General features: G+C 32.0%; 53 protein-coding genes and 1 tRNA gene (2 of these 54 cut by a window edge). 30 read left to right on the forward strand and 24 right to left on the reverse strand.

From position 1 onward, the window contains the following. The 4 genes from J3S90_RS05315 to atpG all read left to right on the forward strand — a co-directional run. A protein-coding gene (locus J3S90_RS05315; RefSeq protein ID WP_210645246.1) for a F0F1 ATP synthase subunit B crosses the window boundary here: on the forward strand, positions 1 to 446 show its 3' portion. It extends 46 nt beyond the left edge of the window; the window shows 446 of its 492 coding nt (coding positions 47–492); the start codon falls outside the window, past its left edge; the stop codon is at positions 444 to 446. A 4-nt stretch (positions 447 to 450) separates the two neighbouring features. Then, a complete protein-coding gene (gene atpH / locus J3S90_RS05320) occupies positions 451 to 984 on the forward strand; it encodes an ATP synthase F1 subunit delta (RefSeq protein WP_210645248.1) in 534 nt (177 codons plus the stop codon). Positions 985 to 1,022: 38 nt separating this feature from the next. Further along, a complete protein-coding gene (gene atpA / locus J3S90_RS05325) occupies positions 1,023 to 2,600 on the forward strand; it encodes a F0F1 ATP synthase subunit alpha (protein WP_188049314.1) in 1,578 nt (525 codons plus the stop codon). Positions 2,601 to 2,699: 99 nt separating this feature from the next. Further along, positions 2,700 to 3,560 carry an ATP synthase F1 subunit gamma gene (atpG, locus tag J3S90_RS05330; RefSeq protein ID WP_188049315.1) on the forward strand — a complete coding sequence of 287 codons (861 nt, stop codon included), beginning with the start codon at positions 2,700 to 2,702 and terminating at the stop codon, positions 3,558 to 3,560. A 175-nt stretch (positions 3,561 to 3,735) separates the two neighbouring features. Here the strand turns inward: atpG and J3S90_RS05335 are convergent, their stop codons facing one another. Next, entirely contained in the window at positions 3,736 to 4,050 is a 315-nt protein-coding gene (locus J3S90_RS05335) for a hypothetical protein (protein ID WP_210645250.1), read from the reverse strand. 1,052 nt (positions 4,051 to 5,102) lie between these two features. After that, positions 5,103 to 5,900 (reverse strand): AraC family transcriptional regulator, encoded by a 798-nt coding sequence (locus J3S90_RS05340; protein ID WP_210645252.1) that lies wholly within the window; start codon positions 5,898 to 5,900, stop codon positions 5,103 to 5,105. Between the two features lie 184 nt (positions 5,901 to 6,084). On the opposite strand from J3S90_RS05340, the gene J3S90_RS05345 reads away from it, so the two are divergent. From J3S90_RS05345 to J3S90_RS05410, 14 genes are all read left to right on the forward strand, one after another. Continuing rightward, positions 6,085 to 7,416 (forward strand): TolC family protein, encoded by a 1,332-nt coding sequence (locus tag J3S90_RS05345; RefSeq protein ID WP_210645255.1) that lies wholly within the window; start codon positions 6,085 to 6,087, stop codon positions 7,414 to 7,416. Between the two features lies 1 nt (position 7,417). After that, positions 7,418 to 8,482 (forward strand): HlyD family secretion protein, encoded by a 1,065-nt coding sequence (locus J3S90_RS05350; RefSeq protein ID WP_210645257.1) that lies wholly within the window; start codon positions 7,418 to 7,420, stop codon positions 8,480 to 8,482. Next, on the forward strand, positions 8,482 to 10,071 hold the full coding sequence (locus J3S90_RS05355) for an MFS transporter (protein WP_236023885.1): 1,590 nt from the start codon (positions 8,482 to 8,484) through the stop codon (positions 10,069 to 10,071). Before J3S90_RS05350 ends, J3S90_RS05355 begins: the two co-directional genes overlap by 1 nt. Before the next feature lie 45 nt (positions 10,072 to 10,116). Continuing rightward, the gene (locus tag J3S90_RS05360; protein WP_210645261.1) at positions 10,117 to 11,016 is read left to right on the forward strand and encodes a hypothetical protein; all 900 of its coding nucleotides are present in this window, start codon (positions 10,117 to 10,119) and stop codon (positions 11,014 to 11,016) included. Between the two features lie 20 nt (positions 11,017 to 11,036). Then, positions 11,037 to 11,774: a DUF542 domain-containing protein gene (locus J3S90_RS05365; RefSeq protein ID WP_210645263.1), complete on the forward strand. Its 738-nt coding sequence runs from the start codon at positions 11,037 to 11,039 to the stop codon at positions 11,772 to 11,774. Positions 11,775 to 12,329: 555 nt separating this feature from the next. Continuing rightward, positions 12,330 to 12,914 carry a hypothetical protein gene (locus tag J3S90_RS05370; protein ID WP_188049323.1) on the forward strand — a complete coding sequence of 195 codons (585 nt, stop codon included), beginning with the start codon at positions 12,330 to 12,332 and terminating at the stop codon, positions 12,912 to 12,914. A gap of 228 nt (positions 12,915 to 13,142) precedes the next feature. Beyond that, complete coding sequence (locus tag J3S90_RS05375) at positions 13,143 to 13,586, forward strand: GNAT family N-acetyltransferase (RefSeq protein WP_210645265.1); 444 nt, start codon at positions 13,143 to 13,145, stop codon at positions 13,584 to 13,586. A gap of 92 nt (positions 13,587 to 13,678) precedes the next feature. Next, the gene (locus J3S90_RS05380) at positions 13,679 to 14,050 is read left to right on the forward strand and encodes a hypothetical protein (RefSeq protein ID WP_210645267.1); all 372 of its coding nucleotides are present in this window, start codon (positions 13,679 to 13,681) and stop codon (positions 14,048 to 14,050) included. Between the two features lie 109 nt (positions 14,051 to 14,159). Continuing rightward, on the forward strand, positions 14,160 to 15,632 hold the full coding sequence (locus tag J3S90_RS05385; protein ID WP_210645268.1) for a lipopolysaccharide biosynthesis protein: 1,473 nt from the start codon (positions 14,160 to 14,162) through the stop codon (positions 15,630 to 15,632). 214 nt (positions 15,633 to 15,846) lie between these two features. Beyond that, positions 15,847 to 16,281 carry a dUTP diphosphatase gene (gene dut, locus J3S90_RS05390; protein ID WP_188049327.1) on the forward strand — a complete coding sequence of 145 codons (435 nt, stop codon included), beginning with the start codon at positions 15,847 to 15,849 and terminating at the stop codon, positions 16,279 to 16,281. A 214-nt stretch (positions 16,282 to 16,495) separates the two neighbouring features. Beyond that, positions 16,496 to 17,506, forward strand: coding sequence for a sugar phosphate nucleotidyltransferase (locus tag J3S90_RS05395; protein ID WP_210645271.1), 1,011 nt, complete (start codon positions 16,496 to 16,498; stop codon positions 17,504 to 17,506). A 42-nt stretch (positions 17,507 to 17,548) separates the two neighbouring features. Then, on the forward strand, positions 17,549 to 18,898 hold the full coding sequence (locus J3S90_RS05400; protein WP_210645273.1) for a tetratricopeptide repeat protein: 1,350 nt from the start codon (positions 17,549 to 17,551) through the stop codon (positions 18,896 to 18,898). Beyond that, positions 18,898 to 19,710: a DUF4292 domain-containing protein gene (locus tag J3S90_RS05405; RefSeq protein ID WP_236023886.1), complete on the forward strand. Its 813-nt coding sequence runs from the start codon at positions 18,898 to 18,900 to the stop codon at positions 19,708 to 19,710. Before J3S90_RS05400 ends, J3S90_RS05405 begins: the two co-directional genes overlap by 1 nt. A 58-nt stretch (positions 19,711 to 19,768) precedes the next feature. Further along, positions 19,769 to 20,986: a murein hydrolase activator EnvC family protein gene (locus tag J3S90_RS05410; protein WP_236023887.1), complete on the forward strand. Its 1,218-nt coding sequence runs from the start codon at positions 19,769 to 19,771 to the stop codon at positions 20,984 to 20,986. A 294-nt stretch (positions 20,987 to 21,280) separates the two neighbouring features. Here J3S90_RS05410 and J3S90_RS05415 read toward each other — a convergent pair whose 3' ends face one another. From J3S90_RS05415 to rseP, 8 genes are all read right to left on the reverse strand, one after another. Continuing rightward, a complete protein-coding gene (locus J3S90_RS05415; RefSeq protein ID WP_210645277.1) occupies positions 21,281 to 23,527 on the reverse strand; it encodes an inorganic phosphate transporter in 2,247 nt (748 codons plus the stop codon). 205 nt (positions 23,528 to 23,732) lie between these two features. Continuing rightward, positions 23,733 to 24,572, reverse strand: coding sequence for a polysaccharide deacetylase family protein (locus tag J3S90_RS05420; RefSeq protein ID WP_188049332.1), 840 nt, complete (start codon positions 24,570 to 24,572; stop codon positions 23,733 to 23,735). Between the two features lie 14 nt (positions 24,573 to 24,586). Next, positions 24,587 to 25,615 carry a hypothetical protein gene (locus J3S90_RS05425; RefSeq protein ID WP_210645280.1) on the reverse strand — a complete coding sequence of 343 codons (1,029 nt, stop codon included), beginning with the start codon at positions 25,613 to 25,615 and terminating at the stop codon, positions 24,587 to 24,589. Positions 25,616 to 25,913: 298 nt separating this feature from the next. Next, entirely contained in the window at positions 25,914 to 27,731 is a 1,818-nt protein-coding gene (locus J3S90_RS05430) for a cytochrome c peroxidase (protein WP_236023888.1), read from the reverse strand. 67 nt (positions 27,732 to 27,798) lie between these two features. Continuing rightward, the gene (locus J3S90_RS05435; RefSeq protein WP_210645282.1) at positions 27,799 to 29,271 is read right to left on the reverse strand and encodes an alkaline phosphatase PhoX; all 1,473 of its coding nucleotides are present in this window, start codon (positions 29,269 to 29,271) and stop codon (positions 27,799 to 27,801) included. 305 nt (positions 29,272 to 29,576) lie between these two features. Continuing rightward, the gene (locus J3S90_RS05440; RefSeq protein ID WP_210645285.1) at positions 29,577 to 30,161 is read right to left on the reverse strand and encodes an NUMOD4 domain-containing protein; all 585 of its coding nucleotides are present in this window, start codon (positions 30,159 to 30,161) and stop codon (positions 29,577 to 29,579) included. Between the two features lie 410 nt (positions 30,162 to 30,571). Continuing rightward, positions 30,572 to 30,645 (reverse strand) — tRNA-Asn (locus J3S90_RS05445). A gap of 103 nt (positions 30,646 to 30,748) precedes the next feature. After that, positions 30,749 to 32,092 (reverse strand): RIP metalloprotease RseP, encoded by a 1,344-nt coding sequence (rseP, locus tag J3S90_RS05450; protein ID WP_210645287.1) that lies wholly within the window; start codon positions 32,090 to 32,092, stop codon positions 30,749 to 30,751. Between the two features lie 189 nt (positions 32,093 to 32,281). Here rseP and J3S90_RS05455 point away from each other — a divergent pair, with 189 nt between their 5' ends. The 8 genes from J3S90_RS05455 (at position 32,282) to hflX (ending at position 43,689) form a co-directional block, all read left to right on the forward strand. After that, the gene (locus tag J3S90_RS05455) at positions 32,282 to 33,349 is read left to right on the forward strand and encodes an NADH:flavin oxidoreductase/NADH oxidase (RefSeq protein ID WP_210645290.1); all 1,068 of its coding nucleotides are present in this window, start codon (positions 32,282 to 32,284) and stop codon (positions 33,347 to 33,349) included. Between the two features lie 106 nt (positions 33,350 to 33,455). Continuing rightward, positions 33,456 to 34,496, forward strand: a complete 1,041-nt coding sequence (locus tag J3S90_RS05460) for a Gfo/Idh/MocA family oxidoreductase (protein WP_210645292.1) — start codon at positions 33,456 to 33,458, stop codon at positions 34,494 to 34,496. 250 nt (positions 34,497 to 34,746) lie between these two features. Next, positions 34,747 to 35,958, forward strand: coding sequence for an MFS transporter (locus tag J3S90_RS05465; RefSeq protein ID WP_210645294.1), 1,212 nt, complete (start codon positions 34,747 to 34,749; stop codon positions 35,956 to 35,958). Positions 35,959 to 36,394: 436 nt separating this feature from the next. After that, positions 36,395 to 39,232 carry a carboxypeptidase-like regulatory domain-containing protein gene (locus J3S90_RS05470; RefSeq protein ID WP_210645296.1) on the forward strand — a complete coding sequence of 946 codons (2,838 nt, stop codon included), beginning with the start codon at positions 36,395 to 36,397 and terminating at the stop codon, positions 39,230 to 39,232. Positions 39,233 to 39,242: 10 nt separating this feature from the next. Then, positions 39,243 to 40,598 (forward strand): DUF5689 domain-containing protein, encoded by a 1,356-nt coding sequence (locus J3S90_RS05475; protein ID WP_210645298.1) that lies wholly within the window; start codon positions 39,243 to 39,245, stop codon positions 40,596 to 40,598. A 100-nt stretch (positions 40,599 to 40,698) separates the two neighbouring features. Beyond that, the gene (locus tag J3S90_RS05480; RefSeq protein WP_210645300.1) at positions 40,699 to 41,148 is read left to right on the forward strand and encodes an FKBP-type peptidyl-prolyl cis-trans isomerase; all 450 of its coding nucleotides are present in this window, start codon (positions 40,699 to 40,701) and stop codon (positions 41,146 to 41,148) included. Between the two features lie 202 nt (positions 41,149 to 41,350). After that, a complete protein-coding gene (locus J3S90_RS05485) occupies positions 41,351 to 42,217 on the forward strand; it encodes a hypothetical protein (RefSeq protein ID WP_210645302.1) in 867 nt (288 codons plus the stop codon). A 221-nt stretch (positions 42,218 to 42,438) separates the two neighbouring features. Continuing rightward, on the forward strand, positions 42,439 to 43,689 hold the full coding sequence (gene hflX / locus J3S90_RS05490) for a GTPase HflX (protein WP_210645304.1): 1,251 nt from the start codon (positions 42,439 to 42,441) through the stop codon (positions 43,687 to 43,689). Positions 43,690 to 43,810: 121 nt separating this feature from the next. On the opposite strand, the gene J3S90_RS05495 is transcribed toward hflX, so the two are convergent. The 7 genes from J3S90_RS05495 to J3S90_RS05525 form a co-directional block, all read right to left on the reverse strand. Then, positions 43,811 to 44,659, reverse strand: a complete 849-nt coding sequence (locus J3S90_RS05495; protein ID WP_210645306.1) for a DUF3078 domain-containing protein — start codon at positions 44,657 to 44,659, stop codon at positions 43,811 to 43,813. A 65-nt stretch (positions 44,660 to 44,724) separates the two neighbouring features. Further along, positions 44,725 to 45,237: a DUF2480 family protein gene (locus J3S90_RS05500; protein WP_210645308.1), complete on the reverse strand. Its 513-nt coding sequence runs from the start codon at positions 45,235 to 45,237 to the stop codon at positions 44,725 to 44,727. 70 nt (positions 45,238 to 45,307) lie between these two features. After that, positions 45,308 to 45,631, reverse strand: coding sequence for an SUF system Fe-S cluster assembly protein (locus tag J3S90_RS05505; protein ID WP_188049363.1), 324 nt, complete (start codon positions 45,629 to 45,631; stop codon positions 45,308 to 45,310). Positions 45,632 to 45,823: 192 nt separating this feature from the next. Then, positions 45,824 to 46,237, reverse strand: a complete 414-nt coding sequence (locus J3S90_RS05510; RefSeq protein ID WP_210645310.1) for a GxxExxY protein — start codon at positions 46,235 to 46,237, stop codon at positions 45,824 to 45,826. Positions 46,238 to 46,392: 155 nt separating this feature from the next. Next, the gene (locus J3S90_RS05515) at positions 46,393 to 46,812 is read right to left on the reverse strand and encodes a SufE family protein (RefSeq protein ID WP_210645312.1); all 420 of its coding nucleotides are present in this window, start codon (positions 46,810 to 46,812) and stop codon (positions 46,393 to 46,395) included. A gap of 23 nt (positions 46,813 to 46,835) precedes the next feature. Continuing rightward, positions 46,836 to 47,270: a hypothetical protein gene (locus J3S90_RS05520; RefSeq protein ID WP_210645314.1), complete on the reverse strand. Its 435-nt coding sequence runs from the start codon at positions 47,268 to 47,270 to the stop codon at positions 46,836 to 46,838. A 13-nt stretch (positions 47,271 to 47,283) separates the two neighbouring features. After that, positions 47,284 to 48,498 carry an aminotransferase class V-fold PLP-dependent enzyme gene (locus J3S90_RS05525; RefSeq protein WP_210645316.1) on the reverse strand — a complete coding sequence of 405 codons (1,215 nt, stop codon included), beginning with the start codon at positions 48,496 to 48,498 and terminating at the stop codon, positions 47,284 to 47,286. 164 nt (positions 48,499 to 48,662) lie between these two features. On the opposite strand from J3S90_RS05525, the gene J3S90_RS05530 reads away from it, so the two are divergent. Next, positions 48,663 to 50,027 carry a serine hydrolase domain-containing protein gene (locus J3S90_RS05530; protein WP_210645319.1) on the forward strand — a complete coding sequence of 455 codons (1,365 nt, stop codon included), beginning with the start codon at positions 48,663 to 48,665 and terminating at the stop codon, positions 50,025 to 50,027. 67 nt (positions 50,028 to 50,094) lie between these two features. On the opposite strand, the gene sufD is transcribed toward J3S90_RS05530, so the two are convergent. The 7 genes from sufD to J3S90_RS05565 all read right to left on the reverse strand — a co-directional run bounded on the left by sufD (position 50,095) and on the right by J3S90_RS05565 (position 54,995). Next, complete coding sequence (gene sufD / locus J3S90_RS05535; protein ID WP_210645321.1) at positions 50,095 to 51,411, reverse strand: Fe-S cluster assembly protein SufD; 1,317 nt, start codon at positions 51,409 to 51,411, stop codon at positions 50,095 to 50,097. 128 nt (positions 51,412 to 51,539) lie between these two features. Next, the gene (locus J3S90_RS15910) at positions 51,540 to 51,767 is read right to left on the reverse strand and encodes a four helix bundle protein (protein ID WP_317192527.1); all 228 of its coding nucleotides are present in this window, start codon (positions 51,765 to 51,767) and stop codon (positions 51,540 to 51,542) included. A 172-nt stretch (positions 51,768 to 51,939) separates the two neighbouring features. Beyond that, entirely contained in the window at positions 51,940 to 52,692 is a 753-nt protein-coding gene (gene sufC / locus J3S90_RS05545; protein WP_188049370.1) for a Fe-S cluster assembly ATPase SufC, read from the reverse strand. 11 nt (positions 52,693 to 52,703) lie between these two features. Continuing rightward, on the reverse strand, positions 52,704 to 52,976 hold the full coding sequence (locus tag J3S90_RS05550) for a Txe/YoeB family addiction module toxin (RefSeq protein ID WP_210645322.1): 273 nt from the start codon (positions 52,974 to 52,976) through the stop codon (positions 52,704 to 52,706). Beyond that, positions 52,967 to 53,173 carry a DUF2683 family protein gene (locus tag J3S90_RS05555; protein ID WP_188049372.1) on the reverse strand — a complete coding sequence of 69 codons (207 nt, stop codon included), beginning with the start codon at positions 53,171 to 53,173 and terminating at the stop codon, positions 52,967 to 52,969. The genes J3S90_RS05550 and J3S90_RS05555 overlap by 10 nt, the downstream gene beginning before the upstream one ends. 25 nt (positions 53,174 to 53,198) lie before the next feature. After that, positions 53,199 to 54,647, reverse strand: coding sequence for a Fe-S cluster assembly protein SufB (gene sufB, locus J3S90_RS05560; RefSeq protein ID WP_210645324.1), 1,449 nt, complete (start codon positions 54,645 to 54,647; stop codon positions 53,199 to 53,201). 18 nt (positions 54,648 to 54,665) lie between these two features. Continuing rightward, positions 54,666 to 54,995: a HesB/IscA family protein gene (locus J3S90_RS05565; RefSeq protein ID WP_188049374.1), complete on the reverse strand. Its 330-nt coding sequence runs from the start codon at positions 54,993 to 54,995 to the stop codon at positions 54,666 to 54,668. Positions 54,996 to 55,252: 257 nt separating this feature from the next. Here J3S90_RS05565 and J3S90_RS05570 point away from each other — a divergent pair, with 257 nt between their 5' ends. The 3 genes from J3S90_RS05570 to J3S90_RS05580 form a co-directional block, all read left to right on the forward strand. After that, entirely contained in the window at positions 55,253 to 56,212 is a 960-nt protein-coding gene (locus J3S90_RS05570; protein ID WP_210645326.1) for a YjgN family protein, read from the forward strand. Positions 56,213 to 56,215: 3 nt separating this feature from the next. Further along, a complete protein-coding gene (locus J3S90_RS05575; protein WP_210645328.1) occupies positions 56,216 to 57,286 on the forward strand; it encodes a M48 family metallopeptidase in 1,071 nt (356 codons plus the stop codon). A 150-nt stretch (positions 57,287 to 57,436) separates the two neighbouring features. Then, positions 57,437 to 57,671: the 5' portion of an MBL fold metallo-hydrolase gene (locus J3S90_RS05580; RefSeq protein ID WP_210645330.1), read on the forward strand. 626 nt of this gene lie beyond the right edge of the window; only the first 235 of its 861 coding nucleotides appear in the window; the start codon lies at positions 57,437 to 57,439; its stop codon lies beyond the right edge, outside the window.

The following is a 57,671-nucleotide window of genomic DNA, read 5'->3' on the forward strand; positions in this document are numbered from 1 at the left end:
TTTTCTTTGTTTTCTTTCTACTTTTGAGAAAATTTGCTTGGAAACCAATTTTGGGAGCCGTAAAAGGTCGTGAGGAATCTATAAACAATGCTTTGGCTTCAGCCGAATCAGCACGTAGAGAAATGCAGAATTTAACTGCAGACAATGAACGCATTTTACAAGAAGCTAGAATTGAGCGTGACAACATGCTTAAAGAAGCGCGTGAAATGAAAGAGAAGATGGTTGCTGATTCTAAAAAAGAAGCACAAATTCAAGGAGAAAGAATGATTTCTCAAGCAAAAATTGCTATTGAAGCAGAGAAAAATGCAGCTATGGCTGAATTAAAAACGCAAGTTTCTACTTTGTCATTGAGTATCGCAGAAAAATTATTGAAAGACGAATTATCTAATAAAGAAGCTCAAGCTAAATTGATTGAGAATATGTTAGGTGACGTAAAATTAAACTAAAATTATGTCAGGAACTAGAGCAGCAATTCGTTATGCAAAAGCATTCTTAGATTTAGCTATTTCTGCAGGAAATGAGCAAGAAGTCTATAAAGACATGGCTTTGATTTCTTCAACAATAAATGGAAATGAGGAACTGAATAGTTTTATTCAAAACCCTACTATTGCTGTTGGTGTTAAAGAAAGTGCTTTAACTGAAGTTTTCGCAAGTACAACTAAATTGACTAAAAGTCTTTTCCATTTGTTATTCGAAAACAAAAGATTTGAAATTTTAGAAGATATTGTTTCGCAATACGTTCTTTTATCAGATGAAATGAATGGCTTTGAAGTAGTAAAAGTAACTACTGCAATTGCAATGGATTCTGCATTAGAAGCGAAAGTTTCTGAAAAAATAAAAGAATTTTCAAATAAGAAAATTACAATAGTAAATACGATAGATCCTGCTATTATTGGAGGATTTATTTTAAGAATTGGTGACAAGGAGTATAATGCTTCTATTGCTAATAGATTACAAGTATTAAAAAGAGAGTTAAGTAACTAGTTTTATTGCACTTTAAAGTGTCTAAATTATAAATTAAGATGGCGGAAATTAAACCTGCTGAAATATCAGCAATATTAAGAAAGCAAGTAGAAGGTTTTGAATCTGGCGCTACGCTAGAGGAAGTAGGAACAGTACTTCAAGTTGGAGATGGTATTGCTCGTATTTACGGGCTTTCAAATGTTCAATACGGTGAGTTAGTAGAATTCGAAAATGGTCTTGAGGCTATTGTTTTGAATCTTGAAGAAGACAATGTTGGTGTGGTACTTTTAGGACCATCTACAGGAATCAAAGAAGGATCGACTGCAAAAAGAACACAACGTATTGCTTCTCTTAAAGTAGGAGAACAAATGGTAGGACGTGTAGTAAACACACTTGGTTTTCCTATTGATGGAAAAGGACCAATTGGTGGAGACTTATACGAAATGCCATTAGAAAGAAAAGCTCCTGGAGTTATCTTCCGTCAACCAGTTACTGAGCCATTACAAACAGGTATCAAAGCAGTAGATGCTATGATTCCAGTAGGTAGAGGTCAACGTGAGCTAGTTATTGGTGACCGTCAAACAGGTAAATCAACTGTTTGTATCGATACCATCTTAAATCAAAAAGAATTTTACGATGCTGGTAAACCAGTATTTTGTATATATGTTGCAATTGGGCAAAAAGCGTCAACTGTAGCAGGAATTGCAAAAATGTTAGAAGAAAAAGGAGCAATGGCGTATACCATTATTGTTGCTGCTAATGCTTCTGATCCAGCTCCAATGCAAGTTTATGCTCCTATGGCAGGTGCTGCAATTGGTGAGTATTTTAGAGATTCAGGTCGTCCAGCTTTAATTGTTTATGATGATTTATCTAAACAAGCTGTTGCTTACCGTGAGGTTTCTCTTTTGTTAAGAAGACCACCGGGACGTGAGGCATATCCTGGAGACGTTTTTTACTTACACAGTCGTTTATTAGAGCGTGCTTGTAAAGTAATTGCTGATGACGGAATTGCTAAAAATATGAATGACTTACCAGATTCATTGAAATCAATTGTAAAAGGTGGTGGTTCATTGACTGCATTACCAATTATTGAAACTCAAGCTGGTGACGTATCTGCATATATTCCAACAAACGTAATTTCGATTACGGATGGTCAAATTTTCTTGGATGGAGATTTGTTTAATTCAGGAGTTCGTCCAGCAATTAACGTAGGTATTTCTGTATCTCGTGTTGGAGGAAATGCTCAAATTAAATCAATGAAAAAAGTAGCAGGTACATTAAAACTAGATCAAGCACAATTCCGTGAATTGGAAGCGTTTGCTAAGTTTGGTTCTGATCTTGATGCGGTTACATTGAACGTAATTGAAAAAGGAAAAAGAAACGTTGAAATCTTAAAACAAGGTTTAAACGATCCTTATACTGTTGAAGATCAAGTTGCAATTATCTATGCTGGTTCAAAAAACTTGTTGAAAAATGTTCCTGTGAATAAAGTAAGAGAATTTGAGAAAGATTTCTTAGAATTCTTAAACAACAAACACAGAGCAACTCTTGACGCTTTGAAAGCAGGAAAATTGACAGACGAAATTACAGATGTAATCGAATCTGTTGCAAAAGAATTATCAGCAAAATATAACTAAAAATAGTCCAAAGTTATAAAGTCCAAAGTCTTAAAGTCAGTAATTCGGCTTTTCAAGGACTTTAGACTTTATCACTTTAAGGCATTAGACTAAAATAAAATGGCAAATTTAAAGGAAATCCGTAATAGAATTACTTCCGTTTCATCTACGATGCAAATTACATCTGCGATGAAAATGGTTTCTGCAGCAAAGCTAAAGAAAGCACAAGATGCAATCACAGCGATGCGCCCTTATGCCGAAAAATTAACGGAGTTGTTGCAAAATCTTTCTGCTACTCTTGAAGGTGATGCTGGTGAAGAATATACGACACAGCGTGAAATCAAGAAAGTATTACTAGTTGTTGTTACTTCTAATAGAGGTTTAGCAGGAGCTTTTAATACCAATGCAATTAAGGAAGCTAAAAGTCGTGCATTATATTATGCAGGAAAACAAGTGGATATCTTTGCTATAGGAAAAAAAGGAAATGATGTTTTAGGTAAAACGCTTAATGTTGTTGCGAATGAAAGTCCAGTTTTTGATGCATTAACTTTTGATAATGTCGCTAAAATTGCTGATACTTTAACAGAGAAATTCGTTTCTGGTGAGTATGATAAAATTGAATTGATTTACAATCAATTTAAAAATGCAGCTACACAAATCGTTCAAACAGAACAATTTTTACCTTTAGCACCAATTAAATCTGATTTAAACGTTACTCCTGGTGATTATATCTTTGAACCTTCAAAAGAAGAAATTGTTTTGACATTGATTCCAAAATCATTGAAAACACAATTATATAAAGGAATACGCGATTCATTTGCTTCAGAACATGGTGCTCGTATGACCGCAATGCACAAAGCAACTGATAATGCAACCGAGTTAAGAGATCAATTAAAATTAACTTATAACAAAGCACGTCAAGCAGCAATTACGAACGAGATTTTAGAAATCGTTGGTGGTGCTGAAGCGTTGAAAGGATAAGGAAGTTTATATTATAAAAAAAGGCGATTGAATTTAGTTTCAATCGCCTTTTTTAGTTTTCTTCAACTTTTGTTTTTTGGACATTATAACAACGCTTTTATGTGTAATAGAATAACTAATATTGAATACATATTTCTATAAAACTGATTCTTATTAGATAATTTTTTTCTATAATTTACTTCAGTTTAGCTTTTCTAGCTATCAACTTTCTAATCAGAATTTGGATTCCAATTGTTATTAAAAGAGTGATTAAGAATATAATTCCCAAAATAATAATTGCTACTTGAGGCATTCCACATTTTACATTTTGATTTTCTATTGCAATCCTATTTACAGTTAGAAATATCAAACCAATTTGACTAAACATAGTGATGATGCAAATTAAATCAAAGTTCCATTTAAGGACTTTTATAATAGCCATCGAGCCTACTATAATTTGTAATAATAGGGGAGTAATTAAGATTAAAAAAGCAATAAAATACATATTCATCTATCTATTATTTTGAGTGATTGAGTATTTTCTATTGATAACAATGTAATTATAGGATTTAAATAGAAGTAAAAGCGAGCTAAGTATTTTTGATCTGCTGATGATTAATAATAAATCTGTATTTATTCCTCACTATAAAACTATTTTTAAGTATTTAAAAGCAACTCTATTATCCTGTTTCAATTAATTAAAAATTTTTTATTGTTCAAAAGCATATTCGTTTAACATAGCAGCTACTAACTATTGGTCTTGTAAAAAAGTTCTTTTTATGATTTAAAAAAAGTATAAAAAACAAAAAAGAGCCAATAGGCTCTTTTTTTTGCTTTGTTTAAGGAACAAGTAGCTTTATAGTCCTGTAGCTCTGTGTTGTAAGGCATTCTTAGCTTTTACCTGTGGCTTTGTTTGTTAGGGTCAAATAGCTTTATACTCCCGATGCTCTGTTTTTAATGGGTTATACTTAGCTTTACCCGTGCTTTGTTTTAAAGGGACAATTAGCTTTATTTACCCATGCTCCTTTTTTGTAGGTGAAAATAGCTTTACCCTGCTTTGTTTTTTTGAGGGTCAATTAGCTTTATTTGCCCGATGCTCTTTTTTTATGGGTGAAAATAGCTTTACCCTGCTTGTTTCTTTTAAGGGTCAATTAGCTTTATTACCCAATGCTCCTTTTTTGTGGGTGAAATTTAGCTTTACCCTGCTTTGTTTTTTTTACGAGGTTCAATAGCTTTATACACCTCTTTTTTTTGATTTTCTCTTCGACAAATTTCAATTAATTAAAACATATCTGCAATACCCACTTTTAGTGATATTTCATTTTTTTTTCACTTTTAATGATAAAAAATGCTTTATCTACTTTTTTTAAAGTCATAAAGGCTTTAAGCTAGTTATACTGCATTAATTTGACCATTTAAAAAGAATGCTAATAATACATTTTATACATCATAACTCTCGATCGGCTAAAAATATTAGATAAATGAAACAATATCACTTCTTACCATTTGAATCTTAATAAATAGGATACTTGAACTTTTTCTTTCTAATTTTTAAAAGTGATTTTATTCTCTAGCAGCTATTTCGCGTTTAAAATCTGAGGGTCTGTAATTGGTCATTTGATAAAACGTATTGCTAAAAGAAGATAAACTATCATATCCTACCGCATATCCAATTTCACTAATTGATATATCACTTTGCAACATCAGTTCTATCGACCTTACCATTCGTAATAATTTTAAATATTGTAGGAAGGAGGTTTTTAAAGTAATTTGAAATAATCTAGACAAGGATCGTTCACCTATTCCAAAATGAGTACTCAAACTGGCCAAGGTATGATTAGCCGTTATGTTATTTGCAATAAATTCTAAAATGGGTTGCATGCGTTCGTGGTCAGTAAAAGGTAAACTTATAGGTAGTTTCTTGTTGCTGATTTCGGGGAGGATATTTTTGATTACCGATAAGAATTGATACCTGCTATCATCGGATTTTATGGGACCATCCCAAAGCTCCGTGTATTTGATCATTTGTAGCAAAAGAGCATTGATTGGATATATTCCTACTTCAGAAAAAAATAAACTTTTATTATCATCATAGGTATAAAAAAAAATGGAACGCAAAATAGTCCCTGAATGTCCAATTTTTAAAATATGTTCTAATCCTGATGGAACCCAAAAATAATGTCGAGCTGGAATAACATAATTTTTATCGTTTAATTGTAAATAGGCTAATCCTCCTTCAACATAGGAAAGTTGCCCTTTTTCATGACTGTGATAAGGTATAAATTTTTCAGAGCGTTCGTGCATTACAAAGACAGAATCAGCTATTTTATCAATGTTTGGTAAAGAGGCTATCAGACTCATGAAGTAAAGGTTTTAGAAACTAACTAATCCTAAACAATAGTATGGAGTTAGGGTTCGCTATTTTATTTTTCAAAGTTACCGATTTCCTGTTTTAAAATGTCTGGTTTCATCAAATTTTAGACTATTTTTTACAAATCGATCCTAGCATCTCGACTTTATATTTGTACCCACAAATTATAAAAAAATGATCCGCTTTACTTTTCGAAATCTGTTACAAATTTTACTCATTACCTTCTCTAGTTTTATTTACTCACAAAACAATACAAACTCAAAAATCCCTTTAAACCTTAATGAGACTTGGTCTAAAGCGATAGAAAACAGCAAAAAAATTCAACTTAGCACATTAGAATATCGCATCAATAAGGAAGAAGTTATTGAAAGTAAATTGGAGCGACTTCCAGAGTTAGAGATCAAAGGAAATTATGAATACGCTACAAATATTCCCGTTTATGAAGACGGTTTGTTTCATAAACCTACACAACACGAAGTCATTCATCTTTTGTACAAAGTGAGCACTGGGTATTATCTGAATGTTTATGATGGTAATAAGCTGAATTTAAAAATTGACAAAAAAGAAATACTCGCTTCGATTGCTTTAGAACAGCAAAAAATGACTACTTCTGAGATTAAGTTACAAGCGGCTATTTATTATCTCAATTTACAAAGAAGTACTGTTTTTAGAGATTTAATGATTACAGATATAGCAAATCAAGAAAAGCAACTTGCAGAAATTAAATCTTTATTTAAAAATGGGGTCATTTTAAGAAGTGATGTTTTACGAGTTGAACTGAAATTATCCAATCAGAAAATGATGCTTGTAAAAATCGAAAATGATATTGCAATTGCGAACCAGAGATTAAATATTTTAATAGGCCTTCCGGATGAAGAACTCATAAATCCTCATGAAATTTTAGAACCTGAAAGTTTTATTTTAGAACCCTACAATCAGTATTTAGAAATAGCCAAACACAATTCTTACGAATATAACATTTCTGAAAGTAAAACGGAACTCTCTAAAATAGAATTAAATAACAGCAAAGCCAATGTTCGACCTAAAATTGGTTTGTATGGCGAATTTTATCTCGCTAATCCTCAAATATTTTTATATCCGTATTCCCCAAGCAATTATACTTTAGGAATTTTTGGAGTAAAAGCTTCTTTTCCTTTATCAGAATTGTACCTGAATAAGCCAAAAGTGAGAGCTGCCAAATTAAGTCTTGAAAAAGAAGAATTAGAACATCACGATACAGATGATAAAATAAGACAGCAAGTCTATGAATCGTATTTGCGTTTTAAAGAAGGACTTGTTAGAATTGATGTAGCCAAAACAGATGTACATCAGTCTAAAGAAAATGCGCGAATTGTAAATGAAAACTATTTTAATCAGGCCTCGTTAATCACTGATCTTCTTGATGCTAACGTACAATTGTTACAAAGTCAATTTGATTACGCATCCTCTAAAATAAATGCTCAAATAAATTATTATCAACTTCAAAATATCTTAGGAACCCTTTAAAATGAGACACAAAAATAATTATACAGTAACAGATAAACTCATCACAAAAATTACAGCCTGGATTGCTGGAAGTATAGCAATCGTTTTATCAATATGGGGCGTGATTACGATGGTTGACATTTACTTTAATCAAAACACTAATGACGCTCAAGTACAAGAATATATAAATCCCGTAATATCTAGAGCAGGAGGTTTTATTGTAGCCATTAAATTTGAAGAAAATGAAGCAGTCAAAAAAGGGGATACCTTATTAGTAATTGACAATCAGGAATACGTAATTCAGGAAGAACAAACAGAAGCGGCTTTGTCTAATGCTAGAGCATTACTGGAAGTGTGGAAAAGTAAAGTGGCCACATTAAGTAAAACTGCACAAGTAAATCAGTCTAAAATTTTGGTTACCAAAGCGGCATTGTGGAAAGAAAACCTCGAATATTCGCGATATAAAAAATTAGTCGCTTCAGAGTCTGCTACCAACCAACAATTTGAAGCTAAAGAAGCTTCGTATAAAATAGCCGAAGCAGAACAACGATCTGCAAATGATAAATACAGTGCTTCGCTTTCAGAAATTAATGATGCAAAAGCGCAAGAAGAAGTTGTAAAAGCCGAGATAAAGCGATTGAGCGCCTTATTAGATCGTCATAAGCTTGATGTTTCTTATACTATTATTAGAGCTGCTTATGATGGCGTTATGGGGCGAAGAACCGTTGAAAAAGGGCAAATGATCAATGCTGGAGAAGTGCTGGCTTATATTGTTAATTCGGAAACAGACAAATGGGTTGTCGCCAATTACAAAGAAACTCAAATAGAAACCATGAAAATTGGTGATACGGCACGCTTTACAGCCGATGCGTATTCTAAAAAGGAATTCAAAGGTGTTGTTATTTCACTTTCACCTGCTACTGGATCTAGTTTTTCTTTATTACCACCAGACAACTCTACTGGAAACTATGTAAAAATTGTTCAGCGAATTCCAGTAAGAATTAGAGTAACAGGATCTACAAAGGATATTGAATTACTAAAAGCAGGAATGAACGTAAATGTTTCGATTGCTAAAAATCAGAATTGATGCTTCCTAAAATTTTCTTATTTAAAGATTGGGTGCCCAACTGGCTCATAAAAATAGTACTCTTTATAGTACTCTTGCCTAGTCTTGTGCTTTTCTTTCTTCCGATGACAAATGTAGCTGCCGCAGCAGGAAATACTGGAATTGAGACGTATGATGTTATTTATTCGGTTGCCTTGTTTTATGCAGGCTATGTGAGTTTCTTTTCTTTAGAAAGGCGTTTTTTTAGATTTTTAGCTGCAAAAGAATACTTTATCATCATTACAATAATCCAAATTGTGACTTCCTATATCTGTTACAGCACACAGCAAGTTGCTATCCTTTTTGTTTTTAGATTCATACAAGGAATGGCGTTTACAATGACTGTAAATCTTTCTTTATCCTTAATCTATTCGCAGCTTCGAACTGAAAGGGCTAGAATTATAGGATATTCTATTTTTTTTGGAATGCTAGTTTGTATGATTCCACTCAATAATTTCCTAACCGCCAATATTGTAGATTCATTCAACTTCAACTTTTTATACAAATGCGCTATATTTTCGTATTTCCCAAGTTTAGTATTTATCTATTTATTTATGAACAATGTTCACTTAGACGTAAAATTTCCTTTATATCAATTGGATTGGGCAAGTTTTATTCTCTATGCATGTTTTGTTTGCTTAATAGGTTACATTATGGTTTACGGACAAGAATATTATTGGCTAGAAGATCCTAGAATTTTCTGGAGTATTGTATCAATATTCGTTTTATTGGTTTTATTCTTGCTCAGACAATCCAGCCTCAAACGTCCTTATTTTGATCTTGCCGTTTTTAGATATAGAAACTTTTATATTGGAGGTGCGGTCATTCTTATTTTTTATATCTGCAGGTTTGCTTTAGGTGTTACAACCACTTATTTTCAAACGGTTTTAAAACTAGACCCGCTGCATATCGGCGATATTACATTACTGAATATTCTAGGAATTGTAGTTGGTGTAATCAGTGCTGGGGTTTATATTCTGCAACATCGTCCCATTAGGCTATTATGGCTTTATGGATTCTCACTATTGTTAATTTACCATGCAGGGATGATTTTTCTATTTACAACACAGGCTAACGAAGGTTATTTTTATTTGCCTTTATTCCTTCAAGGACTTGGTGTAGGAACTTTAATGACTCCGTCTATCATTTTTATGGTTTCGTCAGTTCCAGAGCGCTTTGGTGTTACTTCAGCAGGAATTTGTTTACTAATGCGTTGTTTGGGTTTTTATCTGAGCGCAGGCCTGATGAATTATTATGAACTGTTTTCAAAAAGCAAACATTTTAATACATTTCAGAATCAAATTAGTGTTTTGAATCCTATAGCAAAACAACAATTAGTAAAGTATAGCAATTCCTTAATAGTACATGGTTCTGCATTAGGAAAATCTACTAAACTCTCTAACAAAATAGTTGTAAACGCAGTAAATGTGCAAAACCACATCCGATTTGGGATTGATTATTATGAAATGATTTGTACGTTACTTGTAGTGACTCTATTACTAGTTGCTTTATTTCCCTACATCAATCGAACTATTGTAACTATTTCTAAAAACCAACCCTCTCCTTTTTAATATATCGAAGGATTGATAGGCTATTTTATTTTTAAATTAAGCATTATGTGGATATTTTATTTGGCTGGAGGAGCCATTATTTTTGGACTATTATTTTACAATTCCCAACAGAGTAAAAAGAAAAATATTAAATACATCTATTCAGAATTAATAGTATTATGCCAACATATTGATAAGAATATTCGACTTGAGCATGAAAGTGCAGATTCATTAACCTTTGAAATTTCAAATCATAGAGGTTCATTACTACTAGTTTTAACCCAATTTGATGGAATTTTATGCGTTGAAATTGAACGAATCAATTCTGAAAATATTATTGATAATCAAGAATGGTATTTTTTAGAAAATGAAAATCAAAAAAAAATGTTTCATCAAATGGTATCCGATATTATTGCTACAAAATCAGGTGTATTAAAAGAGATAACACTCTTAAAACTAGAAGGAATTTCTAGTGATTTTGTAAACGATTCAAAAAATCATTTAGGAGTTAAAAATAAAAGGGCACAAATTTTATTTTGTAAAGCCTATGATGGTGTCAAGAAATTTCCGAGGTATAAATATGCAAATAGTGAAGGAAGATTTGAAATGCTTTTGTTTAATTGTGTGTTACTAATCAGTAAAACACCTGTTGGTTATAAACAACAAGAGCAAACTACTGAAATTATTTCTCTGTTATTATTTTATTTAGAAAAACATCAAATAATAAATCATATCAAAGATATCGATCTTTTTTTTGAATCTCGATTTACTGCTTACCAGCAACAATTTTTAGAAAATAGAGATAGAACAGATCAGGAATGGCGTCAGTTGTTTTATTTGTTTTTTATCAAACCTTTAAACTGTAAGGAAAAGGTCAAGTACAAAGAAATTGAAGATGTTCATTTTAAAAATGCAGTTACCAAAATGATTAAAAATCTAGAGAGCGATTATAATCTTATTTTATAAATTAATTAAAACATTACAATATGTTTAGTCTAAAAAACAATACTTTGAGTGAATTAGTAACAGAGGATTACCGATTGGCTCCAGTTTTTAAAAAGTACGGAATTGATTATTATTGCCGAGGAGAAAGAACCCTTCAAGAAGTGTGTGAAAGTAAGAACATCTCAAGTAAAATACTGGTTCAAGATCTGCAAAATGCGATAGCTGAAACCGATCCAAAACAATTGGATTTTCATAGTTGGTCGATAAGTGAGTTGGCTTGCTACATAGAGGAAAAACACCATTCTTATATCAAAAACAGGGCGCCAAAGATTATTGAAAACTTGTTTGTTCTTTGCAAGGAATACGGAGATTTAAGACCAGAACTTACTTGTATTATGGAACTCTTTACTAAGGTTTTTAAGAAAATTGAAAACCACAATAACAAAGAGCGTTTTGTCTTATTTCCTTACGTAAGAAAAATGGGAAACTTGATCGAAAACAAAGAAACTATTGATTGTAAATACCTAGGAATCATTAAAATTCATAGCCAGAATATTATTCAAGAGAATAATTTTGAGGGCCAACATTTTCTAGAAATTAGAGAATTATGTAATAATTATGCAGTGCAAAACAAAGAATGTAATGCTTACAAGGTTGTAATGGAATTGCTTAATGATTTTGAAACTAAGTTAGAATTACAACTTCATTTAGAGAACAACTTATTGTATCCAAAAGCACTTGAAGTTGAAGCTCTTTTATTAAAAAATCGCTGTTTTTGATATAATTGAATTTAAAAAAATAACACATAAGTATTGAATCAAAATTTAAAAATTGGATTCGAACTAATTGGTGCTTTTCTGTTATAAGATAATGTTAAAGTAAAATTATGCACTAAATTATAGCGTAAATTTGACAGGCTAAATTGTTAATTAATGTACTCATATTTAATGGATTATCGCTTTATTTTTTCGCCTCAATTTTTACAGTACACTCAGACTAGGACAACACTAATTTAGTCTTTTTATAATGTAAAAGAGTAGAATTAATCACATTAGCAACGCATCAGGATTGGTAAATTTATCTATAAGCTAAATTGGATACTATTTTAATAATTGCGCGACTTTATAATTTTTTAAACCAATTTTAATTATGGAAAGCTTTTTAAGAATACAGTTTAGTAGAATTTTTTAATTGTTATTTCATTATTTCTAATACAACTGATTTATAAATTAAACTCACTTTTACCAATCGATTTGCAATAATACATAACCAATTTTTACAGCCCTAAAATCAATTTTAATAAAGAATTACAAACCATTTAAATTTAAAAAATCATGAAAAAAGTAATTTTATTAGTTGGCGCTGTTATGTTAACGTTTGCAGTATCTCAAGCGCAAACAGTTCAGGAACAAAAATTAAAAAGCGAAATAAAATCGTTAGACAAAAAAGACACCAACGAAAAACAAGAGAAAAAGGTTCTTAGAAAAGAACTTCATAAACTAAAATCGCAAGAGGTTAGCGAGCAATCAAAAAGTCAGTTTATCAAAGATTTTAAAGGTATAACTAATGCAAAATGGAAAAAATCTGATAGTTTTGACCAAGCAAGTTTTATGAAAAAAGGAGATGCAATGGCTGCTTTTTATGACCAAGATTCAAAATTAATAGGAACCACTACAATTAAAAAATACAGTGATTTACCTGTAAATGCTCAAAATAAAATTAATGAAAAGTATAAAGAATACAGTAAAGGAAGTGTAATTTATTATGATGATAATGAAGAGAATGTAACAAATATGCTTTTTTACGGAAAACCTTTTGATAAAGATAATTATTTCCTCGAAATTTTGAAAAACGGAAAAAAAAGTGTGTTACAAATAACAACCCAAGGAGAGGTGATTTATTTTGAATCCATGAAGTAATAGTTTAATAATTTATGTAGAAAAGGATCGGTACTGCCGATCCTTTTTAGTATTTCTAAGTATTGTTTTTCAACGAACTAGATTTAATTTTGATATCAGTAAATAAATTTAAGGAGAACTATAATTTATACCAATTTCTAAAACGCTAATTCTACAACTAGCTTTATTCCTTGAGTACTTTTTTATCGTACCGATTTTTTGGTTAATTTTATCTTTTTTAAATTACACATGAAAATAGAAATTAAAGAACTTACCACAAAGCAAGAAATGTTAGCTCAATTTGAAGTCATGCAACATTTATATTCTAAATTTACGATAGAAAAATACGATTCGTATCTTACAGAAATGATCCCTCACAATTACAGGCAAGTAGCTGTTTTTGAAGGTAGTGTTTGTGTAGGAATTTCAGGATTATGGTCTGGAACAAAACTTTGGTCGGGTAAATATTTAGAAATAGATAACTTTATTGTACATCCTGATCATCGATCCAAAGGCATCGGAAAAATGATGACAGATTATATTGATGCTAAAGCAAAAGAGACGGGTTGCACCATGATTGTTCTCGATGCTTTTACCGGAAATTATACCGCACATCGGTTTTATTACAATCAAGGATATGTGCCAAAGGGATTTCATTTTCTTAAAATCTTAAACGAAGAAGGACTAAGCTAACGTTTATGCTAATGAAAAAAATATTACCCATTATTTCCCTCTTTATTCTTTGTTTTGTTCTAACATTTTGTGCTATTAAACAAGAACTTCAAATGGAATTTCCTCAAGAAATACAATCTGTTTCCTATCAAAAAAATATAGAGAAAAGTACAATTCAATTTTGCATAGAGTTCAAAATACCACTAGCCAAAACGATCCACTTAAAAAAAGTTTATTTTCACAATCAGCAGGCTATTATTGAGGCCATAACTACTAATAAATTTGTAGCTCATTTTACTGCGAACTCTAAAAAAGTAGATTTGATTTTAGATTCAGATAGTACCAAGGAATATGCAAACAAACCTCCGGTTATAGCAAAATCAAAATTTGAATTAAAATCTAATGAAGCGGTGCTAGAATATCAAATTAACAAAAAAACAAACTATTTCAAAATTACAAATGTAATTGAAAGAGTAGTCCGATAGTTTTATGTTATTATTTCGACTAGAGCTCTTCTAAAACAATTAGACACATCGGAGGATTAAATCAAAGAAATAGTTATTTTTGTTCCTTTAATTTAATTTACACACCATTTTGGGATTATATAAAAATCTTTTTAAACAAACTGCTATTTACGGATTGGCAACGGTAATTCCGCGAATGTTTAGTTTCCTATTAGTTCCTTTATACACCGATTTACTGCCAAAAGAGGAATACGGAAAAATCTCCATCATTTTTGCTGGTATGATTTTCTTCAATGTAATTCTCGCATACGGAATGGAAACTGCCTTTTTTAGATTTTACAATAAAGAAAAAAATAAAAATGCTGTAGTAGAGACGTCCTCGGTTTCTATATTCTGGACCTCTTTTATATTTTTAGTTTTTTCCTTATTAACCCAAAATACTATTGCAAGATGGTCAGGAATAGATGTGCAATTTATTACTTACACCATCTGGATTCTCGTGCTCGATGCTTTGGTAATTGTTCCTTTCTCTAAGTTAAGGGTCAATCAACAACCGATACGTTATGCCATAATAAAAATAGGAAATGTAGCAGTCAATCTATTTCTAAATCTTTTCTTTTTGATTTCGTTACCCGCGATTGCAAAATCAAATCCAGACCATTTCCTAAGTACTTTTTATATCGAGAATTTCCAGATTGGCTATATTTTCGTATCTAATATTGTTGCTAGTTTATTGACATTTCTAGTGCTTTCACCCAATTATTTCAAACTAAAATGGCAGTTTGATTATAATTTGTGGAAACAAATGATGAAATACGGAATGCCTATCATGATTGCTGGAATTGCATTTGCCATCAATGAACAATTTGACAAAATTTTACTGGGCTATTTGTTACCACAAAACATTGCAGCCTCAGAGGTCGGAGTATATTCGGCTTGTTACAAACTAGGTTTATTTATGGTTTTGTATCGCACTGCTTATACCTTAGGAATAGAACCCTTCTTTTTTAGCCATGCATCCAATGAAAATGCACCACAAACTTACGCGACCATTACCAAATATTTTGTCATTTTTGGCTCTTTTATCTTACTCTCGGTCATCGTTTTTGCAGATATTCTAAAAATAATAATGATTCAAAACTCTTCTTATTGGGAAGCCATGAAAGTGGTGCCGCTTATCATTTTGGCAAATTTCTTTCTCGGAATTTACACCAATCTTTCGGTTTGGTACAAACTCATCGACAAGACACATTATGGCGCTTATATTTCAATTGTGGGAGCTATCATAACATTAGCGCTCAACTATTTATTAATTCCAACGATGAGTTATTACGGATCCGCAATTGCCACTATTGCAGCGTACGGCAGTATGATGGGAATCTCCTATTATTTTGGAAATAAGTATTATCCAATCCCTTACGACATCAATAAAATAGCGATATATCTATTGGTTTCCATCGGTTTTTCTGCGATTTCATTTTACGGATTTAGAGAGAATTATTTCGTCGGAATCCCGTTATTACTCTTATTCATGTATTTTATATACCACAACGAAAAAGAATTATTAACTAAAATTTTAAAACGAAAACCAAATAAAATTTAAATTTCTGGGAGCTAATCGCGCTGTACGTTTCAAGCTTTTTCCTAAAATCATTTTTTTCTAGGCACCAAAAAGGAGCTTCTTCCAGTCGCTCTTTTTGTACCAGAAAAAATATAATTTTATAAAAAAAGGATTTCCACTTCCATCACGGCTAGGACTTAGAATACAACAGTACTATTCTTTTAAAAACACATTTCAATTTCAAAAAAATAATAGAATGACAATAAATATCATTAACAAATCAGGACATGCCTTACCAAACTATGAAACCATAGCTTCAGCAGGAATGGACTTAAGAGCTACTATAACCGAACCGATAACGTTAAAACCTTTAGAAAGAGCCATCATAAAAACGGGTCTTTTTATTGCTCTGCCAATTGGTTACGAAGCGCAAGTGCGTCCCAGAAGCGGTCTCGCTGCCAAAAACGGAATCACTGTTCTCAATTCGCCTGGAACGATTGATGCGGATTATCGTGGAGAAATTGGAGTGATTTTAGTAAATTTATCCAATCAAGATTTCGTAATTCAAAACGGAGAGCGTATCGCGCAACTAATTATTGCCAAACACGAACGCGCAGAATGGATTGAAGTACAAGAACTAACAGAGACTTCTCGCGGAGAAGGCGGTTTTGGTAGTACTGGAGTAAAGTAGTTTTCAGAATTCAGTAAACAGTTGTCACATCGAGCGCATTCTAGATGTTATGTAAATATAAATTATTAATTAGAGGTTGAGATTACTTTGCTTCGTGCCTCGCAATAACATAAAACTCCTCGGAAATCAGTTTAATCTGAGGCTAAAAATAATAATTAAAACCTTCGTAAACTTTGCGAAAAACCTTCGTGAACTTTGCGGTTAAAAAAATAATATGAAAATAATCGTTCCTATGGCAGGTCGTGGATCACGCCTTCGCCCACATACATTAACTATTCCTAAACCATTAATTCCTATTGCCGGAAAACCAATTGTACATCGTTTAGTCGAAGATATTGCAGGTGTTTTACAACAAGAAATAGAGGAAGTTGCCTTTATTATTCACGAAAGTTTTGGCAAAAAAGTTGAAGAAGAATTAATTGCTATTGCTACTAAATTAGGCGCTAAAGGAACTATTTATTACCAAAACGAAGCCTTAGGAACCGGTCACGCAATTATGTGCGCGAAAGATTCTTTGAGCGGACCAGCAGTTATAGCTTACGCCGATACACTAATTCGAGCTGATTTTGATTTAGACCAAGAGGCTGATAGTGTAATTTGGGTAAAACAAGTTGATCAACCAGAAGCATTTGGTGTAGTAAAACTAAATGCCGCTAATGAAATAGTAGAGTTGGTCGAAAAACCAGCCGAATTTGTATCCGATCTGGCTGTAATTGGAATTTATTATTTCAAAGATATTGCCGTTTTAAAAAACGAATTGCAACTAGTATTAGACAACAACATTATTCATGGTGGTGAATACCAGATCAATGATGGTATCAAGCAAATGATGGCCAAAGGGATGAAGTTTGTTCCGGGAAAAGTAGCGGAATGGATGGACTGTGGAAACAAAAATGTAACTGTAGAAACCAATTCTAGAATGTTAGGATTCTTGCACAATGATGGAGAACATTTAGTTGACTATGATGTAAAACAGGAAAATTCAACTATTATTGCACCTTGCTATATTGGTAAAAATGTAGTTTTAATTAATGCAACGGTAGGTCCTAATGTTTCTTTAGGAGACGGTTGCCATGTGCAAAATAGCACAATAAAAAATTCTTTGATTCAAACACATTCCCATGTAAAAAATGCCAATTTAGACAATGCAATGATTGGAAATCACGCCAGTTTTGATGGTAACTTTACAAACATTAGCATAGGAGATTATTCTGTTTTAGAATAATCGATACACTGCCTGATTAAAGGGTAGGATAAAAAAGAAATTATGAAAAGACCGTTTTACATAATTTTATTATTCGTTTTGCAATGCAATTCAGCTTTGCTGTGGGCACAAACGGAACCCGAGGAAATCAAGTCAGATGCAGATCAATTTCAAGATTATTTTTACGAATCCTTGCTTCAAAAAGGAATTGAAAATTATGATAAAGCAATAGTCGTTTTAGACAAAGCCAATAAAATTAAACCCAATGAAGCATCAATTTATTTTGAATTAGGGAAAAATTATTTAGCCTTAAAGGACTATAAAAATGCCTATAATTATTTTGAAAGTGCTGCTAAAATTGATCCAAAAAATAAATGGTTTTGGGTAGGAATGTATGATGTTTGTTACGAAACTAAAAATTTTAATCAAGGAATTATTGTCATCCAAAAACTAATTGAATTTGATCCGAAGTACAAGGAAGATTTAACGTCTTTGTATATGGCAACCAATCAATTTGAAAAAGCATTAGTTTTAATTCAGGAGTTGGAGGAAAATATCGGCAAAACGGAGCGAAGAGAATTATACAAAAGCCAGATTCTTTCTCAAGGAAAGTTTCAAAACATAGAGATTACCAACTTAATTGCTCAAATTGAAAAGTATCCAAAAGAAGAATCGAATTATTTGAGTTTGATTTTTTTGTATTCTAAAAACAAAGAGGAAACTAAAGCTTTTGAAATTGTAAAAAAGCTTGAAAAAGCAATTCCGAATTCAGAGTGGGCGCAAGTCACTTTATTCAAAGATTATTTAGAAGCAAATGATGCTCCAAAAGCAATTAATGCGATGAATGTTGTTTTGGCTAGTTCTAAAATTGATTCTAAAATTAAACATAGAATACTCAATGAGTTTTTGATTTTTAGCTTCAAAAACCCACAATATGCTACTGATTTAGAGAAAGCGGTAAATTATTTTGACACGGATAAATCTGTTGATGTTGCAAAAGAGATCGGGAGATTTTTTCATGCAAAAAAAGAATGGGCTACCGCTATAAAATATTATGAGAAATCGGCAGTTAGTCGGCCAGAGGAAGCTTTAGAGACTAATTTACTTTTGTTGCAAGCCTTTACCGAAATGACACAATTTGATGTTGTTGCCAAAAAATCAACAGAAATGATCGAGAGTTTTCCCACACAGCCGGAGTTTTATTATTACGCAGGTTTGGCTAAAAATCAGTTGCAAGACTATAAAAAAGCAAAGGACTTACTAGAAATGGGCATGGATTATGTAGTGGAGAATAAGGAATTAGAAATAAATTTCAACATTCAATTGGGAGAATCCTATAATGGTTTAGGAGATTTTAAGAAAAAAGAATTGTATTTTTCTAAAGCCAATCAATTATTAAAAGAAAAAAAATAATGAAAAATACAACAGTAACAAGAATGCGATCGGCAATACTAATTTGCTTAGTAAGTTCATTGGCATTAGTTTCTTGTAAATCAAAAGCGATTGCAGTTGCGGCAAGTAATGAACCCGTAAAAGAAGCAAATTATATGACGGCCAAAAAAATAATTGAAAATTATTACAACAATAAAATTCAATTTTCTACATTATATATTAAGTCTAATGTGCGTTATGCTGATGACAAGCAAACCCAAAATGTAACAGCCGAAATCAGAATAAAAAAAGACGAACAGATTTTAGTAAGCATTCGATTTTTGGGAATAACAATGGCTAAAGCTTTGATTACTCCTACGTCTGTTAATTATTATGAAAAGATAAATAGCAAGTATTTTGAAGGAGATTTTAGTAGTTTAAGCGAATGGTTGGGTACGGATTTGGACTATAGTAAAATTCAAAATATGTTGTTAGGACAGGCTATTGATGATTTAACAAAAGGTAAATATTTAGAATCATTATTGGAGCAGACTTACCGATTAGAGGATGCATCCAATAAAAATACAAAAAAATCATTCTTTTTGGATGCTACAAAATTCTTGATTGAGAAACAAGAAATCACACAAACGGCAGAAGAGCGTACTATAAAAGTAGCTTATGCAGACAATAAAGTCTATAACGAGGGAACATTGCCTACCGCTGTACAGATTAATACATTTCAGAAGAAAGGAAATATCGAAATTAATCTAGATTACAACTCGATTACTTTTAATGAAGAACTTTCTTTTCCTTATAGTGTTCCAAAAGGCTACAAAAGAATTATAATTAAGTAAATTTGCAAAAATATTTTTTAATATGCCAAAATTTCTCCTTACCCTAATTTTTATCTGTATGACTTCATTGCTATGGAGTCAGGAATCCCAACAAGAAAAATTAGAACAACGTAAAGCTCAAATTCAACAAGAAATTCGAGACAATGAAAAGCTATTGCAGAGCGTAAAGAAAAAAGAAAAGTCTGCTTTTAATGTGGTTATTATTCAAAACACAAAGATACAACTGAAAGAGAAATTAATAAATACTACTGAAAAGCAAACTAAATTGTTGAGTAATGATATGTATATTAATCAAGTTCAGATTAATAAACTCAAAAAAGAGCTAGAGATTCTTAAAGAGGATTATGCTAAAATGATTGTGAAATCATATAAAAGTAGATCGGAGCAAAGTAGAGCTATGTTTTTATTGTCTTCTGAAAACTTTTTGCAAGCTTACAAAAGAGCGCAGTACATGAAGCAATATACTGGGTATAGAAAAATGCAAGGAGAAGAAATTAAATCAAAATCTACAAAACTAGTTGATTTTAATGATAAACTTAACATTCAAAAAACAGCCAAACAAAAGTTGATTGCTGAAAATGAAAGAGAAAGAATATCATTAGAAAAAGAGAAACAAGAGCAAGTAAAGTTGGTTAATGTTATCAAAAAAGATAAAAATAAGATCTCTAAAGAAATTAGTAAAAAGCAACAAGAATATAGACTTGTTGATAGACAAATTAATAAATTAATTAGAGAGGCTATTGCAGCTGCCAATAGAAAAGCCGCTTTAGAAAAAGCAAAAGCGAACCCGAGTAAACCAGTTTCTACAGCAGCAGTTTCATCATCTGTTATAGAACTAACTCCAGAAGCAAAAATAATAGCAGACAATTTTAGAGCCAATAGAGGTAGATTACCTTATCCTGTCGAAAAGGGATACATATCTTTAGGCTACGGAAATCAAACCCATCCACTTTTTAATACTATTACAGTTCACAATAGTGGTGTTGAGATCACAACGGATAAAGGAGCGAATGCTAGAGCCGTTTTTGGTGGTGAGGTCACAAGTGTAATTGTGTTGTCTCCGGTAAATAAAGCGGTAATGATACAACATGGTGATTATTTTACGGTGTATCAAAACTTAAGTTCTGTGAGCGTAAGCAAAGGAGATAAGGTAAGCATTAAGCAAAGTATTGGAACAGTTAGAACCAATGGAGAGACTGGGAAAACAGTTCTTAAATTCTTGATTCTTCAAAATACGACTTACAATGACCCTGATAATTGGTTATCCGGAAGATAAGCAATCCGACAACATACAAAAAAGCACTATCAAATTATTAAGAATTTGATAGTGCTTTTTTTATGGGTTTACTTTTAGTGATTACGTATTCCTGAAATTAGAGCTTTTTAAAACACCAAGAGTAATAAATCTTCAATCATCTAGAATCTTATTACATAAAATGTGATTGAAAGTTCTAAAATTCGTTGAGTAGAAATGGAGATTTTCATTGATCAAAATTTTAAATAAATCACATTACAACCGTATTAAAAAGCTAAAATTTTAGTCGTTTATTAAAGTGCGATTAATCAGTAATTACTCTTTATTGACATTATTAAATTCCTTGAATAACTCTAATAAATTCATTAATGATTTAACGAGATCATTAGATTCAAGTAATAGCGCAAAATACAATTTACTATTTTTAGGACTTGTTTCTGTTGTTCTAATCCTTTTGATCTGTTTTGTTATCAAATCTGAAACAGTGTCTAATAATGCTTGTTTATCATTTAAAATTGTATCAATTTGATGAAAGTCTTCATTCTTAAAACTTTCTTCTAATAATTGTAGCAAATGCTGCAATTGGGTATCAATATTTTTAAGCCCTTTTATCTGATTGAATTTTAATTTTTTGTGATTGTTATTAACGTGCAAATAACTATTGGTGGTAATAAAATCGATGGATTGAACCATATCTTGCAAATATCCTAAAATTAAAATATAAAATTTACTTGCTTCAACGGAGTTATCATCTAGGTTTTTTATTAAATAAAACACATTACTTTTTAGCTCATCAATTTCTTTTTCTAACTTTTTTTGATCTTTCTTATTTTCTTTTAATTTTGCTAAATCTTGCATACTTAAATTATCAATTAAGTTTGAATATAAAGCACTGGTTTTGCGAAATACTTTTGAAATTTGTGCAGAACTCTCGGTAATCATTTCTTTTACAGTTCCGATATCTTCCTTACGCAAACTTTTGATTTCCTCTTCATTTTTAATCTTTTGTTTGTGTTTTCTAGAACTGTTGTACAACATAATTCCTAACATAAGTAACAAACCAACAAAAGCGAATATTTCACCTACTTTTAAAATATAAGCCATTATAAAGGCCAATACAAAGGCAATAATTGCTGTAAAAAACCAACCACCAATTACTTTGAATACACCTGCAATTCTATATACAGCACTTTCTCTGTCCCAAGCTCTGTCAGCAAAGGAAGTTCCCATTGCAACCATAAAAGTTACATAAGTAGTAGAAAGCGGTAATTTCATAGAAGTACCTATTGAAATTAATATACTGGCAACCATTAAGTTTACCGAAGCTCTAACCATATCAAAAGCGGGCTCGTCATCAGTTTTTTTGGTTGTTTTCTTTACACTTTCAAATCGTTTGTCAATTTTAATCTGTAATTTTTTAGGAAGAAAAACATTTATAGCTTGACCAATATACACTCCGAATCGTACAATAAATCGAGAAGCTGTGTTGGGTGTAAATTTCTCATCACCTTCGCCTTGTCGGGATAAATTTACACCTGTTTCTATTACACTTTTCGCTTTTTTCGAAGTCCACAAAGTCACAACCATTACCACTCCAGCTAATAATAGGAAATAAAATGGAGCAACAATATCGTCATTAGCCAAAGCGCCCATCATAAAGGAATCGCCAGAAACGCCACTTCCCTGAAAAATTTGATAGGAATTAAAAGCCGCAATTGGTACTCCGATAAAGTTGACTAAGTCATTTCCTGCAAAGGCCAAAGCCAAAGCAAATGTTCCGATGAGAATGATAACACGTAAAATATTGACTTTGAAATAACTTATTAGTATTTGGGAAAGTATAAGAAATACAGCAAAATTTACGGCAAGAATTAAAAACTGATGTTTATCAATCCATTCAAATTGTTCCGAAGAGATGAATGAAACACCTTTAAGTCCTTTGATTAAAATAAAAAAGGTTATCGCTGTAATGGCTACTCCGCCAAAGATTGCGCCAAAATATTTTAGCTTTTTCTCATAATGAAAAGTAAAAATAAGACGCGAAATGTATTGTATAAAACTTCCCAAAGAGAACGACAGAATTACGGAGAGTAAAATACTGTAAACAATTGTAGAGGCTTTTTTGGTATTGATGTACATTCCTAAATGATCTAATGTCTCGTCGGAAGTGTAAATTTTGTAAAGAGCCAAACAAACAGCTGCGCCTAATAATTCAAAAATAATTGAAACAGTGGTAGAAGTTGGTAATCCCAAAGAGTTAAAAACATCTAACAATAAAATATCGGATATCATAACGGCCAAGAAAATAATCATGACATCATTAAAACTAAACATACTAGGGACAAAAATACCGCTTCGAGCAATTTCCATCATTCCGCTAGAAAACATGGCGCCCACTAATACACCAAGACTAGCCACAATCATGGTGGTTTTAAAAGAAACTGCTTTAGAACCTACAGCGGAGTTTAAGAAGTTTACGGCATCATTACTGACTCCAACTACTAGATCTATAATAGCTAAAACGCCTAATACGATTAACATTATAACATATATCTGCTCCATAGTACTTTGCGTTTTTAATTTTTACAAAAGTCCTTTAAGAATTTTGTTTGCATGTTAACTTAATGTTATTAAAAAGTTATGCCAGCTATAAGTGTCTAAAGTACAAATTTGAAGTAAAAGGAACATGAAAAATAGACATATAATAAAAAAGCAGCCTAGATAGCTGCTTTTTATTTTATGTTTTAGGACGAGTAATTTGACTGCTTTATTTGAAAGAAGATTCAATAGACTTCAGCATTCCTTGTGGAGAGGAGGTTCCGGAGATAATAATTCTTCTTATGGTGTAAAGAGGATCTATAGAATCTCTTTTGGTAGATAAGATATAAGCCATTTTATGACCACTCTTTTTTAATTCTGGAATTGCTGCCGTATTCCATAGACCAAAAGGATAAGCAAAGTCAGTAACAGGTTTACCAATTATTGCTTCTAATTTTGCTTTTGGTTTTACAAATTGGGTATTCCAATCTTCATCAGCATATTTTGTTACCATGTGGTGATCCCAAGTGTGTGATGCAATGACATGTCCTTCATCCGACAAAGTTTTTATTTCTTCTTTAGTCATATAACCAGGACGGTTTATAGCTACTGTCATAACAAAAAAGACTCCTTTAAAACCATATTTTTTCATTTCTACCGCACCAATATTATACTGATCCACTCTTGTATCGTCAAAAGTAATCATGATTGGTTTTTCTGGAAGCTTTCCATCAAATACTAAATAGTCGTATAATTGTTCTGGTAAAATAGTATGATAACCAGCCTCAGACAAAGTTTTCATTTGTTCAGCAAATGCGGCAGGTTTTACCGTATTGGTCTTCATCACATCGCTAGCAGTACTTTTAAACTCCCTTATATTGTGATAACATAATATTGGCACTTCTTTTTTAGAGAGAATCGTTGCGGCGTCTGCTATGACTTTTTTATCAGTAGTTTTTTTTACCGAAAGAGTGTCACTTGTTGCTTCTGGCTTTACCTCAGATGTTTCTTTTTTGCAACTTATAAATAAAAAAAGGCCTAAAAAAATAGAAATAATAATTTTTTTCATAATCTAAAACTAAATTATTGGTACTGAATATAAACTGGTTTTGGAGTAAATTTTACTAATTCTTCTGGAGTATACATTTCCCAATCGTTCTTGTTGTCATTTTTATAGAATAATTTAAAACCAGTGAATTGAACAGGTTCTTTATAAATATAACGCAAATAAGTTGACCTTTTTAATACTTTACTGCCAAAACCATCCATGTGCATCACGATTTGAACTTCAGGAACTGTTTTGATATCCTTATAGTTTTTAATCATTCCTTGTGTAAAACGGTGTACCACTAGCACTTTTGGAGGCAAGTTGTTTTTGCGAACTAAGTCTACTAAAATGTCAATAGCATCATTGATATCTTGAGCTGTGAAATTTCCAATTTTAGAACCCGGACGTTCTCCATTTTTCATAGAAAATTCTGGGTCAATACCAAGATGTACATTAGGCATTGAAAGATATTGAGCCAGTTGCTGCACTTCCTCTTTTACAGTACTATGTCCTACTTGAATGTCTAAAAAAACAAGCGCATTAATTGGTTTTGCCCAGCTAATAATGGTATCAATTTGTTTAAAAGGCATTCTCATGCGGTGTTTATTGTCCTTACCTGGAGCACCTTGAGCGGTAACTGCAATATAGTGTAAAGCTGGAATTGCTTTTATAGTTGGGTCTGCAGCTTGCCATCTAGCGACTTCCCCTTTTAATTTTTCTAACATTTCTTGACGAGGAAATTCTCCTAAAACTCCCATTCGGGTTGAATATAAATTCCCATAATATGCAATGATTCTATTGTAAGGCAAAATAGCACCTGGTAAAGGATAAGGAGCTTTTACTGGCCATTTACCGGTTGTGTCATTTACACTTAAGGCAGCATTTCTTTTATCAAAATCAATTGTGTCAATAGTCAGCGCTTTTGTTTTTTGTACAGAATCTGCTTTTATCGTTTCGGTTTTATCTAAACTGTCTTTAGGATCTGCTGCTTTACTGCGGTCGCAAGCCATCATACTTAATAGTACTACAGGAAGAGTGATACATGCAATAATTGATTTTTTCATAGGTAGTACTGTTGAGTATTAAGTAAAAGTAAAAAGTAAGTTTTTATTATTAAATAGCGTACAAAGATATGATTTTAAAAGAATGCCTAATGGTATAAATTTGTTTCTGAATGTCGTATTTTTTATATAATTTACGGTTTTTGATACAATTACATTTCATTACAATAACCCTTGGAATTTTTGATAAAAAAAAGAGACCATCCATAAGGGTGGTCTCTCAAAAAACTTCTCTCAGGATAAAGAGAAGTAAAAAAAAACAAAAACAAACTTCGGTTTAGACTTTGATGTCTTATACTATCTATTCTACGTATTTATCATCTGTTAAGGTCTCCATAAAAGCAACTAACGCTTTTATCTCTTTGTCATTAAGATTTAATTTGTCAGGAGCTAAACTTTGATTTTCAACTTTTAAACCAACACCAATTCCTCCACCTTTATTATAAAAATCAATTACTTGTTCTAAACTCGAAAATACGCCATTGTGCATATACGGTGCAGTTATAGCAACATTTCTTAAAGTAGGCGTTTTGAATGCATTTTTTAATTGTTCCATTTGATGTTGTTTATATCTTCCTAAATCGGGACTTATTTTCAAATTGTTTTGATTTTCAGGTGTGCCAATAACTTCATGCTCCGTTTTATTGAATTTTGGCGGAACTGTTCCGTTGAAAAGCGGAATGAAATGACAAGTGGCACATTTTGCCTTGCCTGCGAATAAATTAAAACCTAGTTTTTCTTGGTTGCTATAAACATTAGATTCTCCTCGCATGTACTTATCAAATTTACTATCAAATGCATTTAAGGAACGTACATAACTGGCCAAAGCATTTTGAACTTGCCATTCTTGTATTTGTTTTGATTTTGGAAATGCCTGTTGGAATAATTTGAAATAGGCTTTGTCCTTATTTAGAAATCCAATAATATTGGACACATTTCCGTGCATTTCCTCTTTATTTTGAATAACATCTGAACTTTGTTTTTCTAAATCTAATTGTCGCATGTCCCAAAATTGTGCATTTTGTAAAGAAGCATAAGTCAGAGTAGGTGTGTTGCGAGCTAATTTTCCGCCTTGCAACGAAACATTGTTTTTTAAATTATTTGTGAAAGCTAATTTAGGGTTATGACAAGAGGTACAACTTCTAGTATTGTCTTTTGAGAACCTATTTTCTGAAAACAACTTTTTGCCTAATGCCACTTTCTCAGCGGTATATTGATATTCTTTTGAAGGAATAAAAGCATTTACATCAAACGCATTTTTATCAAAAATAGTTGTTGCCTTAGGATTGACTACACTATTCTGATCTATATTTTTTATTGCGTTTGTTTTTTGAAAAGCAATCAAATTTTTATAGATAGGATTTAAGAAATTGGTAATAAAGTAAATTCTATCAAAAGTGATGAAATCATTATTTGTTTGGCAATACTTGGATGCTTCATTACAGCTATTTACTATTTCTTTTACTAGTTTAGTAGATTCGCCTCCATGATAATCCATTTTGCTAATCAAATTGCTAATAGAATTCAAACCTATTTTGGCTTCCGGAATTGATAATTGTGCAAGCGGAGAATCAAATCCTGTAATTCCAAGTGCGAGAATGCGATTTACTTGCATTTTTATAGCGTCCAAAACAAAATCATCAGAAATGGTTATCACACTAATACTTTGTTTAACCTGATTCAAATTTGCTTTTATCATTTTTATCTCTCGAACTAAAGTAGTTTTGTTTTTAGAATCATATTCTGGATAGAGAATTTCTTCAATTACTTGAAAACCATTTGGCGGTAAAAACTTATTTTCGGCAACTTCTAGTTCATCTAATGCAGGACCATTTATAAAACGTGCTGGATCAGGAGTAAAATATTCTACCGCCCATTCTATTTTTTTATAAGCTAGGCGTGTATGTGCAAAAGCCTGTTTTAATTTATTTAGATCCGTTTCTTTTTCAGCCAGTTTCTGAAAATGGTTCGTTTTTAACTCTAGATTTTCAATATCAGCTAATAACTCTTTTTGAACTTTCAAAGTAGTGTATTCTTTTTTGCAGCTTTGTAAAATCATTACCAGACTGCAACACAGAATAAGACTAATTTTTAGAATACAATTTTGATTGAATTTCATTTTGAGGTAATTATATATACCAAAACAACCTAGTAAAGGTTGTCTTGGTATAATTGATAATCAAATATTATCGTTGTACATTTCTTATTATAACAGTTTGTCCACCTTCTTTATTGGTATTAACACCGCTTCCGTCAGGGTTTAGGAAAGCATCTTTTTGCCAAGTATGTGGATGAATGTTTAGGATAAATGTATTAGGTACTCCAATTACATCAGATATATCTTCCATTGCACCATATTCCCAACTTCCTAATTTAGTAGTGTTGGTTTGATTGTAAGTGGCATTCCAAACTGCATCATCTCTTTTGTGATTCATAGTCATCCAAGGCTTATTTGCCTTGGTTGCGATATTGTATTGCCAGATGTACGAATCGTGTTTTGCATCTGCATAATAGGAATCGCCATCTTCTTGGATGTAAACATAGTTTTCTGTTACACAAATGTTATCTGGATTTATAATTCCAGTTCCAGGAGTAGAGTCGCCCTCAACTACTAATTCTAATTTTCCTATTAATGGGTTAGTATCGTTCAGTACCAACCTATAAACTCTTCCCCACATGGTATATCCTTCTACTGGAGCATTATTACTAGCTTGTCCTGTAGCAGTAAAGTAAATTTCTCTATTATTTTTAGCAGATCCTTTTCTATAATCGATATCTTCAACTCTAGAAAAGCGAATGGCTCCTAAGTTGTTTACTGTTTTGTTTATAGCAGCTCCCGTTAAGTTTTTTGCATTTGGAATTTCTACAAATGATACTTCAAAGGAACTTCCTACTTTCATTGTAGTTTCTACTTGAACCCCATCATTTCTTTTTAAGGCATATAATTTACCGTTATTAAGATCACCAACAACATCACTTACATACATGATAACTTGTCCTGCGCTTGTGTGTCCTGTAGCATATCCTTGATCTTCTCCTATTAGAATTACTGTTTTGCCAGAGTAGGCTGCTTTTGTAAGCGGAACAGCGTTTTCCATGCTTGCTTTTCCTAAAGCAGGTAATACGCGGTCGGTTCTACTTTTCTGGCTACTTAAACTAAATGGATCAATCCCGTGCACCATACTTTCTTCTCCACTTTCTCCAGCTGTTAAAAACATTGGTCCAAACCCGTGAATGGCTGGAGTAGCTAATGTTGCTGAACACAATCGGGTCATTCCTCCAATTCCGTCAACGATGTATTCTCCTTTTACAGGCTTTAGTGTTTTATCAAAATAGACTCTTGAAACTGATTTTAAAATCTCATGATTGGTGATCATCATATATCCTTCTCCATTTGGATCTTTCATGAATCCAGCTCCGTCGGGTTGCGCGCCATAGACAAATGAAGGTGATTGCGATAAAACATCAGTACTACTGATCAGCGAATTAATTTTTAAGTTTTCAAAACCTTCTTTTGGTACTACTAGAGCAGGCATTGAAGACGTATTAAAATCTATTAATGAATTCGGTTTCTCTTCATTTGAGTCATTTTGACAACTTACAACTGATAAGCTGACTGCAGATAAAATTCCGAGTTGTTTCAGGTAATTAAATTTCATGATTCTTTATTTAAATTATTTTTGACAAAGAAACACGGAACAAATTGTAATGAGGTTAAAGTAGTTTAGGTAAATAATGACCATTTTGTTAAGAGTAAGTAATGGCAATGTTAGTACGTTAATTTTAAGTAAAGAAAAGACAGTGAATAATAGAACTTAGTAGATAATGAGTTCAAAGGGAAATATTTTATTTGTCTTTTAGCAAAAAAAAAAGACCATCTGTTTGAGATAGTCTTTTTTTATAATGATTTGAAAGCTTTTTGAATTTTCAAAAATTTCACAAAAATTATATGTCTTGGTTTGATTTAGACTTTTACTTGGCTCCAATTTTCACCAGTTTTAATTCTTCTAATTTGCATTTCACTTACACCAAACTGTTTGGCAATCATTTTTATTCTAGTCGTTTGATTGGGTTTTGCCAAAAGTTTTTTTATCAGCATCACTTTTGTAACAGTCAATTTTTTTCCGTCCGACTGTAAATTATGTTCTATCAGATTTATTTGTGCTTGTTTTACAAAAGGGCTTTTTCTTCTATGTTCTTCCATTTCTTCTTTGGTTGCCCATTTTAGATTTCTGTAGTCGTCGTTATCGCGTTTTCTGTCTAAGTGTAAAACGTAAGTTTGATCTTCGGATGTTTTAGGAATGAAATATTCTGCTACAAGTTTATAAATAAATTTGTGTTTGTTTTTAATTTTTTCTTCGCCGTAAATTTTATACCTAAACATTCTATAGCCGTCGGTAATACTTCCTTTTAATTCTCTTCCTATTTTTATATTGTCAACAAAACTAATTAATCGTCCTTTGTTTGACACTGCATAACGTAATTTGAGTTTATCCTCGATTTCTATTTCTTTGAACTCTTCGTTTGGGTAAACGATTATCTTTTTCATTTCTTCAAGTTTCATAATAAGTCTATTATAAATTTAAATTTTTCTTTGTTATTCAGGAGTTCCGTCAAAAGCCGGATATAATTTAAGTACAATTATAAAATTAAACGCTAGATCTACTATTTTATGTATTATCTGCTGTATTTATTATACTATGTAAAATAGTATTTCTAAATAATAATTTTTTAAAATGGAAAACGAGTTTAATTTTTGATGTAAATAAGATATACACTTTAGCAACTGATTCAAATCTAATAAAAAAAGCTTGACATTTATAATGAATCACACTAAAAGCTACTGAATTGGGTGTTTCAAGCTAGTTTTGAACGATATTACTCGCATTAGAAAATAAGGGTATTCACTTTATTCCAAAAAAAAAGACTTTACATTGCTGTAAAGTCTTTTTGTAAAAGCTCCCTCTCTTGGGCTCGAACCAAGGACCCTCTGATTAACAGTCAGATGCTCTAACCAACTGAGCTAAGAAGGAAACTGAGCAGTAAAAATCAACTTGCGTTACATCTTTAAAGCGGTGCAAAGATAGGCTATCATTTGGTTTGTGCAAATAAAAAACCAACTTTTTTTTATTTTTTTTATCTGCCGACGATTGCTTTATAAATATCGTTTCCGTTTGCGAATAGTAATAGAGTTATAAGTAAAACAAAACCAACTAATTGCGCATTCTCTAAGAATTTGTCACTCGGTTTTTTACCGCTAACAATTTCGTATAATAAAAACATAACATGACCACCATCTAGGGCCGGAATAGGTAATAAGTTCATTACACCAAGCATTATTGATAATAAAGCGGTGATATTCCAGAACGTTTCCCAGCTCCAAGTATTAGGAAAAATATCAAATATGGCTTTAAAACCACCTACTTGTTTGTATGCACCGGTACTTGGACTAAAAATCATTTTTAATTGTTTTCCGTAACCTACTAATTGATCTTTCCCTTTTGTAATTCCAACAGGAATTGCCTCTAAAAGACCAAATTCTTGTTTGCTAACTTTATAGTAACCTAGTTTTTCAAGATTACTCATACTTAATCCTCCAACACCAATTCCTAATTTACCATCATTAGATACAATAACAGGAACTTCAACTTCTTTTTGATCTCTTAATACAGTCGCTGGAATTGTTTTGTTTTTATTGCTCTCCAGTATTGCTTTTGCTTGATCATAATATTTTGCTTGTTGTCCGTTTAAGGTTAATACAACATCTTTTGGTTGTAAAGCGGTGTTTTTTGAATCTTCAGAAATGGCCGCTACCACAAATGGCATTCTGATGCTCATCAACGGACCTTTTTCATGTTTTGACAATTGATCTACAAAATCACTTGGTATTTTTATAGTTTGTTCTACTCCATTTCTTTCTATTAAGACTTGTTTTGCCATAATAACTTTCATGGTGATGTCATTGTCAAATTTTGGTATTTTCACGCCATCAGCTGCCAAGATTTTATCGCCAGTTTTAAAACCAATATTCATCATAGCTTTATTTTCAATCAACAAGCCATCTTTCATATCCGAAGTAGCGATATAAGTATCGCCATAAGCAAATGCCATTCCGATATAAATGATGAATGCTAAAATAAAGTTTACCGTAACTCCACCTAACATAATTATCAAACGTTGCCAAGCTGGTTTAGAGCGAAATTCCCAAGGTTGAGGTGGCAATGCCATTTGCTCCTTGTCCATACTTTCGTCTATCATTCCAGATATTTTTACATAACCACCAAGAGGCAACCAACCGATTCCGTATTCGGTTTCGCCAATTTTCTTTTTTAGAAGGGAATATTTAACATCAAAAAACAAGTAAAATTTTTCGACTCTGGTTTTGAATAATTTTGCAGGAATGAAGTGTCCTAATTCGTGAAGTATAATCAGTAATGATAAGCTCAATAAAAATTGAGAAAGCTTTATAAATATGTCCATTTTTTAATTTTAGTTCTTTTTTAACTCACAAAAGTAAGGTTTTCTATTTGTTTAATTTACAATAATTATTCCATAACGTTTTAAAACTTTGTTAATTATTATAAAATGAATATAGTGTTTCAGGGTAGTCGCGTAACTTTACTTTTCTAAACAAATTTTTCGTCTTAACTTCATTTTAAAAACATCATGATGTCCTCAAAATTATTTTCTCCTCTTTCGATAAAAAGTATCACACTCAAAAATAGAATCGCCATTTCTCCGATGTGCCAATATTCAGCAACTGATGGTTTTGCCAATGATTGGCATTTGGTTCATTTAGGCAGTCGTGCCAGTGGTGGTGCAGGCTTAATCATTCAAGAAGCCACTTCTATTTCTCCAGAAGGTAGAATTTCACCTGAAGATTTAGGGCTTTGGAAAAACGAACAAATTGAAAAACTAAAACAAATCACCCAATTTATTATAAGTCAGAATTCAGTTCCCGGAATTCAATTGGCACATGCCGGACGAAAAGCAAGTGCTGCTTCCCCATGGAACGGTGGTAGAAAAGTAGCTAATGATAATGGTGGTTGGGAAACCGTTGCGCCAAGTGCTATTGCTTACCATGACAATGAAACAGCACCTATAGCATTGGATAAAAATGGAATTCAAAAAGTGATTTCAGATTTTAAATCAGCGACTAAAAGAGCTCTTGAAGCAGGTTATCAAGTACTCGAAATTCATGGAGCTCACGGTTATTTGTTACATCAGTTTATGTCGCCTTTATCTAATCTTCGCACCGATGAATATGGTGGAAGTTTTGAAAATAGAATAAGATTAACCCTTGAAGTAGTTGCGGCAGTACAATCAGAATGGCCGGAAAACTTGCCTTTGTTCATTAGAATATCAGCAACAGATTGGGCTGAAGGCGGATGGAATCTTGAAGAATCAATTCAGCTTTCTAAAATATTAAAAGAAAAAGGTGTCGATTTAATTGACGTTTCTTCAGGAGGAGCAGTTTCACACCAACAAATCAAATTGTGTGCAGGTTACCAAGTTCCTTTTGCCGAAAGTATAAAAAAGGAATCTGGAATATTAACAGGAGCAGTAGGTTTAATTACCGATGCTACTCAAGCAGAGGAAATCGTGGCTTCTGGAAAAGCAGATTTAGTTTTGTTTGCTAGAGAATCGCTTAGAAATCCTAATTTAGGATTGACATTCGCTGATGATTTAGAGGCTGATGTGCAATGGCCAAAACAATACGAAAGAGCTAAAATATAACTTGGCTACATAAACACGAATTTCACGAATTTGCACTAATTAATTTAGTCCAAGCTTGTTAAATTCGTGTTTTACTTTTTTCAAATAAATATTCTACTATTTTATTATGCAAAAAATAAAAACAGCCTTACTTTCTTACGGAATGTCTGGAAAAGTATTTCATGCTCCTTTTCTAAGTTTCCATGCTAGTTTTGAACTTATTGGTTCTTGGGAAAGAAGTAAAAAATTAATAAATCACGATTTTCCTGAAGTAAAAAGCTATGCTACAATAGAAGAACTTCTGGAAGATGATGTTGATTTAGTTGTCGTGAACACGCCCGTTGAAACGCATTACGAGTATGCTAAAAAAGTTTTACTCGCAGGCAAACACGCGATTGTCGAAAAAGCATTTACTACAACCGTTGCTCAAGCTCGGGAATTATCGGCTTTAGCCAAAGAAAAAGGACTGAAATTAGCCGTTTTTCAAAATAGAAGATGGGATAGCGATTTTAAAACCGTACAGAAAATTATTTCTGATGAGGTTCTTGGCGAAATTGTAGAAGCTGAATTTCATTTTGACAGATACAATCCGTCGCTGAGTCCGAAACGGCATAAAGAAACTGTTAATTCTGGATCGGGAATCTTGAAGGATTTGGGTCCTCATATTATAGATCAAGCTTTGTGCTTGTTTGGTTTACCAAATTCCGTTTTTGCTGATATTCGTATTACTCGGGAACATTCCTTAGTAGATGATTATATTGATATTGTACTGTATTATGCTACTTTTCGGGTCCGTTTAAAAGCAGGATTTTTTGTTCGAGAAGCAAATCCAGCGTATGTTATTCACGGAAAAAAGGGTTCATTCTTAAAACATCGGGGCGATATTCAAGAAGACGAATTAAAATTAGGAAAAAAACCAAATCTAACTACTTGGGGAATTGAACCACTTGAAAAAGAAGGGTTATTACACACGGAGATCAATGGTGAAATTGTAAAAAAAAGTATCTCTACACTTCAAGGAAATTATTATACTTTTTTTGATGGTGTTTATAATTCGATCATAAATAATAGTTTAGAGCCAGTAACTGCAAAAGATGGCGTTCATGTAATGCAAATTATCGAAGCTTCAATTGAAAGTAGTTCTCAGAAAAAAGTGGTTGATTTATAGTGTTTTACACGAAATAAATTTTTGTCTATGACTATTATCGTGCAAGGTTTTCAAAACCTTGTAGGTGTATTTAATCAAATATTATTTCTCCAGTTTTAAAGTTTTAAAAATCTTTAGTTATGCATTAATCAAGATCAAGCCTTTAATTTTATAAACAATAACGTTGTAAATTTTTTAGGCTCGTTAGTTTTCATTGAATTGCCAATTGCTTGTCGTATTTTTGCCAATTAAAATTTAAAAAAAAATCAGTTTGATAGATTTAAACTTCTTAGAAAAGTCAAAAACAAAAGCAAAGTTCAAAAAGCAATATAGAGACATTAAGATTTCGTACTTAAACCGAATTCGTTGGGCAGTTTCTATGTTTTATTTTGGAATGGGTTTGTGCTTTGCTACTTGGGCGAGTAGAATTCCAGATATCAAAACAACTTTGCAACTCAGTGAAGGAGATTTAGGCACCATTTTATTTGCGCTTCCATTTGGACAATTAATAATTATGCCATTTTCTGGAAAATTAGTGAGTCGTTTTGGGAGTCATCGCATGTTAGTGTTTTCATTGTTATTTTACGTTTTTAGCTTAACAAATATAGGTTTGGCAAACAACGCTTGGCAATTATCAGCGGCATTATTCGTATTTGGGATTTTCGGGAATCTCTCTAATATTGCTGTAAACACTCAAGGTGTTTATACCGAAGTACTTTTCAAAAAAACTATTATGTCCTCTTTTCACGGTATGTGGAGCTTTGCAGGATTCATGGGTGCGTTAGTAGGATTAGTAATGCTTGCCTTCGATTTAACTCCATACATTCACTTTCTCATTGTGGGTGGAGTAGTATTTTTAATGATGGCTTTCAATTTTAAATTTTTAATAAAGGCTAAAGAAACCATCAAAGTCAAAAAGAAAAAAATGTTTTCAAAACCAGATTCTGCTTTAATTTGGTTGGGAATAATTGGGTTTTGTAGCATGGCCAGCGAAGGAGTTATGTTTGACTGGAGTGGCGTTTATTTCAAAGATGTCGTCAAGGCGCCGGGACCATTAGTAATTTTAGGGTACATTTCATTTATGATTATGATGGCTGGAGGACGATTCCTTGGAGACAGCTTAATTCGTAAATTTGGAAGGAAGAATGTGCTAAAAATCAGCGGAATAATGATTTCAACTGGACTTTTTATAGCGGTGTTTTTTCCGTTTATCATTCCTGCAACTCTTGCCTTTATGTTAGTCGGACTCGGAGTTTCTACGATTGTGCCGACTGTTTATAGCCTTGCCGGTAAGAATCCAAATGTTTCTCCAAGTATTGCTTTAACTACGGTTTCGAGCGTTAGTTTCCTAGGTTTTTTACTAGGACCACCTATTATTGGCTACATAGCTGAATTATCTAACCTGCGATTTTCATTCGCATTCATCGGTGTTTTTGGAGTTCTAATCGCATTTATGGTTTCTAAAATCGAAGCAATAGAATAATTTTATTGAACGAACATGATTCTATTTTAGAAAATCCATATTGTCTCGCTCCAAAACTATTGTGGGATTGTATTTCTTTTTGTTTTAAAATCAAATGTAAAAACATCATATTAGATATTTGTAAAAAATAATTTTATTGTAAATCAATAAGTTATAGTTTTTATTATTATATTTAACCTTATTATTCTTTCAATTGAATCTATTAAGTGCTGAATTTAAATACCACATTTTTCAGCAATAGTATATAGAAGGCTTTTGCCACTTTTCCAAATCACATTTTTAATTATTTAGTGTTGTTTTCTTTCAAAAAAAAATACCACTAAACTTTTAGTTCAACCTGTAATTTTATTTTATGGGTTGAACTTTTTGTTGCAAATATTGTAATCTTTTTTATTGGCATTTTTCTAAACGTACTCATTAATACCATTTTGATACTATGAATAAATTTTACTTTACGATTGTCTTTATAATGCAATTTTGGTTTTCAAGTGCACAAAATAGCAATAGTTTTTTTGGAAAAGTTATCGAATCTAAAACTCAAAAACCATTGAGTTTCGTAGTAGTTAGTATCCAGAATACGAATTTGATGCAACTTACTAAGACGGATGGCCAATTTAGTTTTGATGACGTTCCTTCGGGTCATTTATTGATCCTTGTTCGCAGTCAAGGATTCAAAGATGCTTTGTATCCAATAGAAATGAACCAAGGAGATAAGTTAGATTTAGGAATTATAGCATTAGAAGAAGATCAGACCTTAGAACAACAAAGCAGTATCATTACACTTTTAGAAAGTGATTTCAGTGATGAAAATAGTAGTTCTGAGAGTACATCGGGACTTTTGCAATCCTCAAGAGATGCTTTTTTGCAAGCAGCCGCTTTCAATTGGGGACAAGCTCGTTTTAGAGTTCGGGGATTAGATAGTGAATATTCTACATTGATGATCAATGGCGTTTCCATGAATAAAATGTATGATGGCAGACCACAATGGGGAGAATGGGGCGGATTAAATGACGCCTTGCGTAATCAAGAATTTACATTAGGAACGGCTCCTTCTGATTATGCTTTTGGAGGAATTTTAGGAACACAACAAATAAATACTCGCGCTTCAATATACAGACCTGGCTCCCGAATCACTTTTTCAGGAACTAATACCAATTACAGTTGGCGTACTATGGCCACTTATGCTTCTGGAATGTATGCTAATGGTTGGGCTTTTGTTATTTCGGCAGGAAAACGTTGGGCACAAGAAGGTTATTTCGAAGGGACGAATTATGATGCTAATTCCTTTTTTATAAGCATTGAAAAGAAATTGGGGCAGAATCATTCTTTGAATTTAACTGCAATCTACACGCCCAACACAAGAGCTAAAAACTCTCCTAATACTGCAGAAGTGACAGCGTTAACTAATGTGAAATACAATTCCTATTGGGGTTTTCAAGACGGTAAAAAACGAAATGCTCGTGTAAAAACCATTGAAATGCCCACAATTATGCTCAATCATTATTTTAAAATTAATGATAAAACGAACTTAAATTCTAGTGCAACCTACCAGTTTGGAAAAATAGGAAATAGTAACATTGATTATCAAAATGCGGATAGTCCAGATCCATCTTATTACAGAAAAATGCCTAGTTATTTTAGTTCTTTATATGCAAAAGATAACGGAGAATTTTCTGGTGCTTTTATACCAGATTATGAAAATGCCGAGAAAAGTAAATCATTATTTTTAGCTCATTCACAAATAGATTGGAATGCAATATATAAAGCCAATCAAAATCCTATTCTAGATTCTAATGGCATTATATCAGGGTATGAACCAAAAAAAAGTAAATATGTTTTATACGAAGATCGAGTAGAAGACCAAACCCTTGCATTAAACACTAATTTGAGTTCGCAACTCTCTGACAATATATTTCTGAATGCTGGGGCTTCATTCAAAAAATTAAAATCGCATTATTCTCAGCATTTATTAGACTTACTGGGTGGATTGTATTTTGATGACATAGATCCTTTTTATAAAGGCACACAATCTCAATCGGATCTTAATAATCCTGACAGGCAAGTAGTAGTTGGTGATACTTACGGATACAATTTTAATTATTTGGCTACTGTAATCGAAGCTTTTACTCAATTTAAATTTACCTATAACAAAGTCGATTTTTATCTAGCCCAACAATTTTCTGTTAGAGATTATCAAAGAGAAGGTTTGTATAAAAACGGAATTTATGAAACTAATTCTTTTGGGAAAAGTGAAAAAGTAACCTTTGAAGATTTTGGTTTTAAAGGCGGATTGAACTTTAAAATTTCTGGCAAACAATTGCTTGCTTTCAATACGGCACATATGACCAAAGCACCTTCATTACGAAATACTTTTGCAAATTCTCGTTTGAATAATTCACTAGTCAATGACTTAGAAAGTGAGAATATAAATAGTGCTGATATAAGTTATGTATATCGATCACCAAAATTAAAAGGGAGATTAACAACCTACTATTCTTTAATAAAAAATAGTACTCAAATTTCCTTTTTTTATGCCGAAGGAATTTTTGATAATGGTGCGGGATATTTAAACACGGATGCTTTTGTAAGCCAAACATTAACTCAATTAAGCAAGAAAAATATTGGTGCCGAATTGAGTTTAGAATACCAATTAAGCGCTACTTTCAAGACTACTTTTTCTGCCGGTTTTGGAGAGTATACTTATGCGAGTAATCCCAATGTTACTTTGATTAATGACGCCAAAGCCTCTTTAGAAAATACAAATCCGCTTTTTGATTTTGGAACAGCTTCCCTTAGAAATTACAAACAAGCCGGAATGCCACAGCGAGCTTATTCATTTGGTTTAGAATATAGAGATCCAAAATATTGGTGGCTGAGTGCAAACATAAATTATCTCACTAATACGTATATTGATATAGCAGCGATTTCTAGAACTAAAATATTCTACAAAAATCCAGCTTCTGGTTTCAACTTTCCAGAAGCAACAGAGGAGAGAGCAAAAGAGTTATTGAAACAAGAAAAATTTGATCCATTAATGCTTTTGAACCTAGTTGGTGGAAAATCTTGGCGCGTATACGGAAAGAATTTAGGGGTTTTTGCTAGTATTAATAATGTGCTTGATGTTACTTATAAATCAGGCGGTTATGAGCAATCTCGAAATGCTAATTTTAGAGGAATGAACCAAGATTTTTCTAGTGGCACTCCTTCATTTGGTAATAAATACTTCTATGGATACGGTAGAACCTATTTTGTGAATCTATACATTAATTTATAAATAAAAAAAGATGAAAGCTACATTTCAAAAAACCTATTTTTTTTTACTGCTACTTCTTATACTTTACAGTTGTGCGAGTGATACTCTTGACGCTCCAAAAATCACTTGTACCCAACCAGATTTGCGTACCAATATGCAGGTGAGTCAAGTACGCACCAATGCTAATGCAATCGTAGCTCAATACAAATATGATGATGTCATTGAGGCGTACGTAGTTTCGAGTGATGAAGCGGGAAATTTTTTCAAAACTATTTCTTTTCAAACTTTGGCTACCGCCCCAAATCCTGCTATTGGTTTTAGCGTTCCGGTAGATGCTACGAATCTCTATGTAGACTATAGGCCAGGAAATAAAGTATTTGTAAAGCTAAAAAATCAATACACTGATATTTCATTTGGTGCTTTGCGAATTGGTGGGATCACGGTAAATTCCTATAATGATGGTGGAGTTGGACGAATTTCGCAGAATGATTACAAGGCAGTTTTGAATGCTTCTTGTACCAATCTTAAAGAAGACGAATTAGTCAATAAGGTTACGATGAAAGATTTGCTAAATGATGCTTATCTAAATACATTAGTAGAAGTTTTGGATGTTCAGTTTGCTGCATCTGCGGTAGGACGCCATTACTTTGAAGAAGGGAAAAATGTAGGTGGTGCGACCAATTGGGATTTACAAGATAAATCGGGTAACCAAGTCTATTTTAGAACAAGTAGTTTTGCAAATTTCGCTACAAAATTAGTTCCTGAAGGAAGTGGGAAAGTGAGAGGAGTTTTAACAAAATATGGTAATGACTATCAATTGTTAGCACGTTCCGAAAAAGACATTGTAATGACTGCTCCTAGAACAGTATCGTTTTTCTCTGAAGATTTTGAAACTGTTGTAGACAAGTCCAATTTAAGTCTTCCAGGTTGGGCAAATATTGTTCAAAATGGTAAAATTGTATGGAAAGGTGGCGTTTACGCAGGAAATGGTTGCGCTGAGTTTACTATTTCTGGTACTAAAGTAATTTCTAATGTTGCTTGGCTCATTTCTCCAAAAATTGACATGGATCTATACAATAATGAAACCTTAACTTTTAGAACAGCACAACATCATTTAGATGTCGATTCCCCTTTAAATACAATAGAAGTTTATATTTCTAACAATTTTGATGGTTTAAATGTGGCAAAAGCAACATGGATTCCATTAGTAGTTAATTTACCAAAACAAGCAACACCGTGGTATCAATTTGTAGGGAGTGGTGCGGTAGACATATCTTCGTATAAAGGCAAAATCAATATTGCATTTAAGTACATTGGTTCAGGAAAAGACTTGGCTTTAGATGGTTCTTTTAGACTTGACGATATTCATATTTATGGTCAGAAGTAATTTTAAGATGAATTAAATTTACATCTCTCGGAAAATTTTTTATCTTATTGGAACAGTGTGTAGTTTTACTATATTTGCGGCTTGAATAAATAAAAAAATCATGAAATATACTCTGTTTGCCTTAATTTTTATGCTTTTTATCTCTTGTTCAAAAGAGAAAGAAGTCGATTATACTGCTAAAAATGAAAAAGAAATAGTAGCATATATAGCCAAGAACAAGTTGAACGCTCAAAGAAGTGCTTCTGGATTGTACTATGTTATAAATGAGCCTGGTACCGGTGTTCAGCCTAATGCAAATTCGACAGTAACGGTTGCATACAAAGGTTATTTTACTGACGGATCTCCATTTGATGAAAGCAAACCGGAAGGAATTTCTTTTGGATTGCAACAAGTTATCAAAGGATGGACTGAAGGGATTGCTTATTTTAAAGAAGGTGGTAGCGGGGTACTTTTAGTGCCTTCAAATCTTGGTTATGGTAGTGAAGGAAGATCAGGAATACCTGGAGGTTCAGTACTTATTTTTGATGTCAAGCTAATTTCTGTACAATAATCTAAAATAGTTTTTTAACCTAAAATAACTACTTTAATAAACATCTATTTGTTTTACTGCTTGTTAATTAATGAGACAACAAGCAGTAAAACCTATAAATCTTCGACAATTTCGCTCAACAATTTCCCCAAATTTAAATTAGTACTGTTATTGAAAAAATTGGTCTTAGGATTAGTCCAATATAAATTGAAATAAATACCACATGAAAACCTACATTATTGCTCTATTTTTAATGGTATATCCTTGCTTGACGCACAGTCAGGTTTCGGATAATTCCGTGAAGTTAAAACAAATTAATATTATTAAAACCAATTTTCGCAATTTAAAAAGTGGTGAAATTGTAAACAAAACAATTTTGTTTAATGATGGTAAAATTCAATCCATAAAAACATCAGATGTTATTCAAAGTTTTTTTTATAATCCAAAAGGATTATTAGACATGACAGTAAAGGAGAGACAAGCAAGTAACTGGAAAGAGGTTGTAAATTACACTTATAACAATGAAGATCAGTTAGTAAAGTTTGTAAAAAAATATGAAGAAGGCGGCGAACTCGTTACTAAAACAGTTGCAGTAACTTATGAAGGTTCAAGAGTAAAAGCAATAACTAAAAAAAGCAATAGCCATCAAACTTTAATAGATGATATTGAATATGTTGTCGAAAATGGACTTGTGGCTAGACGCTCTTCGAGAGATAGAAACAAACAAATTTTTAATAAAATAGAGTATGTATATTTCAAAGATAATATCATTAGACACAAAGTAATGATTGGTGATAAATCAATGAATAATTATACTTTTGATGATAAAAATTCAGCAGATTTATTAATAGTTCAAAATTTGTTTGGAAAAAATTATAAAGTTATTGTTCCTCTGATCTCGTTTCATGAAGATGAGTTTGCTTTAGGTTCTATATCCGTTAATAACGAATTAAGTTTTGCTTCGACAGCATTAAATGCTATTGGTAAAACCAAAAAATACAAATACAATACGCTGAATTATCCTAGTGCTTGTTCTATAATTGAAGAAAATGGAATAGTAAAAACAGAGGTTAATTATTTATACGAATAGAGTGTAGTAATCATCAAAAAACGATTTTAAATAGAGCATTTATTCTAAAAAATAAAATACTGATAAGTCTTTAGAATGCAAAAATAGTGTTCAATATTCATTTCATTTATTGGTATTTAAAATTCGGTTTTAAAATTTTTTTAAAAGCTTGTGATTTTTTTATTATTTCAGAATCTCATAAGTCCCTTACAAATCATTAAATTTGTAACTTATTCAAAGACATGTTAGAAAAAGAAGTAATAAATTTCGAAAAAACGGCTATTGTTGGTATTGTAACTCAAAATCAAAGCGAAGAGAAACTAAATGAGTATCTTGATGAGTTAGAATTTTTGACTTTTACCGCGGGAGGCCAAGTAGTGAAACGTTTTTCTCAGAAAATGGAACGCCCTAATCCCAAAACTTTTGTGGGTACTGGAAAAATTGAAGAGATTCATCAATTTGTAAAAGAGAATGATATTTCGACTTTAGTTTTTGATGATGAATTATCACCTTCACAACAAAAAAATATATCTAAAATAATTGAGGAATGTAAAATTCTAGATAGAACGCACCTTATTCTTGATATTTTTGCTCAACGTGCAGAGACTTCTTATGCGAGAACCCAAGTAGAATTAGCACAATGTCAATATTTATTACCAAGACTTTCCGGAATGTGGACGCACTTAGAGCGTCAAAAAGGAGGAATTGGAATGCGTGGACCTGGAGAAACGGAGATCGAAACCGATAGACGTATTGTACGGGATCGTATTGCCTTATTGAAGGAGAAAATAAAAACAATAGATAAGCAAATGGGTGTGCAACGCGGCAATCGTGGTGCAATGGTTCGTGTGGCTTTAGTAGGTTATACGAATGTAGGTAAGTCAACTTTAATGAATGCTGTAGGTAAAAGTGACGTTTTTGTAGAGAACAAACTTTTTGCCACTTTAGACACTACCGTTCGCAAAGTGGTTATTAAAAACCTACCTTTTCTATTATCCGATACCGTTGGATTTATCAGAAAATTGCCAACACAATTAGTAGATTCTTTCAAAAGCACATTAGATGAGGTTCGGGAAGCCGACTTGCTATTACATGTAGTTGATATTTCGCATCCAGAATTTGAAGACCATATTGCATCAGTAAATCAAACCCTTTTAGATATCAAAGCCAATGATAAACCAGTAATTATGGTTTTCAATAAAATTGATGCTTACAAACATTTGACTATTGACGAAGATGATTTGATGACTGAAAAAACAACCAGACATTACACGCTGGAAGAGTGGAAATCAACTTGGATGAGTAGAGTAGGAGAACAAAATGCTTTGTTTATATCGGCTACTAATAAAGAAAATTTTGAAGAATTCAGAGAACGTGTGTACGAAGCTGTGAGACAAATTCACATTACGCGTTTTCCTTATAATAAATTCTTATATCCAGATTATAAAGATGCTGTGGAGAAAGATGAAAAAGAAGATAATGAAGAGGAATAATAAAAGTTTTTCTATACACCAGATTCATATTTTTTTGCCAGCAATTAAATATTATCTTGAAATACCTATAAAAAAAATGCCCTTAAGAAATTTTCTTAAGGGCATTTTTAATGTTTTTTTTCTAGAAACCGTAATTTACTCCTAATCCAAAAACCTCTCTAACTTGTACTGCTTGTATTGAGTTATCATCATAAATAGCTTGAACAGCAACATTGGCAGATAAGTATTTATTAATTTTCATTACTACATTCATCTGGTAATCAACATCTACATTCTGAGGTTTATCAAGATAATTAGCATATAAATTTAATCTGTTTTCAATACTTACGTTAGTCATTAAATTGAGCTTATAGTATCCTGAAACACTAGCACCAAATTCAAATCTTGAAGAATCCCCTTGTAAGACGCCAAATGAAGGTCCTAATTCTGTAAAATGAGGATGTACAACGATTAGTTTTGCAGTTGCAGGTGAAAAATTGACACTTAAATTATCATTTTTCTTCCATAAAATTCCGGGACCGAACTGAAAATAAGCAGGAGAAAAGAAATGAGAAATTTTCACACCTTCTTTATCTAAACCAGTATCCATCTGAGTTTTAAAATTAAAAAACATAGAGTAATACCATTCACCACTTGCTTTTTTACCCCAAAGTGAATTTAGTTCTAAGCGATCATCTGTCTTAGCTGTTTTAGCATCTCCTTTTATTTTGCTTAAACCATAAGCTAAAATAAATTTGTTGTCCCATACAACGTCTCCATTTTTATAATTGAAGTCATAGTTGATACCTAAATTTCCAGCTATGTTTGAAGTTCCACCACCTAACCATTGTTTGTTATAAGCTGATTGATTAAAAAGTATAGAAATATTTCCTTTTTTAGTCCAAAGTTTGATGGTGTCTTTCTCAGTTTCCTGAGCCTGAAGGGACATAAAACCAGAAACAAAGAGTAAAGCAAATGCTATTTTTTTCATGAAAGTGCTATTTAAAAGTTTTACCAAAATTAAATAATTTTATGGGAACACTATATTTTTTGAAATTAAACTTTACTATTAGTCTTATATAAAGGAACAGCCGAACACGCTTCTCCGTACATAATACTTCTGGCAAAGGGTTGTAAATAATGAGCCGCTAATACATAAGCGCGCATAGGTACTGGCTTTCTAGAGCATCCTTTAATTATAATGGGTTTATTTGTATATACTGAATAATCGATTTTAGAGAGCAGTTCCTCATAAAGAGAAGCTTCTAAATCTTCAATAGTTCCATTAATTATTTTTTTTGCAAATGGTGCCAATTGTATCGCAACTAAAATAGAAGCCCATGCGGGAACAATTGCATCCGTACTGCAATTAATAGCCACAAATTGGTCTTTATACTGTGCCCAATCGTAATTTTTAAGCTCTTCTCTGAAATCTTTTTCTTTGAGCAAAAAGCCTTCTATAAGCCATTGAGAAATATCTATTTGTGCACGAATTCCTTTGGGATAATAATCTTCGAGATCAAAAATTTCTAAAACACTATTGGCTACTTTATTTATTATCTCTTCCATATTTAAGTCTTAAACACAAAAGTCATAAAGTAAATTTTGTAGACTTTATGACTTTTTATTTTTTAAATAATTATAGCATTCCTAATTCAAGCTTTGCTTCTTCACTCATTAAATCTTTGCTCCAAGGCGGATCAAATGTAATTTCTACTTCAGCGTCTTTCACATTTTCTATCGATCTTACTTTCTCTTCGACTTCTCTAGGTAAACTTTCCGCTACAGGACAGTTTGGAGAAGTAAGTGTCATCAGGATTTTAACTTCGAAATCAGTATTTACCATTACGTCGTAAATCAATCCTAATTCATAAATATCTACAGGGATTTCAGGATCGTAAATTGTTTTTAATATTTTTACGATTGATTCTCCTAACTCGGTGGTGTCTATTTCTTGTTCCATTATTGTTGTTGTTATTATTGTTTTGTTGTTTTTTAAAAATATACCAATATGTTTAATGACTAATAGATTTTAGAACATATTAATATCGTATTTATTTTTTATATTATTTAAACCATGTAAGAGATGTAAGAACATTTAAGTTTTATGATTTTAAATCACTTATTTATTTTTGCGCACTTATTATAGTAATTTTTATTCGTCATCTAAGACACTATATCTATAATTAACATAAGTTTTTTGACCATGCTCGTAAATATTAGTAACGTTAAAATTAATAATTAAACTAATAGGAGATTCTAAAAGATTCATATATGACATTACTTTAGCTACATGAATTGGTATTATTTTATCTGTGGCTTTTAATTCTACTACTAAAATATCTTCAATAAATAAATCACATCTTAAATCGGATTCTAAAGATATTCCTTTGTATTCTATTGGAATTACTAATTCAGATTTGAAATTTATACTTCTTAATGTCAATTCTTGTATTAAGCATTTGTGATAAATGCTTTCCAATAAACCTGGCCCCATTTGTTTATGAACTTCAATTGCAGCACCAATTACTTTATAAATTAAGTCTTTTAATTCTTTCTTTGTCATCATAAGTAGATATTTTACAACAATAAGATATGGTTTTTTAAGATTTAAAGAAATTTACATAAATTAATATGACTCTCCTTCGAAAATATAATTTGGTATTACTTAAATGAGCTTAAACATCTTATATGGTTTAAAAGAAAATAATTTTTAGAGTTGTTTTATTTCTGAGTATTAAATGCCAAAGCATACATTTTAATGTTTTTTATCATCGAAACCAATCCATTGGCTCTTGTTGGAGACAAATGCTCTTTTAAGCCTATTTCGTCAATAAAATTCATGTCTGCGTCTAAAATATCTTTAGCACTTTGATTGGAGAACGTACGAATTAAAATAGCGATAATTCCTTTTGTCAAAATAGCATCGCTATCTGCTGTAAAAACTATTTTATCATCATTTTGTTCCCCTTGCAACCATACTTTAGATTGGCAACCTTTGATTAAATTAGTATCTGTTTTGAATTCTTCTTTGATTAAAGGAAGTTTTTTTCCAAGTTCGATGATGTATTCATAACGCTCCATCCAGTCATCAAACATCGAAAATTCATCAACGATTTCTTCTTGTATTTCTTTAATTTTCATAGTAATCTGAATTTATTTCAGTATTATTCTTTTTTAACAAATGAGTTTATTTTATCGACTAATTTCTTAATTTCTTTGGGTGGAAAACCATGATCAAAACTTGTTGATTCGTAGGTTTTGTCTTTATAACTGATTTTTAAATTAGCAATTGCAGCACCATCATAAAAACGTTTTTCAGTGGGAGCTTTGTACTGAGCCAATTCCTCTAATTTAGTTTCCTTAAAATAAAGCCCTAACTCATTCCAGTCAGCATCTGTTATTTTCTTAGGAACAAGTTTTTTGTTATTATCTCTATCATTAGAAACCGTAATTTCTTGATTTTTAATGCTTATTTGTTGGTAAAAACCTCTAGTGTTTGCGGTATATTCTAAAACTACTGCATCCATGTTTTGATTTTTTGGGCTATCGCAACCTTTACCAAATACAACGGTCAAAATTAATAAGGAAAGTAATTTCATAATTTTATTTTTTTTAAGAGAACATGAGTTTTGCTTTTTTAACTGCTTCCACCATACTATCAATTTCTTCTTTGGTGTTATAAAAAGCAAACGAAGCTCTAATGGTTCCTGGAATATTAAAAAACTGCATAATTGGTTGTGCACAATGATGCCCAGTTCTAACTGCTATTCCTAGTTTGTCAATTATGGTGCCAATATCATACGGATGTATTCCTTCTATATTAAAAGAAATTACGGAAGTTTTTTCTTTCGCTGTACCAAAGATTTTCAAACCTTCAATTTCTAATAATCGTTTGGTTCCGTATTCTAATAATTCTAATTCTTGTTTCTGAATATTTTCAAAACCAACTTCATTCATATAATCAACAGCTGTTCCTAAAACAATTCCGCCCGCTATGTTTGGTGTTCCGGCTTCAAATTTATGAGGAAGATCAGCATAAGTAGTTTTTTCGAAAGTTACATCTTTGATCATTTCACCACCACCTTGATAGGGCGGTAATTTATTTAACCAAGCTTCTTTTCCGTATAAAATTCCGGTTCCGGTAGGTCCACATATTTTATGACCTGAGAAGACGTAGAAATCACAATCTAATTCTTGAACATCTGGTTTTAAATGCGGGACCGCTTGAGCGCCATCAATTAAAACAGCAGCACCGTATTTATGTGCTTCATCAATCATATATTTAATAGGATTGACCGTTCCTAAAGCATTCGAAATATGATTTACTGTAACGATTTTGGTTTTGTCCGAAAGTAATTTATCGTATTCAGCCATGATCAATTCGCCATTTTCATTCATAGGAATCACTCGCAAGATAGCTCCAGTTTTCTCGCATAACATTTGCCAAGGCACAATATTACTATGATGTTCCAATGCTGAAACTAAAATTTCATCACCTGCTTTCAGTAACGAAGCAAATCCATTAGCAACTAAATTGATTCCGTGCGTTGTTCCCGAAGTGAAAAGTACTTCATGTGAGAATATTGCATTGATATGGTTTTGAATTTTACCACGGGATATTTCATAGGCATCGGTTGCCAACTGGCTTAGAGTGTGTACGCCACGATGAATGTTTGCATTAATTTCTTGATAGTATTTGGATATCGCATCAATCACTACTTGTGGCTTTTGCGAAGTGGCTCCGTTATCAAAATAAACCAATGGTTTACCATTTACCTTTTGAGAAAGAATAGGAAAATCTGCTCTAATTTTATTTATATCTAGCATAATTATTTAGAAAAGTTCTAAATACAAAAGTAATGAAAAACCGTACCGTTTAAGCTATGAATTAATTAATTTTTATGATTGTTTCTTATACTTTAATAGAAATATTTTATTGAATTTTAGTTTGATTATTTTATTAAATTGCATTAAATTAATTGTTTACCAATATGAAAAAATTATTTAAGTTCCTTGGTCTTGCCTTAGTTATAGCGATAGTATATTTAGGATTTACTACTTATCCTAAATTAGATTTAATTTCAGGCTTCTCCGCCAAAAGTATTGCTTCGGGACATTTTATTGATGGTCGTTCTCAACAAATGATTGAGAAAGGAGATAATGATATCAAATTGATTGATTTGGCAAAGAATACTATTAATGAAGCAGGGAAATTTGCAATAGCTTCTGTTTATGGTTTAAAAGAACGAAAAGCAATTTATCGCGAAGGTTTAGGCGCAACATTAATTACAGCTGATTTTGATGAAAGTAGGCCTTATGAAGTTCCAAAAAGAACTAAAACAAGTAGCAATTTACCATTTCCTTATGGGAATTTGGAACCGAAAGACACTATTTTTGATAATGTAGATTATACTAAATTGAATGCTGCTGTTGCCAATGCTTTTGATAAAAAAGGCGAAATCAATAAAAGAACACGTTCTGTTTTAGTAATTTATAAAGACAAAATCATTGCTGAAAAATATGATACAGGATTTACAAAAGATAGTAAAATTTTAGGTTGGTCCATGACAAAAAGTATTACGGCTACGATGTTTGGAATTCTTCAAAAACAAGGAAAATATGATATTTACAAACCAGCTCCTATAAATGAATGGCAAAATGATGATCGTAAAATAATCACCACTAATGATTTATTGCATATGAATTCCGGTCTGGAATGGGAGGAAAATTATAGCACAATTTGCGATGCTACTAATATGCTTTTTCAAGAGAAAGATATGTCAAGATCGCAACTAGTGAAAACAGCGGCTTTTAAACCGAACACACATTGGAATTATTCTTCAGGAACTACCAATTTGTTATCAGGAATTTTGAGAAAGCAATTTAAAACCCAACAAGAATATCTTGATTTTTGGTACACAGATTTAATTGACAGAATAGGAATGAACTCGATGGTAATCGAGACGGATATGAAAGGGAATTTTGTGGGTTCGTCTTATGGCTGGGCAACAACAAGAGATTGGGCTAAGTTTGGCTTATTGTATTTACATAAAGGAAACTGGAATGGCGATCAAGTCTTTGATGAAAGTTGGGCAAAATATGTAGCAACTCCTACAAATGGATCTAAAGGTGATTATGGTGGACATTTCTGGCTAAACGCTGGCGGCAGATATCCTGATGCACCTCGAGATTTGTATTCTTGTAACGGTTTTCAAGGACAGAAAGTATTTATTATTCCGTCACTCGATTTAGTAATCGTGAGAATGGGATTGACGGAAGATGCGAAATTTGATGTAAACGGAATGTTGAAAGGAATAATAGGGAGTTTGAATTTAACCACAAAGAGCACAAAGTAAAAAAACAAAAAGGTCACAAAGTTCAGTTATAAACTTTGTGACCTTTGCTTAATCTTTGTGGTTAAAACTACAAATCAAATCCCATTTTAACGCCTAGTTTGGTAGCGATAATTTTGGTGATTCTTTGTTTTAATTCGGGTATTTTTATGTTTTCGATAACCGCATTCGAGAAGGCATACATCAATAATGCTTTAGCTTCTTTCTGAGGAATTCCACGTTGTTGCATATAGAATAAAGCAGTTTCATCTAATTGGCCAACCGTACAGCCGTGAGAACATTTTACATCATCTGCAAATATCTCTAATTGTGGTTTAGCATTTATAGTTGCTTTATCGCTCAATAATATGTTATTGCTTTTTTGGAAAGCATTTGTTTTTTGAGCTTCTTTTTCTACATATACTTTACCATTGAAAACTCCCGTTGCACGATCTGAGTAAATTCCTTTGTAATCTTGGAAACTTTCACAATTAGGAGTGGCATGATTTACTAAAGTATAATGATCCACATGTTGCTTTTCGCCAATAATGGTAATTCCGTTTAACGTACTTGTCAATCTTTCACCAAAGTGATAAAAATTCAAATTGTTTCTAGTTAAGTTTCCTCCAAAAGAAAAAGTATGTACATAAACATGACTTTCTTGTTGCTGAGAAACGAAAGTATTATCAATCAAGTTCGCTTCATGAGTATCATTTTGAATTTTGTAATAATCCACAATAGCACGTTTTTCGGCGAAAATTTCAGTAACAGAATTCGTAAGTACTGGATTTTCATTTAAACTTTGATGACGTTCAATAATTTGAACATGCGAGTTTTCGCCTACAATCACTAAATTTCTGGGTTGAACCATAAGTGCTGCTTCATTTCCTGTCGAGAAATACATGATTTCAATAGGTTTTGGCGCTACTTTACCTTTCGGAATATTGATGTAAGCACCTTCATTGGCGAAAGCCGTATTTAATGAAGTTAAGCTATCGTCTTTATTCGCGATTTGATTAAAATATTTGTCAATAACCATTTTGTATTTTGGTTTGTTCAATGCCGAAGCCATCAAACAAACGTCAATTCCTTCATGAGTTGTTGACGATAAATGCGAACTAAAAACACCATCAACAAAAACCACTTTATAAGTGTCTACTTCGTTTAAAAAGTACTTACTAACTTGGCTAAATTCGATTGAATTTTCATGCTTTGGAAAAACAGTAAAGTCATTTTTTAAAATGGCATTTAGTGAAGTGTATTTCCAAGCTTCTTCTTTTTTGGATGGGAATCCTTTATTTTCAAAGTTTTTTATAGCAGCAGTTCGAAGATCATGAAGTTCAGAGTGAACATCAATTTGCTCTTCAAAAGCCATAAAAGACGATAGTAATTTTTCTTTTAATTCCATTTTTAATTAAGTCTTAAAGTTGAAAGTCAAAAGCCAAAAGACTTAAGATAGTCAACGAAATGTTATTTTGAGTGTTCTAAATTATAAATTAGAGAGGAATTCCCTTTTCTAATTTAGATTTAAAACTTTTAGAGTTTTGATAAATATTTAATAAAACCACTTAACCACTTTGATATTTCAGTTAGGCATTCTAATAAAATTTCAAACTCTTCTTTTGTAATATATTCTAAATCGTAGGCCAAATATAATTGAGAACGGACTTCTCCAGCTGATGCTTTCACTACATATAAAAAGTAAATAAACTCTTTATCTGTATTTCGTTCAAAGCCTTCAGTAATATTTGAGTATATAGAGATTCATGCACGTCTAATCTGTCTAACTAAGTCAAAGTCTTTTCTAAAATTAAAGCTATCGGTATTTGAATATATTCTTCTATTAAAAAACTCTTGATTTTTGCCAAGAATTAATTTCTTCGAAAGAATTAAATTTACCTATTCTCTTTTTCTTTTGACTTTATGACCTTAGACTTTAGACTAAATTTTCAGCTTTGATCCAATCGTATCCTTTTTCCTCTAATTCTAGCGCTAAACTAGCATCACCAGATTTTACAATTTTTCCATCCATAAGAACGTGAACAAAATCAGGAACGATATAATCTAATAAACGTTGGTAGTGTGTAATTACAACCACAGCGTTTTTATCACTTTTCAATTTGTTTACACCATTAGCAACAATACGCAAGGCATCAATGTCAAGCCCAGAATCAGTTTCATCAAGAATCGCTAATTTTGGTTCTAACATTGCCATCTGGAAAATCTCGTTACGTTTTTTCTCACCACCAGAGAAACCTTCGTTAAGAGAACGAGACAAAAATTTTCTGTCAATTTCTAATAATTCTGATTTTTCACGAATTACTTTTAGCATTTGGTTTGCTGGCATTTCTTCCAATCCTTGTGCTTTACGAGTTTCGTTAATAGCTGTTCTCATGAAGTTTGTTACTGAAACACCTGGAATTTCTACTGGATATTGGAACGAAAGAAACACCCCTTTGTGCGCTCTTTCTTCTGGTGCCAAGTCAGCAAGATCTTCTCCATCTAATGAAATTTCTCCACCTGTTACTTCGTAGTTTTCGTTTCCTGCAATGATAGAAGCTAAAGTACTTTTACCAGCACCGTTTGGTCCCATTATCGCATGAACTTCTCCTGCTTTTACTTCAAGATTAATTCCTTTTAATATTTCTTTGTCGCCAATTGTGGCATGTAAATTTTTTATTGATAACATGTTGTCTTTATTTATTCGTAATGACCTTTAACTGAAAGGATATTTAATATTTCTATTGTTTTTTCGTCTATAATCTCATAAACTAATCTATGTTCTTTATCAATTCTTCGAGACCATACTCCAGATAAATTATGTTTCAACTGTTCTGGTTTTCCAATGCCTTCATAAGGACTTCTTTGAATGTCTCGTAATAATTCAGATATTTTCTTTAGAATTTTCTTCTTCCCTGATTTGTTCCAAAGTAATATGTCATTTTGCGCTTTTTTAGAAAAAACTATTTCCATAGTTTGTCTATTTCTTCCAATGACATTTTTATTCCTTTTCCTTGCTTTAATTCTTCTCTTGCTTCTAAAATTTCTTTTACAAACTCAGGGTTGTAGGGCTTTTCAATTTTTTCAATAATTTCAAATCCAAGCGACTTTGACAATGATTTTAACACTGGAAAATCTTTCTTCTTTACATTTTTTAAAACAATATCCATAGCTATTTAAATTTAAATAAATTTTCTAACCTACTGAACCTTCTAAACTAATCTCTAGCAATTTTTGAGCTTCTACTGCAAATTCCATTGGAAGCTTGTTCAAAACATCTTTACTAAAACCATTTACGATTAAAGCGATTGCTTTTTCAGTTGGAATCCCACGTTGGTTACAATAGAAAACTTGGTCTTCACCAATTTTTGAAGTCGTAGCCTCGTGCTCAATTTTAGCCGTTGGATTTTTAGTTTCTATATATGGGAAAGTATGCGCTCCACAATTGTTACCCATAAGTAACGAGTCACATTGTGAAAAGTTTCTCGCATTATCTGCATTAGGTCCAATTTTCACTAAACCACGGTAACTGTTTTGCGATTTTCCTGCTGAAATACCTTTAGATATAATAGTCGATTTAGTATTTTTACCTAAATGGATCATTTTTGTTCCCGTATCTGCTTGTTGGTAATTATTAGTGACAGCAATCGAATAAAATTCACCTACTGAATTATCTCCTTTTAAGATAACTGATGGGTATTTCCAAGTCACAGCAGAACCAGTTTCTACTTGTGTCCAAGAAATTTTAGCGTTTTTCTCGCAGATTCCTCTTTTTGTTACAAAATTGAAAACTCCACCGATTCCTTCTTTGTTTCCTGGGAACCAGTTTTGAACGGTTGAGTATTTAATTTCAGCATCTTCCATTGCGATTAATTCAACAACAGCTGCGTGTAATTGATTTTCATCACGACTTGGAGCAGTACAACCTTCAAGGTAACTTACATAACTTCCTTCGTCAGCGATTAAAAGTGTTCTTTCAAACTGTCCTGTTCCTGCTTGATTGATTCTAAAATAAGTTGAAAGTTCCATTGGACAACGTACTCCTTTTGGAATATAACAGAAAGATCCATCAGAGAAAACAGCTGAATTTAGCGCCGCGTAGAAATTGTCTTTTTGTGGTACAACAGTTCCTAAATGCTTACGAACTAATTCTGGATGTTCTTTAATAGCTTCAGAAATACTCATAAAGATAATTCCTTTTTCGCCTAATGTTTTCTTGAATGTTGTCGCTACAGAAACGGAATCTACAACAATATCCATTGCAACATTATTCATCATTTTTTGCTCATCAACAGAGATTCCTAACTTTTTATACATTTCTAAAAGTTCCGGATCTACATCATCTAATGTTTTATTAGGGTCAATAGTTTTTGGAGCTGAATAATAAGAAATAGCTTGAAAGTCGGGTTTGGTGTAATGCACATTTGCCCATTCTGGCTCAGTCATTAATTCCCAAGCACGAAAAGCTTCTAAACGCCAATCCGTCATCCATTGCGGTTCTCCTTTTTTTTGTGATATAGCGCGAACAATATCTTCATTTAAACCAATAGGAAATGTTTCAGATTCTAAATCCGTGTAAAATCCGTACTCGTATTCTTTAGTTTCGAGTTCGATTTTTAAATCGTCTTCGGTATATTTTGACATATTTTTTTGTTTAATGTTTTACAAAGAGAAACTCTCTCCGCATCCACAAGTTCTGTTGGCATTCGGATTGTTAAAAACGAATCCTTTGCCATTTATTCCTCCTGAAAATTCTAAAATTGTTCCAGCCAAGTATAGAAAAGATTTTTTTTCTACAGCTATGGTTATGTCGTTGTCAATGAAAATCTTATCATCTTCATTTTTGGTTTTATCAAATTTCAAATCATAAGACAATCCAGAACATCCGCCGCTTTTTACACCAACTCTCACGTAGTCTGTTGCAGCATCAAAACCATCATCTGACATTAGATCGATGATTTTTTTTCTTGCAGTGTCAGAAACTTTTATCATAAGTTCGTTTTTATTTGTTTTTATAAGTTCTGTAGCTCAAAAAATCAATTTAGTTCGATTTTTTAATTTACTATCGCACCTTATATTGATTTTGTCTAAATTAAGCACAAAGATAGTATATAAAATGCTTTTTCCATAATGGATAACATTTTTATAACTAATCCTAAAATAGAGAAAAGCTATTCCTACATTATAATCTAAAAACATATATATTTACACACTTTAACTTATAAATACTTACAAAAAATTAATCTTTTATGGAAGAAAAATTACCTACAAAAATGAATTATAAACTCGATTTTAAAGGAAATGGAGAAGCTTTTTTTGGAATTGTTATCGTCAACTGGCTTTTAACAATTATCACTTTAGGAATTTATTATCCTTGGGCTAAGGCCAAGCAATTGCAATTTATTTTCGGAAAATCTACTTTAAATGATGATCCATTTGCTTTTCACGGAACAGGAAAAGAAATGTTCAAAGGATTTGTCAAGGTTATTGGATTATTTATTCTTTTAATGGTAATTATGGGCCTATTTATGTTTATGAAAATGCCTTTAATAGGTTTGTTGCTGTTTTATTTAGGAATTTTTGCTGTTCTTCCTTTAGCGATTCACGGATCATATCGTTATAGAATGTCTCGAACGTCATGGAGAGGGATTCGTTTTGGTTACAGAGGAGATAAAAAAGAATTTATTCAACTTTTCTTTAAATGGTTTTTCTTTACCATAATCTCACTTGGTATTTACGGATCTTGGTTCAAAATTAATTTGCGTAATTATGTATTAAGTAATGTTCGTTTTGGTGATGCTCAATTGAATTATGATGGTGACGGAGGAGATTATTTTCTTTTAAATTTAAAAGGTTATTTCTTGACAATATTTACATTAGGTATTTATTCGTTTTGGTGGCAAAAAGATATTTTTGAATATTACATCGATAATTTATCATTACATAAAGAAGATAAGAAAATCGAGTTTACTTCAACAGCAACAGGAAGTGATTTTTTAGGATTGGTAATCATCAATCTTTTGATGATTGTTTTTACGCTTGGTCTTGGTTATGCTTGGGTAGCTACCAGAACTATCAAATTTATTTTTGACCATATAGCGTTAGAGGGTACAATTGATCTAGATACCTTGCAACAAACAGAAGAAAACTTTAAGGATGCAACGGGTGATGATATTAGTGATTTTTTAGATATCGATTTTATTGTATAAAACATGAATGAAGAAGCTATTGCGATTTTTTACGATGGAAATTCATCTGTGCCTCAAAACATCATTATTTATTTAAATAAAAGTAAAGGGACTTTTTTATTTGAAACAGCAACAGGAATCAAAAAAGAATGGTTCGTAAAAGACGTTGTTATTGAAAATCAGAAAATAGGAATCCAGATGCATTATCAAAGTAAGGAAGCTCTAGAAATTGTAAAAATAACAGATGCTACTTTTATTCATTTAATAAAGGATTATAGAAAACAAAAAGGACACATAGGTTGGTATGAACAATTAATTAATTCAGGTTTTAAAACCCATGCTCTCTTTGCGCTAATTATATTCGGACTCATAGGTCTAACGTATTTTTATGCCATTCCTTGGGTAGGAGAAAAAGCCGTTGCTATTGTACCGGAAAGTTATGACAATACCTTGGGAGAAAGTTTCCGAGAGAATAATATGCTTTTTTCTCAAGTTGATACTACTAAAACAAAATCTCTGAATGCTTTCGCAAAAGAGTTACAACTTAATAATTCTAAGCCTTTGCGATTCATTTTTGTTAAAGAAGATATTGTAAATGCATTTGCACTTCCTGATGGTACGATTGTAGTTTACTCTGGAATTGTTGATAAAATGAAAGATTATGATGAACTAGTAGCGCTTTTAGGTCATGAATCCTCTCACGTTAATAACAGACATGGTATGAAAATGTTGTGTAGAAATTTATCTGGATATTTATTTATTTCGGCAATATTAGGTGATGCTAATGGTGTAATGGCAATTATAGGAGGCAATGTTAATAGTTTGCAATCACTTTCCTTTTCTAGAAAGTTTGAGCAAGAAGCAGATTTGGAGGGTTTTAAAATTATGACTCAAAATCAAGTGAATCCAAAGGGGATGTCGGCTCTTTTTGATCGTTTAAAATCTAAAAATAATTTATCGCTACCTCAGTTTTTAAGTTCACATCCAATTACAGAAGAACGAATAAAATTTAGTAATAAGCTAATCGCTGAAAAGAAATATGCAGTAAGAGAAAATGAAAAATTAGCGATATTGTTTGATCAACTCAAACAATAATAGCCTAATCGAATACTATTTTGAGCCACATTTTTTAGTTTTATAGACTAGAAAGTGTGGCTTTTTTGATTGTAGATAAAAGTTAAAATCAAAAATTGTTAAGCCAGAATCGGCTATATTTGGGCAATCAAGTTTGTAAAATAAGAAAACATGAAATTATATCCTATAGAAACCGGAAATTTTAAATTGGATGGTGGCGCTATGTTTGGAGTGGTGCCTAAAACGATTTGGAATAAAACAAATCCAGCAGATGAAAACAATTTAATTGATATTGCCGCTCGCTGTTTGTTAATTGAAGATGGTAATAAACTGATTCTGATAGATACTGGAATGGGTAACAAACAATCGGAAAAGTTCTTTGGTTATTATTCTCTTTGGGGAAGCC

The sequence above is a fragment of the Flavobacterium flabelliforme genome (assembly GCF_017948675.1).
GTDB lineage: Bacteria > Bacteroidota > Bacteroidia > Flavobacteriales > Flavobacteriaceae > Flavobacterium > Flavobacterium pygoscelis.

Excerpts from the sequence above, each read along its gene's own strand:
- atpH (WP_210645248.1), top strand. The coding sequence starts at position 451 with ATGTCAGGAACTAGAGCAGCAATTCGTTATGCAAAAGCATTCTTAGAT.
- atpA (WP_188049314.1), top strand. The coding sequence starts at position 1,023 with ATGGCGGAAATTAAACCTGCTGAAATATCAGCAATATTAAGAAAGCAA.
- atpG (WP_188049315.1), top strand. The coding sequence starts at position 2,700 with ATGGCAAATTTAAAGGAAATCCGTAATAGAATTACTTCCGTTTCATCT.
- J3S90_RS05335 (WP_210645250.1), bottom strand. The coding sequence starts at position 4,050 with ATGAATATGTATTTTATTGCTTTTTTAATCTTAATTACTCCCCTATTA.
- J3S90_RS05340 (WP_210645252.1), bottom strand. The coding sequence starts at position 5,900 with ATGAGTCTGATAGCCTCTTTACCAAACATTGATAAAATAGCTGATTCT.
- J3S90_RS05345 (WP_210645255.1), top strand. The coding sequence starts at position 6,085 with ATGATCCGCTTTACTTTTCGAAATCTGTTACAAATTTTACTCATTACC.
- J3S90_RS05350 (WP_210645257.1), top strand. The coding sequence starts at position 7,418 with ATGAGACACAAAAATAATTATACAGTAACAGATAAACTCATCACAAAA.
- J3S90_RS05355 (WP_236023885.1), top strand. The coding sequence starts at position 8,482 with ATGCTTCCTAAAATTTTCTTATTTAAAGATTGGGTGCCCAACTGGCTC.
- J3S90_RS05360 (WP_210645261.1), top strand. The coding sequence starts at position 10,117 with ATGTGGATATTTTATTTGGCTGGAGGAGCCATTATTTTTGGACTATTA.
- J3S90_RS05365 (WP_210645263.1), top strand. The coding sequence starts at position 11,037 with ATGTTTAGTCTAAAAAACAATACTTTGAGTGAATTAGTAACAGAGGAT.
- J3S90_RS05370 (WP_188049323.1), top strand. The coding sequence starts at position 12,330 with ATGAAAAAAGTAATTTTATTAGTTGGCGCTGTTATGTTAACGTTTGCA.
- J3S90_RS05375 (WP_210645265.1), top strand. The coding sequence starts at position 13,143 with ATGAAAATAGAAATTAAAGAACTTACCACAAAGCAAGAAATGTTAGCT.
- J3S90_RS05380 (WP_210645267.1), top strand. The coding sequence starts at position 13,679 with ATGGAATTTCCTCAAGAAATACAATCTGTTTCCTATCAAAAAAATATA.
- dut (WP_188049327.1), top strand. The coding sequence starts at position 15,847 with ATGACAATAAATATCATTAACAAATCAGGACATGCCTTACCAAACTAT.
- J3S90_RS05395 (WP_210645271.1), top strand. The coding sequence starts at position 16,496 with ATGAAAATAATCGTTCCTATGGCAGGTCGTGGATCACGCCTTCGCCCA.
- J3S90_RS05400 (WP_210645273.1), top strand. The coding sequence starts at position 17,549 with ATGAAAAGACCGTTTTACATAATTTTATTATTCGTTTTGCAATGCAAT.
- J3S90_RS05405 (WP_236023886.1), top strand. The coding sequence starts at position 18,898 with ATGAAAAATACAACAGTAACAAGAATGCGATCGGCAATACTAATTTGC.
- J3S90_RS05410 (WP_236023887.1), top strand. The coding sequence starts at position 19,769 with ATGACTTCATTGCTATGGAGTCAGGAATCCCAACAAGAAAAATTAGAA.
- J3S90_RS05415 (WP_210645277.1), bottom strand. The coding sequence starts at position 23,527 with ATGGAGCAGATATATGTTATAATGTTAATCGTATTAGGCGTTTTAGCT.
- J3S90_RS05420 (WP_188049332.1), bottom strand. The coding sequence starts at position 24,572 with ATGAAAAAAATTATTATTTCTATTTTTTTAGGCCTTTTTTTATTTATA.
- J3S90_RS05425 (WP_210645280.1), bottom strand. The coding sequence starts at position 25,615 with ATGAAAAAATCAATTATTGCATGTATCACTCTTCCTGTAGTACTATTA.
- J3S90_RS05430 (WP_236023888.1), bottom strand. The coding sequence starts at position 27,731 with ATGAAATTCAATCAAAATTGTATTCTAAAAATTAGTCTTATTCTGTGT.
- J3S90_RS05435 (WP_210645282.1), bottom strand. The coding sequence starts at position 29,271 with ATGAAATTTAATTACCTGAAACAACTCGGAATTTTATCTGCAGTCAGC.
- J3S90_RS05440 (WP_210645285.1), bottom strand. The coding sequence starts at position 30,161 with ATGAAAAAGATAATCGTTTACCCAAACGAAGAGTTCAAAGAAATAGAA.
- rseP (WP_210645287.1), bottom strand. The coding sequence starts at position 32,092 with ATGGACATATTTATAAAGCTTTCTCAATTTTTATTGAGCTTATCATTA.
- J3S90_RS05455 (WP_210645290.1), top strand. The coding sequence starts at position 32,282 with ATGTCCTCAAAATTATTTTCTCCTCTTTCGATAAAAAGTATCACACTC.
- J3S90_RS05460 (WP_210645292.1), top strand. The coding sequence starts at position 33,456 with ATGCAAAAAATAAAAACAGCCTTACTTTCTTACGGAATGTCTGGAAAA.
- J3S90_RS05470 (WP_210645296.1), top strand. The coding sequence starts at position 36,395 with ATGAATAAATTTTACTTTACGATTGTCTTTATAATGCAATTTTGGTTT.
- J3S90_RS05475 (WP_210645298.1), top strand. The coding sequence starts at position 39,243 with ATGAAAGCTACATTTCAAAAAACCTATTTTTTTTTACTGCTACTTCTT.
- J3S90_RS05480 (WP_210645300.1), top strand. The coding sequence starts at position 40,699 with ATGAAATATACTCTGTTTGCCTTAATTTTTATGCTTTTTATCTCTTGT.
- J3S90_RS05485 (WP_210645302.1), top strand. The coding sequence starts at position 41,351 with ATGAAAACCTACATTATTGCTCTATTTTTAATGGTATATCCTTGCTTG.
- hflX (WP_210645304.1), top strand. The coding sequence starts at position 42,439 with ATGTTAGAAAAAGAAGTAATAAATTTCGAAAAAACGGCTATTGTTGGT.
- J3S90_RS05495 (WP_210645306.1), bottom strand. The coding sequence starts at position 44,659 with ATGAAAAAAATAGCATTTGCTTTACTCTTTGTTTCTGGTTTTATGTCC.
- J3S90_RS05500 (WP_210645308.1), bottom strand. The coding sequence starts at position 45,237 with ATGGAAGAGATAATAAATAAAGTAGCCAATAGTGTTTTAGAAATTTTT.
- J3S90_RS05505 (WP_188049363.1), bottom strand. The coding sequence starts at position 45,631 with ATGGAACAAGAAATAGACACCACCGAGTTAGGAGAATCAATCGTAAAA.
- J3S90_RS05510 (WP_210645310.1), bottom strand. The coding sequence starts at position 46,237 with ATGATGACAAAGAAAGAATTAAAAGACTTAATTTATAAAGTAATTGGT.
- J3S90_RS05515 (WP_210645312.1), bottom strand. The coding sequence starts at position 46,812 with ATGAAAATTAAAGAAATACAAGAAGAAATCGTTGATGAATTTTCGATG.
- J3S90_RS05520 (WP_210645314.1), bottom strand. The coding sequence starts at position 47,270 with ATGAAATTACTTTCCTTATTAATTTTGACCGTTGTATTTGGTAAAGGT.
- J3S90_RS05525 (WP_210645316.1), bottom strand. The coding sequence starts at position 48,498 with ATGCTAGATATAAATAAAATTAGAGCAGATTTTCCTATTCTTTCTCAA.
- J3S90_RS05530 (WP_210645319.1), top strand. The coding sequence starts at position 48,663 with ATGAAAAAATTATTTAAGTTCCTTGGTCTTGCCTTAGTTATAGCGATA.
- sufD (WP_210645321.1), bottom strand. The coding sequence starts at position 51,411 with ATGGAATTAAAAGAAAAATTACTATCGTCTTTTATGGCTTTTGAAGAG.
- sufC (WP_188049370.1), bottom strand. The coding sequence starts at position 52,692 with ATGTTATCAATAAAAAATTTACATGCCACAATTGGCGACAAAGAAATA.
- J3S90_RS05550 (WP_210645322.1), bottom strand. The coding sequence starts at position 52,976 with ATGGAAATAGTTTTTTCTAAAAAAGCGCAAAATGACATATTACTTTGG.
- J3S90_RS05555 (WP_188049372.1), bottom strand. The coding sequence starts at position 53,173 with ATGGATATTGTTTTAAAAAATGTAAAGAAGAAAGATTTTCCAGTGTTA.
- sufB (WP_210645324.1), bottom strand. The coding sequence starts at position 54,647 with ATGTCAAAATATACCGAAGACGATTTAAAAATCGAACTCGAAACTAAA.
- J3S90_RS05565 (WP_188049374.1), bottom strand. The coding sequence starts at position 54,995 with ATGATAAAAGTTTCTGACACTGCAAGAAAAAAAATCATCGATCTAATG.
- J3S90_RS05570 (WP_210645326.1), top strand. The coding sequence starts at position 55,253 with ATGGAAGAAAAATTACCTACAAAAATGAATTATAAACTCGATTTTAAA.
- J3S90_RS05575 (WP_210645328.1), top strand. The coding sequence starts at position 56,216 with ATGAATGAAGAAGCTATTGCGATTTTTTACGATGGAAATTCATCTGTG.